General features: G+C 38.3%; 44 protein-coding genes (2 of these 44 running past the window's edge). 32 read left to right on the forward strand and 12 right to left on the reverse strand.

Features of this window, described 5'->3' with window-relative positions:
- The 5 genes from PDL71_RS01055 to PDL71_RS01075 form a co-directional block, all read left to right on the forward strand.
- Positions 1 to 72: the 3' end of a YitT family protein gene (locus PDL71_RS01055; RefSeq protein ID WP_407524265.1), read on the forward strand. 828 nt of this gene lie to the left of the window's left edge; the window shows 72 of its 900 coding nt (coding positions 829-900); its start codon lies beyond the left edge, outside the window; the stop codon is at positions 70 to 72.
- Positions 62 to 640 carry an HD domain-containing protein gene (locus PDL71_RS01060; protein WP_407524267.1) on the forward strand — a complete coding sequence of 193 codons (579 nt, stop codon included), beginning with the start codon at positions 62 to 64 and terminating at the stop codon, positions 638 to 640. Before PDL71_RS01055 ends, PDL71_RS01060 begins: the two co-directional genes overlap by 11 nt.
- A gap of 106 nt (positions 641 to 746) precedes the next feature.
- Positions 747 to 5,036 carry a sensor histidine kinase gene (locus tag PDL71_RS01065; RefSeq protein WP_407524269.1) on the forward strand — a complete coding sequence of 1,430 codons (4,290 nt, stop codon included), beginning with the start codon at positions 747 to 749 and terminating at the stop codon, positions 5,034 to 5,036.
- Positions 5,037 to 5,043: 7 nt separating this feature from the next.
- Positions 5,044 to 7,080: an ATP-binding protein gene (locus tag PDL71_RS01070; protein ID WP_407524271.1), complete on the forward strand. Its 2,037-nt coding sequence runs from the start codon at positions 5,044 to 5,046 to the stop codon at positions 7,078 to 7,080.
- Positions 7,081 to 7,102: 22 nt separating this feature from the next.
- A complete protein-coding gene (locus tag PDL71_RS01075; RefSeq protein ID WP_407524273.1) occupies positions 7,103 to 10,948 on the forward strand; it encodes a caspase family protein in 3,846 nt (1,281 codons plus the stop codon).
- Positions 10,949 to 10,952: 4 nt separating this feature from the next.
- On the opposite strand, the gene PDL71_RS01080 is transcribed toward PDL71_RS01075, so the two are convergent.
- Both PDL71_RS01080 and PDL71_RS01085 read right to left on the reverse strand, forming a co-directional pair.
- Entirely contained in the window at positions 10,953 to 12,311 is a 1,359-nt protein-coding gene (locus PDL71_RS01080) for a caspase family protein (RefSeq protein ID WP_407524275.1), read from the reverse strand.
- Between the two features lie 13 nt (positions 12,312 to 12,324).
- Positions 12,325 to 12,558, reverse strand: a complete 234-nt coding sequence (locus PDL71_RS01085) for a hypothetical protein (protein WP_407524277.1) — start codon at positions 12,556 to 12,558, stop codon at positions 12,325 to 12,327.
- 172 nt (positions 12,559 to 12,730) lie between these two features.
- Here PDL71_RS01085 and PDL71_RS01090 point away from each other — a divergent pair, with 172 nt between their 5' ends.
- From PDL71_RS01090 to PDL71_RS01100, 3 genes are read left to right on the forward strand one after another with little or no spacing between them, the layout of a single operon-like run.
- A complete protein-coding gene (locus PDL71_RS01090) occupies positions 12,731 to 14,875 on the forward strand; it encodes a tetratricopeptide repeat protein (protein ID WP_407524279.1) in 2,145 nt (714 codons plus the stop codon).
- Positions 14,872 to 15,249 carry a response regulator gene (locus PDL71_RS01095; protein WP_407524281.1) on the forward strand — a complete coding sequence of 126 codons (378 nt, stop codon included), beginning with the start codon at positions 14,872 to 14,874 and terminating at the stop codon, positions 15,247 to 15,249. Before PDL71_RS01090 ends, PDL71_RS01095 begins: the two co-directional genes overlap by 4 nt.
- The gene (locus tag PDL71_RS01100; RefSeq protein ID WP_407524283.1) at positions 15,246 to 16,277 is read left to right on the forward strand and encodes an adenylate/guanylate cyclase domain-containing protein; all 1,032 of its coding nucleotides are present in this window, start codon (positions 15,246 to 15,248) and stop codon (positions 16,275 to 16,277) included. Before PDL71_RS01095 ends, PDL71_RS01100 begins: the two co-directional genes overlap by 4 nt.
- Before the next feature lie 57 nt (positions 16,278 to 16,334).
- On the opposite strand, the gene PDL71_RS01105 is transcribed toward PDL71_RS01100, so the two are convergent.
- The gene (locus tag PDL71_RS01105) at positions 16,335 to 17,693 is read right to left on the reverse strand and encodes a DUF418 domain-containing protein (RefSeq protein ID WP_407524285.1); all 1,359 of its coding nucleotides are present in this window, start codon (positions 17,691 to 17,693) and stop codon (positions 16,335 to 16,337) included.
- Positions 17,694 to 17,868: 175 nt separating this feature from the next.
- Here PDL71_RS01105 and PDL71_RS01110 point away from each other — a divergent pair, with 175 nt between their 5' ends.
- Positions 17,869 to 18,633 (forward strand): DUF2490 domain-containing protein, encoded by a 765-nt coding sequence (locus PDL71_RS01110; RefSeq protein WP_407524287.1) that lies wholly within the window; start codon positions 17,869 to 17,871, stop codon positions 18,631 to 18,633.
- A gap of 59 nt (positions 18,634 to 18,692) precedes the next feature.
- Positions 18,693 to 20,882 (forward strand): penicillin acylase family protein, encoded by a 2,190-nt coding sequence (locus PDL71_RS01115; RefSeq protein WP_407524289.1) that lies wholly within the window; start codon positions 18,693 to 18,695, stop codon positions 20,880 to 20,882.
- 48 nt (positions 20,883 to 20,930) lie between these two features.
- Here PDL71_RS01115 and PDL71_RS01120 read toward each other — a convergent pair whose 3' ends face one another.
- The 9 genes from PDL71_RS01120 to PDL71_RS01160 form a co-directional block, all read right to left on the reverse strand.
- A complete protein-coding gene (locus tag PDL71_RS01120; protein WP_407524291.1) occupies positions 20,931 to 22,355 on the reverse strand; it encodes a Gfo/Idh/MocA family protein in 1,425 nt (474 codons plus the stop codon).
- A 589-nt stretch (positions 22,356 to 22,944) separates the two neighbouring features.
- Positions 22,945 to 24,924: a prolyl oligopeptidase family serine peptidase gene (locus tag PDL71_RS01125; protein ID WP_407524293.1), complete on the reverse strand. Its 1,980-nt coding sequence runs from the start codon at positions 24,922 to 24,924 to the stop codon at positions 22,945 to 22,947.
- A gap of 92 nt (positions 24,925 to 25,016) precedes the next feature.
- Complete coding sequence (locus PDL71_RS01130) at positions 25,017 to 25,145, reverse strand: hypothetical protein (RefSeq protein ID WP_407528438.1); 129 nt, start codon at positions 25,143 to 25,145, stop codon at positions 25,017 to 25,019.
- A gap of 67 nt (positions 25,146 to 25,212) precedes the next feature.
- The gene (locus tag PDL71_RS01135; protein ID WP_407524295.1) at positions 25,213 to 26,808 is read right to left on the reverse strand and encodes a hypothetical protein; all 1,596 of its coding nucleotides are present in this window, start codon (positions 26,806 to 26,808) and stop codon (positions 25,213 to 25,215) included.
- A gap of 59 nt (positions 26,809 to 26,867) precedes the next feature.
- Entirely contained in the window at positions 26,868 to 28,874 is a 2,007-nt protein-coding gene (locus PDL71_RS01140) for a thiamine pyrophosphate-dependent enzyme (protein ID WP_407524297.1), read from the reverse strand.
- 3 nt (positions 28,875 to 28,877) lie between these two features.
- Positions 28,878 to 29,243, reverse strand: a complete 366-nt coding sequence (locus tag PDL71_RS01145) for a phage holin family protein (RefSeq protein WP_407524299.1) — start codon at positions 29,241 to 29,243, stop codon at positions 28,878 to 28,880.
- A 30-nt stretch (positions 29,244 to 29,273) separates the two neighbouring features.
- On the reverse strand, positions 29,274 to 30,572 hold the full coding sequence (locus PDL71_RS01150; protein ID WP_407524301.1) for a M16 family metallopeptidase: 1,299 nt from the start codon (positions 30,570 to 30,572) through the stop codon (positions 29,274 to 29,276).
- A gap of 2 nt (positions 30,573 to 30,574) precedes the next feature.
- Positions 30,575 to 31,813: a M16 family metallopeptidase gene (locus PDL71_RS01155; protein ID WP_407524303.1), complete on the reverse strand. Its 1,239-nt coding sequence runs from the start codon at positions 31,811 to 31,813 to the stop codon at positions 30,575 to 30,577.
- A gap of 86 nt (positions 31,814 to 31,899) precedes the next feature.
- The gene (locus PDL71_RS01160; protein ID WP_407524305.1) at positions 31,900 to 33,087 is read right to left on the reverse strand and encodes an aspartyl protease family protein; all 1,188 of its coding nucleotides are present in this window, start codon (positions 33,085 to 33,087) and stop codon (positions 31,900 to 31,902) included.
- Between the two features lie 140 nt (positions 33,088 to 33,227).
- Here PDL71_RS01160 and mqnC point away from each other — a divergent pair, with 140 nt between their 5' ends.
- From mqnC to PDL71_RS01270, 22 genes are all read left to right on the forward strand, one after another.
- Positions 33,228 to 34,352, forward strand: a complete 1,125-nt coding sequence (mqnC, locus tag PDL71_RS01165; protein ID WP_407524307.1) for a cyclic dehypoxanthinyl futalosine synthase — start codon at positions 33,228 to 33,230, stop codon at positions 34,350 to 34,352.
- Between the two features lie 71 nt (positions 34,353 to 34,423).
- The gene (locus tag PDL71_RS01170) at positions 34,424 to 35,542 is read left to right on the forward strand and encodes a tyrosine-type recombinase/integrase (RefSeq protein WP_407524309.1); all 1,119 of its coding nucleotides are present in this window, start codon (positions 34,424 to 34,426) and stop codon (positions 35,540 to 35,542) included.
- Between the two features lie 193 nt (positions 35,543 to 35,735).
- Complete coding sequence (locus tag PDL71_RS01175; RefSeq protein ID WP_407524311.1) at positions 35,736 to 36,224, forward strand: DUF805 domain-containing protein; 489 nt, start codon at positions 35,736 to 35,738, stop codon at positions 36,222 to 36,224.
- A 96-nt stretch (positions 36,225 to 36,320) separates the two neighbouring features.
- Positions 36,321 to 37,052 (forward strand): hypothetical protein, encoded by a 732-nt coding sequence (locus PDL71_RS01180; protein WP_407524313.1) that lies wholly within the window; start codon positions 36,321 to 36,323, stop codon positions 37,050 to 37,052.
- Positions 37,052 to 38,326, forward strand: coding sequence for a protein phosphatase 2C domain-containing protein (locus PDL71_RS01185; protein ID WP_407524315.1), 1,275 nt, complete (start codon positions 37,052 to 37,054; stop codon positions 38,324 to 38,326). Before PDL71_RS01180 ends, PDL71_RS01185 begins: the two co-directional genes overlap by 1 nt.
- Positions 38,326 to 40,266: a hypothetical protein gene (locus PDL71_RS01190; protein WP_407524317.1), complete on the forward strand. Its 1,941-nt coding sequence runs from the start codon at positions 38,326 to 38,328 to the stop codon at positions 40,264 to 40,266. Before PDL71_RS01185 ends, PDL71_RS01190 begins: the two co-directional genes overlap by 1 nt.
- Before the next feature lie 303 nt (positions 40,267 to 40,569).
- Positions 40,570 to 41,001: a hypothetical protein gene (locus PDL71_RS01195; RefSeq protein WP_407524319.1), complete on the forward strand. Its 432-nt coding sequence runs from the start codon at positions 40,570 to 40,572 to the stop codon at positions 40,999 to 41,001.
- Positions 41,002 to 41,610: 609 nt separating this feature from the next.
- A complete protein-coding gene (locus tag PDL71_RS01200) occupies positions 41,611 to 41,790 on the forward strand; it encodes a hypothetical protein (protein WP_407524321.1) in 180 nt (59 codons plus the stop codon).
- Between the two features lie 828 nt (positions 41,791 to 42,618).
- Positions 42,619 to 43,278 (forward strand): hypothetical protein, encoded by a 660-nt coding sequence (locus PDL71_RS01205; protein ID WP_407528441.1) that lies wholly within the window; start codon positions 42,619 to 42,621, stop codon positions 43,276 to 43,278.
- Positions 43,275 to 43,961 (forward strand): ATP-binding cassette domain-containing protein, encoded by a 687-nt coding sequence (locus PDL71_RS01210; RefSeq protein ID WP_407524323.1) that lies wholly within the window; start codon positions 43,275 to 43,277, stop codon positions 43,959 to 43,961. The genes PDL71_RS01205 and PDL71_RS01210 overlap by 4 nt, the downstream gene beginning before the upstream one ends.
- Positions 43,962 to 44,186: 225 nt before the next feature.
- Complete coding sequence (locus PDL71_RS01215) at positions 44,187 to 44,732, forward strand: hypothetical protein (protein WP_407524325.1); 546 nt, start codon at positions 44,187 to 44,189, stop codon at positions 44,730 to 44,732.
- An 11-nt stretch (positions 44,733 to 44,743) separates the two neighbouring features.
- Positions 44,744 to 45,259 (forward strand): peroxiredoxin family protein, encoded by a 516-nt coding sequence (locus PDL71_RS01220; RefSeq protein ID WP_407524327.1) that lies wholly within the window; start codon positions 44,744 to 44,746, stop codon positions 45,257 to 45,259.
- A gap of 16 nt (positions 45,260 to 45,275) precedes the next feature.
- Complete coding sequence (locus tag PDL71_RS01225; RefSeq protein WP_407524329.1) at positions 45,276 to 47,462, forward strand: peptidase domain-containing ABC transporter; 2,187 nt, start codon at positions 45,276 to 45,278, stop codon at positions 47,460 to 47,462.
- Between the two features lie 519 nt (positions 47,463 to 47,981).
- A complete protein-coding gene (locus tag PDL71_RS01230; protein WP_407524331.1) occupies positions 47,982 to 48,707 on the forward strand; it encodes an autotransporter outer membrane beta-barrel domain-containing protein in 726 nt (241 codons plus the stop codon).
- A gap of 254 nt (positions 48,708 to 48,961) precedes the next feature.
- A complete protein-coding gene (locus tag PDL71_RS01235) occupies positions 48,962 to 50,704 on the forward strand; it encodes a T9SS type A sorting domain-containing protein (RefSeq protein WP_407524333.1) in 1,743 nt (580 codons plus the stop codon).
- Between the two features lie 359 nt (positions 50,705 to 51,063).
- Positions 51,064 to 51,477, forward strand: a complete 414-nt coding sequence (locus tag PDL71_RS01240; RefSeq protein ID WP_407524335.1) for a hypothetical protein — start codon at positions 51,064 to 51,066, stop codon at positions 51,475 to 51,477.
- 17 nt (positions 51,478 to 51,494) lie between these two features.
- Positions 51,495 to 53,723, forward strand: a complete 2,229-nt coding sequence (locus PDL71_RS01245; RefSeq protein WP_407524337.1) for a trypsin-like peptidase domain-containing protein — start codon at positions 51,495 to 51,497, stop codon at positions 53,721 to 53,723.
- 292 nt (positions 53,724 to 54,015) lie between these two features.
- Positions 54,016 to 54,495 carry a nuclear transport factor 2 family protein gene (locus PDL71_RS01250; RefSeq protein ID WP_407524339.1) on the forward strand — a complete coding sequence of 160 codons (480 nt, stop codon included), beginning with the start codon at positions 54,016 to 54,018 and terminating at the stop codon, positions 54,493 to 54,495.
- A 286-nt stretch (positions 54,496 to 54,781) separates the two neighbouring features.
- A complete protein-coding gene (locus tag PDL71_RS01255; RefSeq protein ID WP_407524341.1) occupies positions 54,782 to 55,630 on the forward strand; it encodes a helix-turn-helix domain-containing protein in 849 nt (282 codons plus the stop codon).
- Positions 55,631 to 55,735: 105 nt separating this feature from the next.
- Positions 55,736 to 56,707, forward strand: coding sequence for an amidohydrolase family protein (locus PDL71_RS01260; RefSeq protein WP_407524343.1), 972 nt, complete (start codon positions 55,736 to 55,738; stop codon positions 56,705 to 56,707).
- A 274-nt stretch (positions 56,708 to 56,981) separates the two neighbouring features.
- A complete protein-coding gene (locus PDL71_RS01265; RefSeq protein WP_407524345.1) occupies positions 56,982 to 57,560 on the forward strand; it encodes a Crp/Fnr family transcriptional regulator in 579 nt (192 codons plus the stop codon).
- Positions 57,561 to 57,639: 79 nt separating this feature from the next.
- Positions 57,640 to 57,671: the beginning of a hypothetical protein gene (locus PDL71_RS01270; RefSeq protein WP_407524347.1), read on the forward strand. Its footprint extends 598 nt past the window's final position; only the first 32 of its 630 coding nucleotides appear in the window; the start codon lies at positions 57,640 to 57,642; its stop codon lies off the right edge, out of view.

Genomic DNA, 57,671 nt, shown 5'->3' on the forward strand with positions numbered 1-57,671 from the left:
GCTTTCATATACGTACAAAGTATTAAGGAAGCAGCCGGCGGCATCTTAAAACCCAAAGCACATGGACACTGAGCAACGCATGATGGACTTGGTACAAGAGCTCATCAACAATAGTGTTGCTGCAACTTATCCTTACCATAATTTCAATCATACACTTTATGTTTATAATAAAACACTGGAGATAGCAGCACATGAAAAATGCAGCGCTTCGGATATCCGTTTGCTCAAAGCGGCTGCGTTGTGGCATGATACAGGATACATCAACATTTACTACGGTCATGAAGAAGAAAGTTGTGTGCAGGCAAAAAAATATTTGCCGGAGTTTGGCTTTCATCCTGATGAAATTTATGTGATCTGCGGAATGATTATGGCCACTAAAATTCCGCAAACACCGCATAACCTGTTAGAGCAGATTATTGCTGATGCTGATCTGGAATACCTGGGTACAGATGAAGCGCCCGTGCAGGCACAGCAGTTGTTTGAAGAGTTGCGCATGCTCAATCCGTATTTGCATGAAGAACTATGGAACCGTACACAAATTTTCTTTTTAGAACATCATCAATTCTTCACAACCTTTTGCAAACAATACCGTGAGCCTTTAAAGCACGGCTATCTGAATGGACTAAAATTGAAATTATAAGCAGTCAGCTCCTGTTTTATTTAGTTCATTTTTATAAAAACCCGAAAAATTGGGTTATTTTCCTGAACCATTTTCCACGTGCATTACAAAATAAATTAAGGTTTGTATGAAAGGTGCAAAACAACCCGCTGTTGAACAACTCAAAAGCGAGAACCTTCAATTAAAAAAGAAAGTACAGCAATACAATATTGAGTTATTGCAGAAGCGCCGTGAACTGCAGATAGAAGCTGCACTTGAAAAAGTACGCATGGTGGCTATGAGCATGAAAAAGGCGGATGACATGCTCACTATCTGCAAAATCATTTCACAGCAATTAGAAACTTTAGGTGTACAGTATATACGTAATGTACAAACAGCTATCATACATAAAGAAAAAGGCACTTATACCAATTACGAGTTTTATACCAAACACAACAAACACCTCACTACAGAGGTAAACTATACCAACCACGCCATGTCAAAAGCATTTGTAAAGAAAATGCTTGAGGGTTCAAATAAATTTTTCAAACGCACATTGAAAGGCAAGAAGGTTCAGGACTGGTACACATTTCAAAAAAAATCCACCAATCAATTTGCAGATAAATATTTAGCGAAGGCTTCTTCACTCAACTATTATTGGTATTCATTAGGGCCGGTGGCATTGGGGGTATCAACATATGCAGCTTTGAATAAAGAAGAAGAGGAATTGGTCGTTCGATTTAAGAATGTATTTGAACTTTCTTACCGCCGCTACCTGGATATTGAAAAAGCAACAGCGCAGGCAAGAGAAGCACAAATAGAAGCAGCATTGGAAAGAGTTCGTGCAGCTGCAATGGCCATGCGAAATTCAAACGAGCTCAGCCATATCATTTATAAATTATATGCAGAGCTTACAAAGCTGGATGCAAAACTCAACCGGTGTTTTATCATGATTGTACATCCTGAAAACAAAGGCATCACCTGGTGGCTCGCAGGTAAAGAAGGGTTACTGGTAGAGAATGGGTTCTTTATTCAATCAAATCAACATCTAACACATTTATTGTACCTGGACAACTGGAAGAAACGAAAGAAAAAATGGCAATACAATTTCGAAGGAAAAGAAAAAAAAGATTGGGACAGATTTGGTTTCAGTAAAACAGAGTTGTCACGCTTGCCAGAGTTTATCAAAAAAGATATGGCTGCTGTTAAAAGGGTTCATCTCTCCGGTTCGTCTGATCAATTTGGTTCATTGGTTACCGGCAGCCTGGAACCTTTGCCCGAAGAAAAACAGGAAATCATCAGTCGGTTTACCGTTGCATTCAACCAGGCATATATTCGTTTTCTTGATTTGCAAAAAGCAGAAGCAAATGCAAGAGAAGCAGCTATTGAACTTGGGTTGGAAAGAGTTCGTGCAAGAGCCATGGCCATGCAACATTCTGATGAGCTGGGCGAACTGGTAGCAACTGTTTTTACAGAATTGAACAAACTGGATTTTTCATTGGCCAGTTGTATCATATGGATTCACGGCCCTGTTGATCAATCAAATGCATTGTGGATTGCAAGTGATGAAATGAACAAACCTGCACGGCCTTTGCAAATTGTTCCGTTTTATGAACCTTTCTTTACATCCATTATAGCTGCATGGAAAGCAAAAGACCCGAAATGGATTTTTGCATTAACAGGAACGGAGAAGAAAAAATTTCAGACTTTGTTTTTCAAACAATATCCGGAGTTGCCGGAAGCACTCCGGAAACCCGTTAGCCAAAACAAACAAATCACCTTCTCTGCGTCCTTCAACAATTTTGGTGCATTGGAAGTGGTAGGCACAGAACCATTAACCGATGAAAAGTTTAACATCCTTCACCGTTTCGGGAATGTTTTTAATTCCAGCTATACAAGATTTCATGATTTACAAAAAGCGGAGGCACAGACAAGAGAAAATCAAATACAATTAGCATTGGAAAGAGTACGGGCAAGAACGATGGCTATGCAGCGAAGTGATGAACTGCCCGAAGTAGCAGGTCTTCTTTTCCAACAAGTGAAAGCATTAGGCGTGCCTCAATTTCATTGCGGATTCAACATTTTTGAAATTGATGACAAGGAATGTACATGGTATCCCGGAAGTGCTGATGGCCATATTCTTCCACCTTGCAAAATTCCGTTAACGGAACATCCGGTTTTTATGAACTTCATCAAATCAAGAAAGAGAGGTGATGAACTTTGTGTATATGAAAAGGAAGGTGAATATCAAGCTGGCCATTACAGGTATATGTTATCACTTCCTGTTTTGGGAGAGATATTGCAAAATATGTTGGATGCCGGCATCCCATTCCCAACTTTTCAGATTGATCATCTTGCGAATTTTTCTCACGGCAACCTGCTTTTCATTACTTCTGAGCATTTCCCTGAAATGCATGATGTATTCAAACGCTTCGCCAAAATATTTGAACAAACGTATACCCGCTTCCTCGATTTGCAAAAAGCCGAAGCACAGGCAAGAGAAGCACAGATAGAAGCGGCATTGGAACGAGTACGCAGTAAAGCAATGGCTATGCATAACAGTAATGATTTGCCATCTACTGCTATCATTGCTTTTACTGAATTAAAAAAATTAGGCTTTACTCCTATTCGCACCGGCATCAGCATTCAAAACAAAGAGAACAGAAAAAACTTATTATACTCCGCTACTACTACCGGGGATAGTGAAAATCTTTCTTTAGTTGGATGGGCAGTGCTCGACAATCATCCTGTGCTTTCAGAAGTTTACAACCAATGGATGAAGGGTGAAGATTATTATCCTGAATTGCATGGTGAGCTGCTGAAATCTTATTATGAGCAAATAAGAAATAGTTTTAAGGTACCTGCAGAGCAAACAGAAATAGACCAGTACGGCTATTTTATGTACTTCACCCACGGTGTGTTTTATGGTTGGTGTAAACAACCCGTTACTACAGATGAAAAAAAACTACTCAGACGTTTTGCTTCAGTAGTTGACCTCACTTTTAAGCGATATTTTGATTTACAAAAGTCCGAAGAACAGGCAAGAGAAGCACAAATAGAAGCAGCACTGGAAAGAGTGAGGGGTAAAGCAATGGCAATGCATAATTCGCAAGACCTTGCTGATACAATTGGAGTTTTTTATAAAGAGCTGCATTCATTCAGTATTACACCCAGAAGATGTGGCGTAGGATTACTTAATAAAGAAAATAAAACAGGCGAACTATTTACATGGAATACCACTGAACAAGGCGAGAGCCTCGAACTGGTAGGAAAAATTAAAATGGAAGGGCACCCTGTTTTGGAAAATGTATATAACAACTGGTTGAGCCAAATCGATTATTTTCCTGTACTACGTGGTAATGAAATAAAAGAATACTATAAAATCATCCGGCCCATGATTGCCTTTCCGGATTATAACCATGATGAAGTGCAATACGGTTATTTCTTTTTCTTTAAAGAAGGCGGTGTGTATGCATGGACGCAAACCCAGATGCAGGAAGATGAACTGCAAATTTATCGCCGCTTTACTTCAGTGCTTAGTCTCACTTATAAAAGGTATAAAGATTTGCAGCAGGCGGAAGCATTGGCCGAACAGGCTCGTCTTGACCTGATTCAAATCCAAACCGAAAAGAAAAGAGCAGAAGAGGCTTTGACAGAATTACAGTCTACACAAAAGCAATTGATACAAAGTGAAAAGATGGCTTCATTGGGTGAACTCACGGCAGGTATTGCCCATGAAATACAAAACCCGTTGAACTTCGTCAACAACTTTAGTGAGGTAAGTAGTGAGTTGATTGAAGAATTAAAAAGTCAAAAGTCAAAACTTACAACTGAAGAGCAGGATGAATTGCTGAATGATATTTATTCCAATCTTGAAAAAATAAATCATCACGGCAAGCGTGCGGCAGATATTGTAAAAGGCATGTTACAGCACAGCAGAACATCATCAGGACAAAAAGAACTCACCGATATCAATGCCTTGTGTGATGAGTATTTGCGTTTGGCATATCATGGATTAAGAGCCAAAGACAAATCATTCAATGCAAAATTCGAATCATCGTTTGAAGAAAGTATTACACCCTTAAGTATCATTCCACAGGATTTTGGCAGGGTGATTTTGAATCTTATCAACAATGCATTTTATGCGGTAAATGAACAAAAGAAAAAAATAGATGGCACATACGAACCAGTCGTTTCAGTAACTACTAAAAAACACACCAACAGCATTGAAATACAGGTGCGTGATAATGGCCCGGGAATCCCTCAGAAAGTTCTCGATAAAATTTTTCAACCTTTCTTTACCACCAAACCCACAGGTCAAGGAACAGGCTTGGGATTGAGTTTAAGCTATGATATTGTAAAGGCACATGGTGGTGAGTTGAAAGTGGAAACAAAGGAAGGAGAAGGCAGTGTGTTTATCATTCAAGTACCTTACTAACAATACTATGAATAAGTTTTTAAAAATAGCATTACTGATTGTGCTTCCCTGTTTTTCATGGGCGCAAAATAATGATAGTTTGAAAACGGTGTTATCAACTTCTATCATTGATTCAGTACGTTATAACGCCTGCAAAGAACTGTATCTTTTTTATGAAGAAAGCAACAGAGATTCAGCTTTGCGTTATGCTGACCTGACGTTACAAATAGCGAAAAAGAATAACAGGAAATTGGAGCTGGTGGTAGCCCTTGCTACAAAAGCGTATCAAACACAGAGTAAGGGTGGCTATCCCGAAGCGCTGAAGATTTTATGGGAAGCCTTTGAAATTGCCAAAAATCCAAAAAACGACAACCCAAAAACATGGTCGTTATTTGCCAGTTCCCGTTTTGATGGAAACAACCGGTTACTGTCACTTGCTTATACGCATCACATATTTGCTATCCTTATGTGGCAAACCCAAAACACCGAACAGGAGCTGTTTCACTTCAAAGAAGCCCGGCGGATTTCAAAAGAAATTGGCCACGCCGGCCGGCAAATGATGGCAGCTATGAATTTGGGAAGAAGCTACGCCGCTTATTTGAATCAATTAGACTCCGCTTTATTTTTTGAACAGGAGGGTGAACAACTGGCGTTCCAATCAGGCAATAAAAAATATCTTGGACAGATCTACAGCATTATGGCGCTGATTTATTACAGAAAAGGCGACAAGGACAAAGCCATAGAATATTATTACAAAAGTATTGACTGGTGTATAGCTGAAAGAAACTACACCAACCTGAGTAATGGATCCTATTTCGGGCTTACGAAATTTTATTTAAGCGAAGGTCCAAAAGATTCTGCGTTGCATTATGCCATAAAAAACCTGGAAACTTATCGTATGCTTGGTTCGAGTGTGGGTATTGCAGTGAATTTGGGCACACTCTACCAGAATATTTATCTGGCCTATCAGATGAATGGTCAAACGGATAGTGCTTATAAGTACCAGGGGCTTGCTTTGCAGATGATTGATAGCCTTACGAAAATGCGAATCAAAAATTTAACCACTTTTCAGAATACTGGGTTTAATGAACAACTCCGGCTGCAGAATATTGAAAAGGAAAAAATAACTTATCAAAATAAAATTCGCACCTATTTCTTTATAGCTGGTATGGGTGTTCTGTTGCTGCTTGCTTTCATCTTTTATCGTAACAACCGGCAAAAGCAAAAAGCCAATAAAGTTTTACAGCAAGAGAAAGACAAAGTAGAGAGCACTCTTCATGAATTAAAGTCCACCCAAGCTCAACTTATTCAATCTGAAAAGATGGCCAGCCTCGGCGAACTCACCGCAGGTATTGCCCATGAAATACAAAACCCGTTGAATTTCGTCAACAACTTTAGTGAAGTGAGCAGCGAGTTGATTGAAGAATTAAAAAGTCAAAAGTCAAAACTTACAACTGACGAGCAGGATGAATTGCTGAATGATATTTATTCCAATCTTGAAAAAATAAATCATCACGGTAAGCGTGCAGCAGATATTGTAAAAGGTATGCTCCAGCACAGCCGCAGCAGCAGTGGTGTAAAAGAACTAACTGATATTAATTTGTTGTGTGATGAATATTTCCGACTGGCTTATCACGGTCTTCGTGCAAAAGACAAAAACTTCAACGCAAGGATGAAAACGGATTTTGATGAAAGCATTGGTAAGATCAACATCATTCCGCAGGATATGGGAAGAGTTATACTCAACTTAATTACAAACGCTTTCTATGTAGTGAATGAAAAATCAAAGCAGGGCATGGCTGGCTATGAACCTACTGTTGAAGTAAGTACAACCAAAGAAGGCAACAAAGTATTAGTTACAGTAAAGGATAATGGCAATGGTATTCCACAGAAGGTGTTGGATAAAATCTTTCAACCCTTCTTCACTACCAAACCAACAGGGCAGGGAACAGGATTGGGATTGAGCTTGAGTTATGATATTGTAAAAGCACATGGTGGGGAGTTGAAAGTAGAAACAAAAGAGGGAGAAGGAACTGATTTTATCATACTGTTGCCTACCGTTTGACGTAAACCACCTGTAGTACACAATGAAATTACGTACAGTTTTAATGTATGCATTACTGCTTTGTGCAGGTACAGTTGTTGGCCAAAACAAAACAACAAAAACCTATGCTGTGGTTATCGGTATTGCTTCCTATGAAAATAAAAACATCCGACAGCTTGTGTATTCTGATAAAGATGCCCAACTCTTTGCACAATGGTTGCAATCATCAAGTGGTGGCAATGTTCCTTTATCCAATATCCGCATACTGCTGAATGAGCAGGCTACCATTGCTGCCATCTACAATGCACTTGACTGGCTTAAGGAGCAATGCAATGAAGGTGATGAAGTGTATTTTTATTTTTCAGGACATGGCGATGTAGAAACAGTTGATCAAAAAAACAAAGGTTATTTACTGGCTTACAATACACCGCCGCACAACTATCCCAATAATGCGGTATCAGTAGAACAGTTAAATACAGATGCTAATTTTTTAACGCTTCAGAAAAAAGCTAAGATCATCATCATTACGGATGCCTGTCATTCAGGAAAACTGGCCGGCGATTTTTTTAAGGGCAGGCAATGGGTGGCGCAACAGTTGCAGCAGGTATTGAACAATGAAATCAGGATGGCTTCCTGTGCTGCCGATGAAGAAGCAGCAGAAGGTGAGTTTTGGGATGGCGGCCGTGGTGTGTTTTCATACTACCTGCTCAGAGGTTTGTATGGGTTGGCAGATAAAATGAAAGACGGTCAAATTACGTTTGCAGAAATACAAGAATACGTTGAAGCATCCATTAAGAGGGATGAGTTTTTACAACTGCTCAAACACAAACAGGCGCCTGTAACGGATGGTAATCCCTTGTTGGTACTTTCAAAGGTTGATACATCAACGATACCACAGTTTCAAAAAACAAAAACAACTGAAGAGATTATACGGGAGCCAATTGATAATTTCTTTAATCATGCAGCCACCTATCCTTTGGAAAATTTTATAGCTTTTGATTCGCTCCCGCCATTAACTGAAAATACATTTGCAAACTACATCATTGAGCAATGTATTATACAGGATACCATTGAACAAACCTATACGGAACAAACGGGTGAAAAAAAGATTTACCTCAATGCATACTCCGATACACTTCAAATGCTCAGGAAGCAATTACTTACCAACACATCCTTACAAAAACAATTTAATGAGCGGTTTGCTGAACTGGTACAGAACAATGCTCAGTCCATGATTAACGCATATCTAAACGGTGAAGAAGCAGAACTGGAGAAACGCCAGTATTATTACAGCGGTGCCAGAAACTACAAGGACTTTCTGCCGATGATTAAAGTTGCATTAACACTTATTCCTTCCAATCACCACTTGGCAGGGGTATTACAGATTAACATGCATTATCTCTCCGGTGTATTGGCAAGATTACAATTAGCAACCTCTAAAAAGAAAGACAGCCTGGTAAAAGCCGCTTTTCGCCATCAATATAAAACACTGGAGCTGGAGCCTTATGCTGCTTATGTACATAATGAACTGGCCAATTTGTATGTGCACCAAAAAAAGTTTGATTCAGCCCAATATCATTTTGATTTTGCTTCGGCTATGGCAAGTACCTGGGCCATACCCTGGAGCAACCAGATACGGATGAACCTGATGCTGAAAAATAACAAGAAAGCAACCATGGCGTTGCACAAAGCTGATTCTTTGCAGCCCAATCTTTCCTATGTTTATATGAATGCGGGCATTTTGATGGAGCGTGAACAAAAGCCCCTTGAAGCAATGAGTTATTATTTGCGTGCATCTAAGCTCAACAAAGTGCATTATCTGCCCTTTGAACGTTTGGGTTATTTGTATTTACAAGCGGGTGATTATCAAAACGCCAATCGCTATTTTTCATCGGCTGCATCTCTCAAAAATGATTTTGCTGTTAATGATGATTATTTTTCGTTTGGTGTTGAGTTGGGTGGTGTGCCTGATGCAGAGCTAAGTAAACTACTTGACTCATGCTTCTTTACCAGCACTGCAGCAGAAAATAGAAGTAAGCCGATATGGTTATTGCTCCGCACCATTGCAGCACAAAAAAAAATGCGTGCAGATTCTGTTATTGCAAACTTACATTTCATCATTCGGGAGCAGCCTTCACTTCCATTAGCACATCATTATTTGGGTAAACTATTACTGGAACAAAAACAATACGGGGAAGCCATTCCATTACTGAAAGAAGCGATTAACCGCTATACATCAGACAGTTTATTAATCAACTTCTTTACTTCAGTTTCAGGCAATCAGGAATCTGCAGGATGCATGATAAAAATTGTTCCCGTATTTAATTATAACAGGAGAGAAGATTTTTATTTGCTGGCGCATGCATATATTCAGCAAAAACAACTAACAGATGCTATTGCCATTTATGAGCAGGTGACAGTTATTGAAAACAAGCAACTGCAGGAGCAGGCTGTTTTTAAAGATTACTTAAAGAATTTTGAAGCCGAGCAACGTAAGATTATTGAACGGGAAGGTGCTGCTCCTCCACCTTATGAAGAAATGGTAGCGCTGTATGAAATGCCGGTGAAACCAAGTTCGGTAATACAGCAAATGAAACTGTATGAGCAATTGCAGCAATATGAAAAAGCAGAAGCTGTTTTATTGCAACAGGTAGCGTTAAGCCGTAAAGCAGGTGATTTGCGCAATCTTTCATTTGGGAAAGTTCCCGGTACAGATGGTTTAACCGGAATCACTATTAATTATTTTTGGATTAAGGCCAATCGTGATTTGGAAATAACCATCCATGATTTTTATACACGTATGATGAAACTGCAGCCGAGAAATTTTTACTGGAAACAACAGGCGGCTTTGTTTTTATATCATCGTTTACAAATGGCTTATGGTCAAATACCACAGGAACTATATACCTCTTTTACCAATGATTTTTCAAGATATGCCTATCCCTGGAATACATCTGATGATCCTTCGGAACCACAACAAGCCAAATGGCCTTTGCCCGGATTTAATGATACAATTGTAATTGAAACTCCCGTATTTCATCCTGTACAAACGGCATTAACATATATGCAGCAGGCGCAGCTACTATCACCTGATACATCAATCAAATTTCAAACAGCAATGATGTATGGGGATATGTACAATTGGTCGGGCAATGATACTGCCTCTAAAAAATGGTATGAATATGCAATCAGGCTTCAGCCAAAAGATTCCATAGCAAGAAACAGTTTAACGAAACTGTTATTGTATGCAGGTTATTATTCAGATGCACAAAAACATCTTGATACCTTATTACAGTTCCGTCAGATAGATTCTGCAGGTTTACAGGATTTGATTTTCTTTTATACAATTTCCGGTAATTATACAAGAGCTGCTGCCCTTATTCGTGAAGTATCTTCAGGTTCGGGTATAGATATTTGCAGATCCATTTTACAAAAAGCAAATCTCTTACTGCTTCAAAAACAATACAACAACGCCATTGGTTTGCTGCAAACTAAATTCCCATCTGTAAATCCAAATTCAGATGATTTGTATGACTCCACGGATATAAAACAAATGCTCAGTATACGGTATTACATGATAGCAAGGAGTTATGCGTTATTAAAGCAGGAAGCAGCAGCCGTAAACTATCTTAAAAAAGCAATTTCAGCAGGTTTTAATTATTCTCATGTTTTAAAGAATGATGCAGCATGGACAACCATTAAAAAAGGAGTACACAAAAAAGTATTTGAGCAATCATTAAACGAGGAAGCGGAATATACAGATGAGGAGCAAAACCCCTATATAAATATAAATCCCATTATATACCGTATTCCCGGGCAATCAAAAAACGCTTCGTATTTACAGGATATATACCGTGAATCCGGAATTAGATTTATACCGCAGCAATGATTGTTTATAGCGGGGGTAAAACCTTAACTTCTGCACGCTGCACACACCTGCCGTTTACATTAGGTGTAGCATTGCACAAAGCAGTGAGAGATTGCTTTCTTGTGTTTTCAGTAGCGCTTAAAGAAATACGAAGCCAACTGCTTTCACCGGTATTGCTATACAAACTTTTGATTAATTCTGCTTTAAAGAAATTGGTAAAGAAACCACCCATATTAGGATTACCCACTGCTAATTGATTGGGAGAAGCTGAACCAATTATGATAGAAGTAGTTTGTGCAGGCAAAAATAATTTTCTGAAATTATCATAGTTCAGTTTCAATCCTTCTGTACTCGTAGCTCTTGGTCGCAGCATATCCAGGCCAAAAGGTACTGAAGCTCCTAACTTTTCATTACAGCAATCACTGATTACGATGGTTACCTTTGCACGCTTGGCAATTAAAGTTTTATAAACATCCTCCACTGCCAGGTTATTATCTGCCCGTACCTGCATCGTATTTGTTCTGAAAGAAATCCGTGGATATTTACTCACATCATTGGCAAACCTGAAACCATGACCCGTGTAATAAAAGAAAACAATATCAAGAACTGATGGTTTGATGGTATCAATAGCCCTTTGTGTGTTAGCAATATTAAAGGCATCGCCGGAAACAACAACAGGAATAAAACCAATGCCTGCCTGTTTGGTAAGTGTGGCAAAAGTTTCATACACGCCTGTTAAGTCTTTTTGGGAAGATTTACCAATATAAGGGTCGTTTGTATTAGCAATGATGATGAGATAGAAATTACGCTTTTGTTCGTCTCTATTAAGATTCCTCGTAGTAAAACTGGATAGGAAAATATAAAAAGGTTCGTTCATTTTATAAAACTGCAGTACCAATGGTTTTTCCTTTACAAGCTCTTCATAGCTTTTTTGATTGGAACTTAATAATACCGCCGGTTGCTGTTCGCCTTTTTGTGTAAGAATAACAGTGGTTGGTTCGTAATAAATACCCGAACTGTCTGATCTGTTCTCAAATTGTATAAAGGGCAGCCATAAGCTATCATCTGTTCCTGACTGAATAAACCGGGGAGTGGTTTTAGGAATAAGAAACCGGGTTGCAGCTGAAGCCAGCGAATCCATCATCTGTACTTCAACTAAATAATCTTTCCCTTCTTTGATATAAGAAATGCGGAGTGTATTGCCGCCATCAGCTTCCATCCGCAAAAAATAGTTATAAGCAGGTGCAGTGGCGGTACTTTGTGTTTGTAAATGAAAATAGGATTGGGCAACGGAAGTATAGCTTGCTGTTATTAACAGGCATAAAAAAACAGAAGCTGTAAGTACACGCTTCTTTAAAACTGTACAACAGCTTCTGTTGATCATTGTTTCAATGTTTTTATTGTGAACCTGCAGGTTTGCCATCAGGGCGGGTGGTAGCGCCTGTATCAATCGGAGGCATACTGTCCTTTTTGGTTGTGTCTGTTACAGCAGGAGCAGTAACTGCCGGTGTATCAGCTGCAGGTTCTTCAGTCTTTTCACCTTCATTATTACAGGCAACAGCCATTGCTGAAGTGATAACAAGAGCTAAAATCCAGCTCCAAATACGGTTGAGATTTTTTACTTTTTGCATATGCAGATTTTATGGTTTAGCCTTAAAGATAGTTTTTATCTCTTAAAAGTCAAATGAATTTTCCGGGTTTAGTGTACCCGTAACTTCAATTCAACCTAAATAATTATTATATTTTACAATCGTTTCCCTTGAGCAATTCTTATCTTGTAAAAGAATGTTTAACCCATTACACATGAGCCTGAACACTGCAGCCCGCTTTACAGCGGTCTTGCTTTTTTGCAGTCTGTTAAATAAGGTTGTTGCTCAAAAAGGGAATATTAACAGCCTTAAACTGCGTATTGCACAACTGGAACAAAAAGCAGATTATAAAAAAGATACAGCCTGGCTCAATGCCATTAATATTTTAGCTTTTACTTATTCTGAAACTAATCCTGACAGCTCATTACTGCTGTTAAAAGATCACGGTTTTTATTGCAGGGACGCAGATTACATTTTGGGTGAAGCCGCAGCCTATAGCAATATGGGTGTAGCCTATTATAATAAGGGTGACTATACTGCCAGCATAGAAAAGCTCAATCAATCGTTGAAACTGTGCAAAGAAAAAAAGTTCGCCACTTTTTTACCTAAAGTATTAAACAATCTCGGTCTCACAGCCATGGCCCAGGGCAACTACAGCAAAGCGCTTCAATACTACTATGAATGCTTAACTGCTGCCGAAGCTGTAAACGACCAAAACACTGAAGCCACCGTTTATAATAATATTGCCATCGTTAACTACTATCAAAACAAACTAGACGACGCAGAAGTAAACTATAAAAAGTTTCTGGATGTATCAACGCAATTACACGACAGTGACGGCATTGTAATTGCCAACAATAATATTGGTGAGGTTTACCTTGACAAAAATGAATTTATAAAAGCTAAACAATATTTTACATCTGCACTTACAACTGCCCGGCTTTCAGGAAGCAAACGCTCCATGATTTCAGCTACCAAAAATCTGGGGCTTTTATATTTTAAGATTGACAGTTTAGATAGAGCAGCAAGCTATTTTAAACAGGCTGCAGACTTTGCTTTGGAAACCGGCTACAAGCCCTCTGCCTGTGTGGCGCTTACCGGGCTTGCAAAAACACTTCATAAGCAAGAGAAACTTAATGAAGCATTAGCATATGCACAACAGGCATTAAACATGGCGCAGGAAATGGGGCAGCCTCAACTGATGCGTGACGCCTATGAAGTATTGGCGGCTGTTTATGAAAGCAAAGGTGAAAGCATGCAGGCCCTGAAACATTTTCAATTGTTTAAACAGTATGCAGACAGCTTGCGTAACTCTGAAGCGGAACGTATAGGTGAGCGATTAAAAGCAGAGTTTGATTTTTCAAAAAAAGAGCTGGAGTTTGAACGCAAATCGTTACAGCAGCGATGGCTTACTTTTTCAGCTTTTGCAGCCTTGATTACAGCCTTATTGGTAATATTCCTGGTGTACAGAAGCCGCCAAAAAGAAAAGAAGGCAAATGTGGTGCTGCATCATCAAAATGAATTGATTGAACAACAAAAGAAAAATGCCGAAGCAACACTGGAACAGTTGAAAGCAACGCAAAAACAATTGATACAAGCAGAAAAAATGGCGAGTCTTGGTGAAATGACAGCCGGCATTGCGCATGAAATACAGAATCCGCTAAACTTCGTGAACAATTTTAGTGAAGTGAGCAGTGAGTTGATAAAGGAGTTGGTTGAAGAAGTTGACAAAGGAAATACTGATGAAGTAAAAGCAATTGCCAATGACTTAATCGGTAACCTGGAAAAAATCAATCACCATGGTGAGCGTGCTTCTTCTATTGTAAAAGGTATGCTGCAGCACAGCAGATCCTCATCGGGGCAAAAAGAACTCACAGATATTAATGCTTTGTGTGATGAGTATTTAAGGTTAGCCTTTCATGGTCTTCGTGCAAAAGACAAAAGCTTCAATGCAAAATTCGAAACATCTTTTGATGAAACAATCGGAAAAGTAAAAGTACTGCCCCAGGATATTGGCAGGGTTATACTTAACCTCATCAACAATGCTTTTTATGCAGTAAGTGAAAAAAAGAAAACGGCAGGAGACAGCTATACACCCGAAGTAATCGTTTCAACCAAAAAGATAAATGATAATATTGAAATACAAGTGAGTGATAATGGCACCGGTATTCCTCAAAAAGCATTGGACAAAATTTTTCAACCGTTTTTTACTACCAAACCTACAGGCCAGGGAACCGGCCTGGGGTTGAGTTTGAGTTATGATATAATAACCAAGGCGCATAACGGGCAATTAAAGGTTGAAACAAAAGAAGGAGAAGGCACCACATTTATTATTAACTTCCCAAATTCACAGGTATGAAAATTTTAGTAGTAGATGATGAGCAGGATGTAAGGTCACTCTTTGAACAGCGTTTTCGAAAAGAAATGAAAAGCGGAGAGCTGGATTTTGCCTTTGCCCACTCAGGCGAAGATGCACTGAGTTTTATGCAAGTGCATCATCATGAAGCGGTGCTCATCCTCAGCGATATTAATATGCCCGGTATGAGCGGATTGGAATTGTTGAAACGCATTAAAAAAGAATATGAAAAGCCACCACCCGTAGTCATGATGATTACTGCTTATGGAGATGAAGAAAATTTTAATACCGCTAAGCAATATGGGGCAGATGATTTTTTAACCAAGCCCGTTGATTTTACTTCTTTAAAAGAAAAGCTCAAAACAAAAATGGTATGACCAAGATACTGGTAGCGGATGATGAAACAGATCTGGAAGTATTGATACGACAGAAGTTTCGTCAGAAAATACGGGAGCAGCAATATGAATTTGTATTTGCTGTAAATGGCAATGATGCGTTGGAAAAACTGCAACAGCATCCGGATATTTCGATTATCCTGAGCGATATTAATATGCCCGAAATGGATGGCTTAACGCTGCTTACCAAGTTGAACGATGCAGCGCCATTGAGTAAAGCAGTAATGGTATCAGCTTACGGTGATATGGAAAACATTCGTGTGGCTATGAACCGTGGTGCATTTGATTTTGTAACCAAGCCGGTGAACTTTGAAGACCTGGAAATAACGATGGAAAAAACCATCCGTTATGTAAACCAGATGAAAGAGACCTTACAAGCCATCAAGGAAAACAATATTTTAAAAATGTATGTGGATGCCAATGTACTGAGTTTTATGGGCACCCGTGCCTACGAAGAATCATTAACAGATAATGAAACCGTAGAAGCAAGTGTAGCGTTTATTGACATTTGCGGCTTTACGGCCATCAGTGAAAAAGAAAATGCAGATACGGTGGTGCAAATGCTGAATCACTATTTTGATGTGATGGTTAAAGAAATTATTTCTCAAAACGGTATTGTAGATAAGTTTATGGGCGATTGTGTGATGGCTGTGTTCAAAGGTGAGTTTCACCTGGACAGAGCCATTGATGCCTGTCTTGCCATCCGCAATAAAATTGATGCACTCCCGAGCGACCATAGTTTTTTGCCTAAAGTATCCATCGGCATACACAGCGGTGAAATGATTTCGGGTAATATCGGTTCGGCTGCATTACGCAGGCTGGATTATACAGTTGTAGGCGATACAGTGAATACAGCCCAACGCCTGCAAAGCAAAGCAGGACCCAATCAAATACTAATAAGCGAACAGAGTTTTGAGAAAGTAAAACAGAGTTTTGAATGTAAAAAAATCGGAAGCGCTGTTTTAAAAAATAAGGAAGCGGAAGTGGTGTTGTATGAGGTGGTGAATTAGCAGTTGAATCTATTGATAAAAAGGCCATCTCTTATGGGATGGCCTTTTTTATTTATTTTACTCTTTAGGCACTTCATCTTCCATCAATAAATTTTCTTTTGCCTGTTTTTTAATGGGTTGAAGTTTCCAGTAGGTTAAACTGCGCCAGCACCATTCTAACGGACCAAAGCGATAGAAACGTAACCAGGCATGACTCCAGATAATTTCAATCAACCAAATACCGAAGACTACATAGTAAATTTCATGACGTTCTAATTTACCCATCATTCCAAAACCAATGCCCAGGAAAAATAAATTACTCATAAAGGATTGCATCAGGTAATTAGTAAAGGCCATTTGCCCCACAGGTTGCATCAATTTAAACAACCAGTTAAACCATCCTGATTTATACAAGAGCATAATCAAACCAAACAAACCCAATGAACGAAGTGTACGGCTGAGTTCATACATCTGGAAATGCACTTTCTTCAAATACTCAAAGAAATTAAAATTGGAATCAATTAAAGGTTGCAATCGTAAATAGGTAAGAGTTATTCCAAGGCTCAAGCCCACAATAGTCATGATTAAATAGGTACTCATTTTGGCGTCCCCCGTTAAAATTCCACTCTTAAAAAATGCTAATCCTAAAAACATAAACAGTAAAATATCCCATAACCCATAATAGGTGTACCCGAACTCCACTTTTGCACTTGTATTGCTGATATATTCATACACCTTACTGTAACTACCCAGGCTCTTAGCAAGGTTTTTCTTCATTTCTTTTTTTAAAGAGGCTGTGTCTGATTTTTCTTTGATACCGGTCATTTCTCCCAGTATATCTTTTTGTTCCTCGCTCAGCTTTGTCTTAGTAGTATCAATCTTTGCAATTACTTCGCCTTTTTTAATTTTTTCTTGTGTACGGTGCATATCAATATTCTCTCTTGCGGTCATCAGTAGCAGGCAAACTGCTGCAGCTATAAGCAATCCTTTTACCGGCATCCGTCTGAAAACAAAAGCGATGATACCGAGTATTCCGTATTGAAACAAAATATCACCGGGCCATAATAAAATGAATGCATTCACCAAACCAAACACAATCAACCATAGTTGCCTGCGAATAAAATATTCGGCTGCCATCATTCCTTCCACTCTTTTTTCAAGCCGGCTAACAAACAGAAGAATGCCTGCGCCAAAGAGTATTGAAAAAACAGCACGCATCGTTCCCTCCGGTACCATATTAATAAAATACCACACCTGCATATTGATGGTTCCCTTTTCATTCATCAGTAAGGGATTATCAAAAGCCGGCTCCGGCAATCCGAAATAAGGAATGTTCATTAATAAAATTCCTAATAAGGCAATACCTCTTAAACTATCAAGTAATACAATGCGCTCATTTTGAGCTGTAGGCGAAGTACCCGTTTGCATGGTGGTCATGATGGTTTGTTTTGGGGGTTAATTAAATTACAGAGAGGGACTAAAAACAAAGAATGTAGAAATGTAAACACAAAAACCGGTTTATGCAAGCCTTTTTAAGATCAGCCACCTGCGTGATATAACTCACAAACCGGCTTACTTCAATTACTAATTTTGCTGCTTATTCTTTTCAGATTTGAAACAAATTCTCCTTCTGCTTTTTGTCCCCGCATTTGTATTTGCACAACGTTCCCGTGAAGTGCAGACACAAAATCATGTATGGACGAGCCTTAACTCCCAAATTCGGTTCAGTGAACGCTGGGGTATTGCAGCAGATGTGCACATACGCCGAACTGATTTTTTGCAGAGTAACAGTTTCTTTTTCTTGCGTGCCGGCGGTTTGTATTATGCAAACAAACAGCTCACATTAGGTGCCGGTTATGCACATATGTGGCTGGCCAATCAAAAAGATGCAACGGAGTTGTTCAGCAATGAGAATAGATTGCACCAGCAAGCAGTACTTAACCAGCAACTTGGTACTGTTCAACTTAATCAACGTTTGCGTATTGAAGAGCGGTGGATCCAGAAAGTGGTCAACTTTATTCCAACGAATGAACAGCGGTACACCACCCGGTTTCGCTACCAGCTTTCCATGAACATCCCGGTAAGTTCCAACAAAAAAATTCCGATGCTGAGTATTGCAGATGAGCTGATGCTGCAAACAGGGAAAGATATCATTTATAACCATTTTGATCAGAACCGCTTCTTTGCAGGCATCCGTCAACGGGTTTCCGGGTCACTCAGTTTTGACTTTGGCTATATGCATGTGTGGCAGCAGTTACTGAGTGGTAATAAATACAACCGTAACCGCACCATCCGCCTGTTCTTTTACTGGCAACCTGATCTTCGCAAAACAAAAAAAATACAGACACCCCTGCCGGAATTGCACCGGGACACATAAACAGTTTTTTCAATAACGTTTGAATACTTAGCTTTAAGCCATTACTCAAAATATTGTATATGCGTTTATTGCTTGCTTTATTATTTCCCCTCCAGCTATTTTCCCAATCCTTTACTACCGATGAAATCAACAGGTGGCAAAAAAGGGCGAATAATGTAACCATCATCCGTGACAACTGGGGTATTCCGCATGTGTATGGAAAAACAGATGCTGATGCTGTGTTTGGGTTACTGTACGCACAATGTGAAGATGATTTTAAGCGGGTGGAAGCAAATTATATTGAAAAGCTGGGCCGTATGGCCGAAGTTTCAGGCGAGAGTGAATTGTACAATGATCTGTACCTGCGTTTAATCATTGACAGTACTGAAGCAATAGCGGATTATAACAAAGCTCCGCAGTGGTTGAAACTATTGTTACAGGCTCATGCCGATGGTATCAATTATTATCTCTACACACATCCTAATGTAAAACCAGCGCTGCTTACTCGTTTCAAACCCTGGTATCAATTATTGTGGACTGATGGAAGTATTGGCGCCATCAGTACAGGTGATATTACGGCTGTAGATGTAAAGAATTTATATGGCAATGCAAATGCAACAATTGCTTATCATCCAAAAGAATTTACAGATAACAGCACCGGATCAAATGGTTTTGCAATTGCACCATCTAAAACAGAAAGTGGGAAAGCTATTTTGTATATCAACCCACATGTAACATTTTATTTCCGTCCTGAAGTGCATATGGTAAGCGAACAGGGGCTCAATGCATATGGTGCCGTAACCTGGGGGCAATTTTTCATTTACCAGGGCTTTAATGAATATTGTGGATGGATGCATACCAGTGCAAATGTGGATGTAGCTGATATGTATGCCGAAAAGATTAGCGGCAGTGGTAAGAACATGATCTATGAATACAATAATGAAAAGCGTCCTGTAAAACAAAAACAGATTACAATTAAAGTGAAGCAGGGAAATGAACTCATCACAAAAACATTTACAACTTACGCTACACATCATGGTCCGGTAATGGCAAAGCGTAACGGCAAATACATCAGCGTACGTTCCAGCAACCGCATGATCAATGGATTGATTCAAAGCTGGCAACGCACCAAAGCAAAAGGATTGGATGACTATAAAAAAGTAATGGCACTCCGGGGCAACACGAGTAACAGCACCGTATTTGCCGATACTAAAGGCAACATCGCTTACTGGCATGGAAACTATGTACCAAAGCGTGATACAAAATTCAACTGGGGAAAAGTGGTGGACGGTACAACAACAGCAACTGAATGGCAGGGTTTACATGACGCAACAGAAACGGTGCAGATAATCAATCCATCAACAGGTTGGATACAAAACTGCAACTCCACTCCTTTCACTGTTAGTGGCGAAGCAAGTCCAAAGAAAAAAGATTACCCGGTGTATATGGCACCTGATGGAGAAAACTTCCGTGGTATCAATGCCGCAAGAGTATTGAGCAAAGAAAATAAATTCACCATTGATAAAACGATTGCTGCGGGTTATGATACTTATTTGTCTGCGTTTGAAGTGCTGATTCCTGCGCTGGTAAAAGCCTATGAAACAGGTTTACAACCGGGCGACAGTCTGCATCGTTCATTAGCAGCACCCATTGCTATATTAAAAAACTGGAACTATTATTCATCCAATCATTCCATTGCTACAACATTGGCGGTAGAATGGGCACAACGTTTAAATGCCGCCATCTCTATCCGCAGAATTTATATTGAAGATGGAGATGACGACCAGGTAACCGCCACCAAACGTTTTGCTGCAGCAGCTACTCCGTTGCAATTATTGGCACCTTTGAATGAAACAGTAAAACAATTGAAGCAGCAATTTGGCACATGGGAAATTCCATGGGGCGATATTAACCGCTATCAACGCATCAGCAATGATCTCAATCAAAAATTTGATGATAATAAAATCAGTTATCCTGTTCCATTTGCTTCAGCCATTTGGGGTATGTTGCCCTCGTATACCAGCCGCACATTTCCCGGAACAAAAAAACGCTACGGTTTTCATGGCAATAGTTTTATATGTGCTGTTGAGTTTGGAGATAAGATAAAAGCAAAATCTTTATTGGCAGGTGGTAACAGTGGCGACCCTAACAGTAAACACTTCACTGATCAATTAGAAATGTACACAAAAGGACAGTTTAAAGATGTATTGTTTTACAAAGAAGATGTAGAAAAGAAAATAGAACGGAAATACAAACCCGGACAGGAATAAAGCAAGGCGGTTCAGTGAACCGCCTTGCCTTTTTTTGTATAAGCACATTTATTTAAGCACCTTCCTTACTTTCGTAGTGCCGCCACCATCTAATGTAAGATTTACAGGTTTATTTGTTTTCCAGGCACCACGTGTAAAATCAGGAATATCCACTGTTTTGGATTTTGATTTCACTGATTGTTCACTCAACGCAATAATGGAACTCCAGGAAGCAGCATCATACACATCCATATCCAGCGGCAAACCATTGCGCAAACAATCAATCAAACGCCAGTCCATAATAAAATCCATACCACCATGACCGCCCACTTCTTTTGCAATTTCACCAATATGCTTTACAATGGGTAATGTGTACTTTTCTTTCAGTTGTTTCATTTCTTCTTCTTTGATCCAGCTATGACTGAAAGAAATACGTTCAGGGCCCGGCCATTTTTGTGCAATGCCCTTGGTACCGCTCACTAAATGAATTCTTGAATACGGACGAGGTGTTGATACATCATGCTGCAGCAACATGGTTTTTCCTTTGCTGGTTCGAATGATGGTATTGTTCATATTGCCCCTGTAATTCTTACCAACATACGGTTGAAAGAAATCATCTTTGGCAGCCATTTCTTTGGCAAGACTGCCCAATGAAAAATCACCGGTACTCATACTCACCAAATGATCCATCTTATCACCACGGTTAATGTTCATGCATTGAGCAATAGGACCCAGACCATGCGTAGGATATAAATTGCCATTACGTTTTGCATTCTCTTTCAACCGCCACATATCAGCATAGGCATTTTTGTTGAAGAGGTAGGAAGTGCTGAGGTCATGAATATAAGCACCTTCCGCATGCACTATTTCACCCAGCAAACCATTGCGTGCCATATTGAGCGTGAGCAGTTCAAAAAAATCGTAACAACAATTCTCCAGCATAATGCAATGCTTCTTCGTTTGCTCTGATGTTTCCACCAGTTGCCAGCATTCATCAATGGTCATGCCTGCGTTTACTTCGGTAGCTGCATGTTTGCCGTTCTTCATCGCCATCAACGAAACAGGTGTATGCAAATGCCAGGGAGTGCAGTTGTACACTAAGTCCACATCCTTACTTTGACACAATGCTTTATACCCTTCTTCGCCGGAGAATTCTATTGCTTTAGGCCTACCCATTTTCTCCAGCGTTTTTTGAGATGCAGCAACACGGTCGGCATACTTATCACAAAGAGCTGTTATTTCAACACCTTCAATATAACTAAGTCGTTCTACTGCATCACCACCACGCATGCCCAATCCTACAACGCCGATCCGCACCACATCTAATTTGGGAGCTGCATAGCCGCACATATTAAATGTTTGCGGTAGTTGTTCCTGTATTTCAATGAATGATTCGTTTGCGTTTTTTACTTTGGCAAAAGATGGCAGGGAAAAACCAAGTGCTCCTGCACTGATGGAAAGATTGCGTAAAAATTTTCTGCGGTTGGATGGCATGTGACAGTTAATTAAGCGTTTAAAATCTGAGATGGGAAGGTAAAGAGGAATTTTTTTAAGGGATAGAAATTATTTGAATTTAGTTTGAAAGGATAATTTATTTCTTCATAAAAATTTATAGTCGCTGCTGTTTTCTTTGTCACTTTTTTGCTTGCCCAATCCTTCGGCTTCGCTCAGGAGAAACAATAAGGAGCCCGATTTAGATGACGGCCCGAACCTGCCTGACGGTAGGCAGGATCGGAGGTTTCCCTGAGTTAGCTATGTGCTACTCCCGCCTGAGGCGGGACAAGTTGTGGTGAATTGCAGTTTAATTCTATTGTGCATCCTCTGTGTTACAGTGTGATTAGTCGCAAACTTTGGTTGAAAAAATGATAAAGAAAAAAGCACGCCGAGGTCTGGTCTCCTGACCAACCGCATGAAGAGAAGCAGATAAGGGCGGCCTTCGGCCGCCCTTATCTGCTTTAATAATTTTGAAGATTATATTTTATTTTTCTCTTACACTTTATTGATGCCATAGCAAACAGAACGTACAAGAGTGCGACGCAATACCGCTGCCATGAAATACTTCAGCCCGTTACATAAAATTCTTCTACGGCTTTATATAATTTCCGAACCATTCTAAATTGGCCTGCATTACTTTCATAGTAATTCTTGGTTCTACAGGGCCGTGTGCCTGGCGAGGCAATACTAAAAAGCGAACCGGCACATTGCGGCGACGCAGTGCGTTGTAAAACATAATACCGTTGCTGATGGGCACACGCAAATCACCTTCGCAGTGCTGCAACATAACAGGCGTGCTTACATTCTGCACAAAACGCAAGGGTGAATGTGCATCCAGCAAACTCCAGTTTTCCCATGGTTGTATTTTGAAATAAGATGGAAGGAAACCTTCAATATCATCCGTTAAATTCTGATGCGCTAAATCAACAACGGGTGCGCCAATACTTGCTGCTTTAAAACGATTGGTGTGACCCACTACCCAACTGCTCATAAAACCACCATAACTCCAACCCATGATGCCTGTTTTATTTTCATCTGCGACGCCCATCTTAATTACAAAGTCAACACCATTCATTAAATCAATATAATCTTTGCCGCCCCAGTCAGCACGATTGGCCATGCGGAATGCAGCACCATAACCTGTACTGCCACGTGGATTGGGACGCAACACAGCAATACCCATTTCAGCAAAAGCAGCAATGGGATAAGTGCCTGCATTAGCCGCAACACAATTTTGTGTAAACACACCTGCAGGGCCACCGTGTACATTTAATATCAACGGAACTTTTGTGCCTGCTTTGTAATTGAGCGGATAGGTGAGTAATCCTTCTATCTCTCTTCCATCAGCACCTTTCCATTTGATGAGTTCTGTTTTGGGCAAAGGTTTGTTAAGTGCTTCTGCATTTACCGTGGTAAGTTTTACCGGAGCATAATTGCTGATACTGCTTACATAAGCCTGCGGAAATTGTGATGATGATTGTAATTGAAATGATAGATGTGTGTTGCTGCTGTTAATGGTGGCTGATGTAAGAAATGAAGTTTCATTTTTATTCCATTCGTTGATGCTGTTACCATCTGCACTTAATACATACACCGTGCTGAGTGTTTTATTGCCATCCTGTACAATTACATGTTTACTATCAGCTGTCCAGCCTACAATGCCTGCACTTTCGTTGGAAGTTGATTTTAATTGTTTGGTTTTACCATCGCTCATGGTATAAACAACAACAGAAGTGGGGCCCGGCCAATCAACAGGAGCAGGAGAAAATTGAAAAACAAAACTGCTGCCATCGGGACTAAAGATGGGATTGGATTCATTACCTGCTGTGTTGAGGATTGTTTTTACTGTTGCATTATTTACATCAGCGATAGAAATATCCTGGTAGTTGCCATCATTTGCTTCAGGTGATTTGCCATGACTGAAAACAATTTGTGCATCGTCTTTACTCCAGCTGAAACTGTTTACATTATAGTTTTCTTTTGTGAGTTGTTTCTGGATGCGTTTGCCGCTGGTATCTTTTTGATGCAGCCATAGTACATACAATCGGTTTTGCTTAATTTCTTCATCCATATAATACCAGTCGTTCTTTGATTTTTTGTTTTTCTCTTCTTTATCACTGGCAGCATCACTCATGGTAAAGGCAATCATGTGCCCGTTATTACTCCACCTGTACGTTCCTACGCCTGTTTTTACATCGGTCACTCTTTCAGCTTCACCGCCGTTGAGTGATAAGAGATACAAATTTGTTTTGCCATCACGGTTGGAAGTAAAGCTTATCCACTTACCATCGGGGCTCCATGCAGGGTTGCTGCTGTTCTTATCGCCCTTTGTGAGTTGGATATGATTGCTGCCATCTGCATTACAAATCCATACATTGTTGATGTATTCACTGCGGTCGTCCGTCATGATCGCTTCACGTACGGTGTACAATACTTTACTTCCATCAGGCGACACAATGGTGGAAGAAATGTTTTTGAGTTTCATGCATTGCTCGGGGCTCCAGTTGGTTTGAGCATTTGTGTGAGCAGTAATGAAAAAAATAACTGCAAGCAAGAGTTTTGATTTCATGTTCATTCAGTTTTAAAATTCAAAAATGGTTGAAGGAATTTTTCTCAGGAGGAAGTAAAAGATACAAAGGATTTGAGAAAAACAATAGTTTCTCAGAACTTGAGTTGACTTTTACATTTTACACAGAGGTATCGCTCTTTATCCAGTTTCATTTGACCATCAGCATCTACCATAAAACAAGCTTCATCGGGGCAATGCGGCAATCCAAAGTTGTGCCCCATTTCATGCAACACCAATTTGAGCAATCGCTGTTGTAAAGAAAGATTACCAAAGCTCAATTCAAGCTAGCTATTCATTAGTAGCTGTTTCAGACAATTCCAAGAGTTTGTTATTTTTTAAATACCCGTGCTGTTTATCTGTAAGGAAAATCACCCGCAATCCATCTAAGGGATAAACGTAGTAAAACCTGCCATCAACTTTAAATTCAGCGATAGCCTTTTCAATCAACTCAAAAAACCTGGTATCCAGCCAATCATCTTTCTGAAATAATCTAACTTGGTATTTCGTTTGGTTCAATGAAAACCCGAAGTCAAACTCTTTTCGCCTTTTATAATTATAAGTATCAATAATATCAACCGGCTTAAAAACATCTTTTGAATATTTCGATAATTCTGAAGTAAGCAACTTATACATCCCCTCATTAACACCATATTCCAAGTCAATCTCAAATACAAGATTTTTGAAACAAGATAAAATATCAGAGTAATAGTTAATCTCAGATTCGTATACAAGTGCTTTTGCCGAGTCAATTTCAGTTTTCGTTAAATGAGAAAAAAGGCCGATTGAATCGTATTGCTCTAAAACATTCATTATTTTCCTTTGTGTGAGTCCATTAGAGAATGTTTCGTAACTAACCTGAATATAACCGTTGTTCATTCCGCTGTAACTCCATTGTAATCCATCAAACTGCTCTTTCGTTAAAGGAAGGATGCCAAACACATTTTTATCAAGCATTACCTGATGAAGTCTGTAAGGAGAATTTTGATCAGCAAGCATTTTATTAAATACCTGGTAGTATTGTTCAGGCACAACAGAAATATCATCAGGACTTTTGTTAACATACTCTGCATCATAAAAACTTTTGTACGTGTACACGCTACCACCCTTAAAAATGGAAACTTTTGCATCAATAACTAAAAAATCCTTTTCACTGCTTTCTTCATTTTTTATAAAAGTAAAGGCAATGCTGTCAAACGAAAGCGCTGAAAAACAGGTTGCGGTCTTTCTATAAATGTTTTCAAAAACTTCATTTTGATTTGATTCTCTATACTCATTTAAATCAATTACAACCATCTTATCAATTGATTCGATAACTTCTCTATACGAAGAAAGCTTCCCTTGCTTCGATTCGTTTACAAGTTCATCGTACTTTTCATCGTTAATTAGTTTCCGTTTCAACAAGTCTTTAAGAAACTTATCCAGTTTATTTATAGTAAGAAAATATTCGATTTCTGTTAGACTACAAGCTCTTGCCACCAATTCGTAGTTTGACCTGATCGTTAAAGTTTCAATATCCTTTCGTGTTTTTTCAGCCGTTTCTTTGCTGACAAGATTGATGGATTCGATTTTTTTAAGGAATGTATATAGCCCTTCCCGGACTACCTGCCTTTGTGATTCTTTAATCTCTGTGAAAGCCGGTCTAAAGATTAGAACAGATCTTGTTCCAGGTGTAGAATACATCTTTAGTTGCTGTAATATCTGAAGAGGGTAATGTGGTTGATCCTCAATTTCAGATTCATAATACATTTGTTCTTTGTGTTTTTGCGCCCAATCTTCCTTGCGTTTTAATTCAGCCAAAAATTGACTCTTCTCTGACTTTAATATTAACCCTGCTGAATCAAGCAAATGAAGTATTTCGTATTGCTTTTTAAACTGGGCTTGCATTTGAATGCTGTTACACCAAAGAATAAGGAATATAAGATGCTTAGGTGTCATTAAAATATTTAATAAACTATCAACTTCTCCACCATCTCACCCAATCTCGCCTTCGCTAAAAAGTTTTGCTCTAACTCAATATTAAACGGAATAGGTGTGTCCAGGCTTGCGCAACGCATCACCGGTGCATCCAGCAATGCAAAACAATGCTCGGCAATCCACGCAGCTATTTCACCTCCAATGCCGCCAATCAATGTGTCTTCGTGCAGGATCAAAACCCTGCCTGACCGTAGCACAGCGGTACGAATAGCTGCATAATCCAGCGGAGCTAAGGATCGCAGATCCAGGATATCAATGGAAATCTCCGGATGCTCGGCTGCATAATCTTCAGCCCAGTGCACACCCGCACCATAGGTGATGATGGAAATTTCATCACCGCTTCTTACATGTCTTGCTTTGCCGATTTCAATTTCATAATATTCCTCGGGCACATTACCGGTTACAGAACGATACAATGCTTTATGTTCAAAGTACATCACCGGGTTGGGATCATTGATAGCAGCAATCAACAAACCTTTTGCATCCATAGGAGTACTTGGATAAACAATTTTCAATCCCGGTACTTTGGTGAACCACGCTTCATTGCTTTGTGAATGAAACGGTCCTGCACCTACACCTGCACCCGTGGGCATACGTACCACCACATCCGCATGTTGCCCCCAACGGTAATGCATCTTGGCAAGATTATTTACGATTTGATTAAATCCTACGGTTACAAAATCAGCAAACTGCATTTCCATTACTGCTTTATATCCTTCCAGGCTTAATCCTAATGCAGCACCTACTATCGCACTTTCGCAAATAGGTGTGTTGCGGATGCGTTCTTTGCCAAACTCCTGCACAAAACCTTCAGTGATTTTAAACGCACCACCGTATTCTGCAATATCCTGTCCCATAATGATGAGACCGGGATGCTGTTGCATACTTTGTTTCAATCCTTCACTGATGCCATCAATAAACCGTTTTTCATTCACCGCAATTGGTGAATAGTGAGCAGAAGAATTATTAATCACTAATGACTTACTGCTGGCGGCTATTGGTTTATATACATCCTCCACTTCTTCCTCCGTATCCACTACCATCGGTTTTGCATTAAATCCAAGTTGCAATTCATCTTCTATGGTTTGTTTGAATTCATTGCGGATGGATTCAACTATTGATGCCGATAAAACATTTTCAGCCAACAGAAAATCTTCAAAGTTTTTGATGGGATCTTTTTCTTTCCAGATGTCGAACAAATAGGAAGGAACATATTTGGTACCGCTTGCTTCCTCATGACCACGCATGCGAAAGGTCATGCACTCAATTAAATAAGGCTTTTGGTTTTCGATACAATAATCACGCACCCCTTTGATGGTATCATACACGGTTAAAATATTATTACCATCAATTTTTACGCCGTCCATTCCATACCCTCTGGCACGTTCCACCAAACTTTCACAACGGTATTGTTCATTAGTAGGTGTGCTTAAGCCATACCCATTATTTTCAATAATAAAGATCACCGGCAGATCCCACACAGCAGCAACATTCAATGCTTCATGAAAATCACCTTCGCTGGTGCCACCTTCCCCGGTAAAAGCAACTGCAATTTTATTTTCTTTTCTGAGTTTGTGGGCCAGCGCTACTCCATCTGCTAATGCCAACTGCGGACCAAGATGTGAAATCATTCCGCAGATATGATGTTCTTTACTTCCGAAATGAAAACTGCGTTCCCGTCCTTTGCTGTATCCTTCCTTATTACCCTGCCATTGCATGAATAGTTTATGCAGGGGCATGTTACGGGTGGTGAATACACCTAAGTTCCTGTGTAAGGGAAAGACCCATTCATCTTGCTGCAAAGCCATAGTGGCTCCAACGGCAATCGCTTCCTGTCCAATACCACTGAACCATTTGGAAATTTTTCCCTGCCGCAACAGCACCAGCATTTTTTCTTCAATCATGCGGGGCCACAACAGGCGGCGGTACATATGTACAACCTCTTCGTTCGTTAAATTCTTTCTGTCAAACTGCATACATCAATTTGATTTTTGCTTTTCGTCTTTCAGTGCAATGCGGTGCACAATGGAATTGGCAATGGACAAACAAATACTGAATAATAAAGCATACCAGAATTTAGGTACTGCAATTTCAAAGCCACCTACAAAATAGGCATCAATTAATATAATACAGGCATTGATTACAAACAGAAACAGACCCAACGTAAAAATCGTAGCGGGCAAAGTAAATAAGATGAGCAATGGTTTCACTACTGCATCCAATACAGCCAACACTAATGCTACAATAACAGCTGTTAAAAAATCTTTGATTTCAATACCCGGCAATAAATAGGCCAGCACAAATGCGTTAACTGCTGTGATGAATACTTTGGTGAGAAATTTCATTTTGTTTGTTTTAGGGCTTGACGAAACTCATTATACAACCACGAGCTCATAAAACTTTTCCGGCTGTAAATACTTATTGGCCAACTGTTTCAACTCTTCAGCTGATATGCTTTTAATGGTTTGTACCGATGAATAAAAATAATGTTCATCCAGCCCGTTTAAAATTAAATTCTTCCAACGGCCGATGATATGAAACGGCCCATCCAGATCTCCCAGGATGGTGCCGATGAGATAGTTTTTCACCAACTGCAATTCTTCAGCCTCCACTGTTTCATTACGAAGCTCTTCCATTTCATGATACACTTCGTTGATGGTTGCTTCACACACATCTCTTCCTGCTTCGGTGCTGATCATCCAGGCCGTAGTAGCAATGTGATTGAGAATATAAGAATGAATGCCATATGTATATCCTTTGTCTTCACGGATATTACTCATAAGCCTCGATCCAAAGAAGCCGCCAAACAGAGTGTTCAACACCTGCACTTTCTGAAAATCAGGATGATGACGGTTGGGGAATGGTTGTGCCAAACGAATAGCGCCCTGCACTCCTTTCTCATCATTCATGATCCTGTATTTCTTTTCAACCGCAGGCGTAAGCGGATGAAAGATTTCTTTGCTGTGATTTTTATTAAGCGGCAACTGACCGATGGTTTGATTCAACTGCTTTTCAAAATCAGCAGGCAATAATCCGCCGGCAAAAACCACACAACGTCCATGGGTATAATACTCTTTGTAATAAGCAAGCAGTTGTTCTGTGTTCAAGGCATCATAATCTGCCGAATTACTGTACACACCGTAGGGATGATTGCGGCCAAACACATATTCATCAATTAATCTGCCTGCTACAAAATCACATTTCTTGAGATTTACACTCAAACGCTGTTTGGCATTTTGGCGGTAGATGTCCAGCTCCTGTTGCGGATACACAGCTTCTGTGATGAGTTCTGCAATTACGGGCAGGTGTGTACCTAAATGACGATTAATACAGTGTAATACAATGTTGGCTGTTTCGTTATAACAACCTCTGCTTAAATGGGAGCCGTAATAATCAAAATGTTCATTGATCTGGAAAGCACTTTTAGTACGGGTGCCGTTCTTTAATAAGAAGTTGGTAGCAGCGGCCACATTGTTCTGCTGCTCGTACCAGTTGCCTGCAAAAAATACCAGCTCCACACTCATCACTTCCTGGGTACCGGCGTTTACGGCATACACTTCCACACCATTATCCAAAACAATTTTTTGATACGGCTTGAGATGTAAATCAAATTCGGTGGCATCTTTTATGAGAGGCGCTTTCTTTCTGTTAAGTTGTTGTGCTGCTACGCTCATGATCAGTTCTTTGCTAAGTAATATAATGTGTTACTGTTGCGTTCATCAAAAATCCGTTCACACTCAGCACGCAACTCTTCTGCTGTAATGCTTTGATATTTTTCCAGTTCATCATTCATCAGTTGTGCATCGCCCAGCAGTTCATAAAAAGCAAGACTGTTGGCACGGCTCATCACACTCATGTCTTCAAACAAAATGGTGCTCTCTGTTTTATTTTTTACTTTCTGCAGTTCTTTTTCATCCACTACTGTTTCTTTGAGTTGCTGTAACTCTGCTTCTACAGCAGCTTCGGCCTTTTCAATAGAAACCCCTTTTACCAGTTTGCCTTCAATGGTTAACAAACCTGTATCTATGCTGCCGAAATGATAACAATCCAGGTTGCTGAACAACTGCTGCTCTTTCACCAGTTTCTGAAACAAGCGGCTGCTGGCACCGCCGCCCAGTATATCTGTAATTAAATCGGCTACATAATAACCCCGTTCTAACCTGCTGCCCATATGCCATGTTTTGATGAACGCATCAATGGGCACATCCGCTTTTACTTCCAGGCGGCGGGCGGCTGTTTGCTGTGGTTCCTTTGGTAAAGAGCGGATATATTTTTCACCGGAAGGAATAGTACCAAACCATTTTTCCGCCAGTTGCAACACCTGTTCTGTTTCTACATTACCAGCAACAACGAGTATGGCATTGGCCGGGTTATAATGTTTGGTAAAGAAGTTTTTTACATCCTGCAGTTGAGCTTCTTCAATATGTTTGAGTTCTTTCCCAATCGTCATCCATTTATAGGGATGTACTTTGTAAGCCATCTCCCGCATTTTGTGCCACACATCACCGTAAGGTTTATTGAGATAATGCTCTTTAAACTCTTCGCTCACCACTTTGCGTTGCACATCCAGGCTCTTTTCACTAAAGGCAAGGCTTAACATGCGATCACTCTCCAACCAGAAAGCGGTTTCCAGGTTTTCTGCCGGCAGCTGACAGTAATAGTTGGTTAAATCATTCGTAGTGTAAGCATTGTTTTCACCACCGGCCAGCTGCAGCGGCTCATCATAATCCGGAATATGAATGCTGCCGCCAAACATGAGGTGTTCAAACAAATGAGCAAAGCCGGTTTGTGATTCTTTTTCATCACGTGCCCCCACATCGTACAACACATTTACTACAGCCATTGGAGTGCTTACATCTTTATGAATGAGGAGTTTTAATCCGTTGCTCAGTGTAAAACGTTCAAATTGTATCATGGAAAAAATCCTTTCTTGAGAGGAACAGCAAATTTCGGTAAAACTTTGCCACGGTGTACAGGAATTAACAGCACCGCAACGGTGGTTTATTTTAAGATGCTGCCCACTTTAAGTTCCAGCAGGAGCGGCTTGTTATTACGGAACACGATAATGTTGAGTTTTTGTCCGTGGTTTTGCAGGAGGGCTTTGTACTGCTGTATGTTATTGCTGAAGTTATTTTCAATACCAAAAATAATATCGCCGGGTTGGAAGCCTGCTTTTTCAGCCGGGGAGTCCTGTTGTATTTCAGTAATCACCACTTTGCCATCAATAAAATAATAGTTCATGCCGGTGTAAGAGTAATCAAAAGCATCCCGGTAATGACTGTTGGGGCTGAGGTGGATGGTTCGGTCCGGGTAATTGAGTACAATATTAAAACGACGCAGCAGATCACTGCCCAGCAATCCCACCAGCGTGGGGTAGCTGAACACGTTTACAGAATCTTTATAGATGTGCACGGGAACTCTTTTAAAGCGGTAAGGACCAATCTGCACTGTTTTAAGAGTAGAAAGTTTCATGGTGATCTTCCCTACCAGTCCTTCCACCTGTGTGGCTACAATTTTCCGTTTACTGCTGAGCAGTACACTATCGTTTACAAACTGCTCACTCAGCATAATGCACATACCGGCGCCGGTATCAAAGTAAAAATTACTGAAGTAGTTTTTAAGATCGCCTATTTCATGACGGGTCACCGGTATATTGGTAAAAGCGGGTTTTAAATAAGTACCGTTTTTAGGATAGTTGTATTTACCGGGTGTGTAAATGCTGAGTAAACCCGTGTTATAATCCAGCCCTACAATATAACGACGGAAAAAACTGTAACCAATAATACCATCCACCCGAAAGCCATATACTTCCGTAAGAATTTCATAATCGTTGATATGAAAATCAAGATTGGATACATCCAGTCCGGGAAAGTGAAGCGTACCGTTTTTGTAAAATGAAAGACCCTTGACGCCGCCGATGCCTTTAATGGTTTTATCACTTGCCTCCAGCGGCAGTTTGTAATAAGCAGCCGTAAGTGTATCCAAAGAAATACCGCCGCTGCCTGTATCCAGAATAAAATTGAGTGTATCACCAAAATTATCCAGCGTGGCATGTACGATGACGATACCGCCAGTGAGCTGTTCAAATTTAAAACTGGTGAGAAGGCGTGCCTGCGGATAATCAACCTGTTGACTTTTTGCAGTAAACAGGCATAACAGGGCATAAACAAGCAGGCAAAATCGCATCATTCAGGAAAAATAGTTGAATTTCTTATTGATAGACAATGATTTTTACAAAAACGCTTCGTGGTTGGATGCACGGTTGCCTGTAATTTTGCTGATGGAATACAATGCCTGTATTTCAACCCGTATTTCTTAATCTCATCTTTATGCACTTACAGGATCTTTACCAGAAAGCCCTTGCCTTTGAATTTTTAACCGTAGAAGAAGGAATGTTTCTTTATGAGCAGGCTCCTTTAACAGAGCTGATGTATGTGGCCAATGAAATGCGCAAGGTGCAGGTGCCGCATGGTAAGGTTACCTGGCAGATAGACCGTAATATAAATACCACCAATGTGTGTATTGCCAACTGTAAGTTCTGCAATTTCTTTCGTGTGCCCGGCCATGCGGAAGCCTACATCACCGATATTGAAACGTATAAGAAAAAGATTGATGAAACCATCCGCTGGGGTGGTGATCAATTGTTGCTGCAGGGCGGTCATCATCCTGAGTTAGGATTGGAATTTTATACCACGCTCTTCAAACAACTCAAACAATTATATCCCAACATCAAACTGCACACTTTAGGCCCGCCCGAAGTAGCACATATTACCAAGTTAGAAAAGAGTACGCACCGTGAAGTACTCACTGCATTGAAAGAAGCGGGTATGGATTCCTTACCCGGTGCCGGTGCTGAAATACTGATTGACCGTGTGCGCCGCCTCATCAGCAAAGGCAAGTGTGGTGCGCAGGAGTGGCTGGATATTATGCATGAAGCACATAAGCTCAATATTACCACCAGCGGTACTATGATGTTTGGTCATGTGGAAACATTGAGAGAGCGTTTTGAACATTTAGAAAAGATAAGAGAAGTACAAAGCCGCAAACCGGCTGAAGCCAAAGGTTTCCTTGCCTTCATCCCCTGGACCTTCCAGGATGTTGATACCTTGTTGGCCAAAATACGTGGTGTACACAATCTTACCACGGCTGATGAGTATGTACGTATGATTGCCCTGAGCCGTATGATGCTGCCGAATGTTAAGAACATACAGGCGAGCTGGCTTACGGTGGGCAAGCAAACAGCACAGATCTGTTTACATGCCGGCGCCAATGATTTTGGTAGTATTATGCTGGAAGAAAATGTAGTGAGCGCTGCCGGCGCCCCTCACCGGTTTACGTATAAGAGCATACAGGATGCCATCCGTGAAGCAGGTTTTGAACCGCAACTCCGCAACCAGCAATATGAGTGGCGGGAGTTACCTGCCGTAATTGAAGAGCAGGTGGTGGATTATTAAGGAGATGGTTGACGCATTTACTACGGTGGTAAAATACCGTGGATTTCTTAAATTGGCAGGATCGAAAAACAATGAACACCCCTGCCATTACTTACTCCTTAACACAACACCGTGGCCGCAGCCGCATACTGGTACAATTTGCCCATCATAAAACATGGAATGAACGGATACGAAAAGTACCGGGTGCTCAATGGAGCAGTACATTAAAAGGATGGCATATTCCTGATACACCGGAGAACCGTAAGAAATGCGGACTTGCACCGCAAACCGACCTGGCTGTAATACAAGAAAAAGTAAATGCCTCTTCGTCCAAACTATCAGCAAACAATAAAGAACAACTGCTGCTTTTTCTTGAAAAGCTGGCCTTAAAGAAATACAGCCGCAGTACCCTGCAAACTTACCGTAATGAATTTTGCCAGTTGTTGCAGAAGTTAGGTGATGTACCTGTACAGGATCTTACACCCGAGCATCTGAAACGGTATATGCTTTATTGTGTAACACAACTGAAGCTTTCTGAAAATACCTTGCACAGCAGGTTGAACGCACTTAAGTTTTATTATGAGCAGGTACTGCGCCGGGAGAAGTTTTTCTGGGAGATACCAAGACCGAAAAGAGCGCTGCAACTTCCCAAACTATTGAACGAAGATGAAATCAGAAAACTGTTTAATGCACTTACTAATAAGAAGCATAAAGCAATGTTATTTACAGTATATAGTGCCGGGTTAAGGGTTAGTGAGGTTGCCCACCTGAAAATAAAAGATGTTGACAGCAAACGAATGCAGCTGTTTATTGAACGTGCCAAAGGCAAGAAGGACCGGTATGTGAATCTGAGCCCGTTGCTGCTGGATATTCTGCGAAACTATATTGCGGAATACAAACCCAAACCAACGGTTTATTTATTTGAATCAGAACAAACATTTACTGCCTATCCTACCCGAACCATACAGCAGATTTTTGCCAAAGCGAGGCAAAAGGCAGGTATTCATAAAGATGTAGGTGTACATAGTTTACGGCATAGTTTTGCCACGCATTTATTGGATAAGGGAACGGATATTAAATATATTAAAGATTTATTAGGGCATTTTGATATCAGAACAACAGAACGCTATCTACATGTAAGCAAGCAAAAACTTGTAAACATCGTTAGCCCTTTTGATGATTTAATGAAGGAGGGAGGGGTAGAATGGTAAAACGTATTGTACTAACAACAATACAAAATGTTGAACAGTAAAGCATTGATTTTCAAAAACGTTTTTTAAATTAGCACTACGTGTAATAACATAAATACACGTGTTGTGCGGCATGCGGGGCGACACTACTAAATTTCGACAGATAAAACTATACAAATCCCTAATTATATTTAACCACCAAAATTGACAATTTATGTTTAAAGCTCCATTCTCTTTTGACGGACGTATCAGAAGGACTGAATACGGCTTAAGTATGCTCTTTCTTGTAATTGCACAAATGATAATTGGTGCAATGGTAGGACTTGGTAGTCGTTCTTCCGACCCTGGCGGAACACTCGTACTTTTCTACCTTTTGATGTTGCCAGCATTAATATTTATTTGGGCACAAGGTGCAAAGCGTTGCCATGATTTAGGAAATAGCGGCTGGTGGCAACTAATTCCATTCTATGGATTTTGGCTTTTGTTTGCTGATGGACAACCCGGAACAAATCAGTATGGTGACAACCCCAAAGGAATTCAAGGCAATAATCAAGCTCACTTTAATCAAACTTCACCAACTAACACAGGAACAGGCTATCAAGGTGGCTATAGTGGTGGACATAACAACCCAAATTCTGGAAATTCATATAACCAAAATCAATCAAATAGCGGCGAATATCAAAGCGGCGACTTATATCGTTAATACACAATCCACCAATTTATGTTTGACATAAGAAATCTCACAATCAGCAGTACAAACCCCTGCCTGATAATCTATTTACTTGACCAAAGCGGCTCGATGGCTGACAAATTTGGAAATGCGTCTCATAGCAAATCTGTTGAACTTGCAAATGCTATCAATGATGTAATTTATGAAGTAGGGCTTCGTTGCATCGGGAATGGCGGCGAGTTAAAAAATCGGTTTGAATTAGCCATTATTGGCTATGGAAAAAATGACGACAAAGTACAATCTGGATGGGAAGGGCAATTAACAAATAAATGGGTTGTATCAATCAAAAATATTTTTGATTATCCATTAGGGCAGGACAATGACAAACCTATTTGGATCCAACCATATGCAACAGGCTCAACTCCTATGACAAAAGCATTTGAGAATGCAAAAAGATTATGTAATGATTGGATAAATTGGGGCAATCATAAGGAATGCCATCCACCAATTATTATCAATATTACAGATGGCGAAGCAACAGATTCAGGTAGTAATTTTCATTATTTGAAAAATGAAGCAGAGCAAATAAAAAGAATAGGAACTAATTATGGAGCTGTCAATATTCTTAACATTCATATATCATCAAGAAGTGGAGATAGAGTGCTTTTCCCAAATGATATTTCCAATATAAACGACAAATTTGCAAAGCTACTTTTTGATATATCAACACCACTGAATGAAAATATGATTCGCCTTGCACAACAAAAGGGATATAATATCCAAAACAACGCAAAAGGCTATGTATTTAACGGCAATGCTACCGACCTTATCAACTTTTTAAATATTGGAACTCCGCAGTAATGAGTGTAACTATTTTACAAATACATAAACGAGCATCCTACGAATTTAAATACATACAGGACAAGTATGCAATAAGTTCGGATAGTAAAATATTGGCGTTGGCAGACGGCACAACTCAAAGCTTCAATTCTGAAATTTGGGCAGAGATAATCACAAATGAATTTGAGAATGCACCAACTTTTGTACCCAGCGAAGCAATACAACTTTTTAAAGGATGTGTTGAAAAGTATAAAAATTCAAAATTTAAGTTTAGCGTTAATCCAGCAAAAGCATCATTAGAAAAATCTAAGCAAAGTAAAGGTGGCACAGCCACCTTTATTGCGTTACGTTTTTTAAATGACAACAAGATTCAGTTAATATCTTGCGGTGATAGTAACTTTTTCTTATTAGCATCCAATAGCGATATTACTGCTTACCCTTTTACTGATTTAGATTCTTTAGATGCTAACAATAATTTCATAAACACAGAGGCTCTTATTCAAGAAAAGATTGACGATACACATTTTACTGTCAAATCATTTGAGTATCAACATGGAGACAGACTAATCTTAGCAACCGATGCACTAAGCCGTTTGCTCATTAAGAAGCCAAGTGTTTTTAATGAACTGCTGCAAATTGAAGATTTTGAACAGCTAAATGTTTTCTGTTCGAAGTATTGGGATAGTAAAGAGTTGCAAGAGGATGATATTTCAGCAATCATTCTAAACATAGACAATAAATACACAAAAAAAATCATCATTCCACCGATTGATTTTTCTTTTCCAAAAGAAAAGGAAGAAGAATTCATACCTACTTCTTTAATTCAAAACGACTACGAAATAAATTTTACTGATATGCAAATGAATGAAATCAGAAATCAATTCAATGGAGTTGCCAATGACTTTCGCCAAGTAAAAAAGAAACAAAAGTTTCACGAAATGTTGATAATGGTAGCAATCAGTTTGGTATTTATTAACCTATTATATTTTGTCATTTTTCAAAAGAATTCAGCACCAGAAAAAACTAACAGCGAAATTCAGTTACAACAACAACTTAATGACAAAGATGAAATTATAGAAGCCAAGCAGAAAGAAATCGATAAATTAAATAAGCAGTTGCAAGCAAAAGAAAAAGATACAGCAACTGTAAAAAAAGAAATAAAACTAATTAACAAAAGCGATACACCTACCGTAGCTAATAAATCCAAGTCTGCACAAAATCAAAAAAAAGAAAAAAAGGATACTATTAAGCCAGTAGAAAAGAAGAAAGATTCAACCACAAACAAAGGCCAATAATGTTTCCGACAATTGCAGAATATAATCAAACTATTCAAGCCAAAGGAGGCAATGCATTCAAAACATTGTCAAATTTAACTTTTATTCCATCAAGGACTGTTCCTGTAAGAATTTATAGTTATGGCTCTGGTTCGTATGCAGTAGTATTTAAAGCGAAAGAACAGTATAAAGAATTTGCTATAAGATGTTTCATCAGTGCTGAAAAAGAAAATATTGACAGATATAGAAGCATTGACAGTTATTTAAAAAATATATCTGCTTCGTGGATTACAAAAACTCAACTTCTAGAAGACGAAATAAATATTGGATATCAACATTACCCTGTCATAAAGATGGATTGGGTTGAAGGGCAGCTTTTAAACAATTTTATTACACAGGTTATTGATAATAATTTTGCACTCACAGAACTTCAAAACGAAGTGGTAAGTGTAAGTAAAAGTTTAGAATTTTTAAAGGTAGGACACGGAGATATTCAATGCGGAAATATAATTGTTGCCAAAAATGTAGATGGTAGAAATATAATTAAGCTTATTGACTATGATGGAATGTATATCCCCTCTTTTTCGAACAAAGTGAATCTTGAAAGAGGAAGAACTGAATTTCAACATCCGAATCGTTCTCAAATTCAATACAATGAAAAAATTGACAGATTTTCTTTTTGGGTTATCCTCTGTGCTATTGAGGCTCTAAAGTTCGATAAAACTCTTTGGTTTGAAGTCATGAAAGGAGGATTTAATACCTTAGATAATCTATTATTTATCGGCGATGATTTTAAATACTTCAATAATTCAAAACTGGTTAATAGATTATATGCTCTAAACCAACCGTCACTAACTTTTTATTTAAACAAACTAAATAAATTTTGCAATTCATTACCAGATAGTGTAGAGCCGCCAACCATCTTTGATTCCAGTGGACAAATAATTGAAAATATCATTCCTCAACCTGTTCCTACTGAAATTTTTGGCAGTACAATTGAAATAATTACAAGCCCGATTGGAGCAGCGGTTTTGACTCCAACGTTCCAACGAATAGGAATTACGCCTCTAAAAATTGACAAGGAAAAATATATTGGTAAGACCCTTGTAATTTCATACGGAACTCAATTTAAGCAAGTGCCAATTGAACAAAGTACTACAATTATTGATTTACATTTTAATGAAAAAGTAAACTCATTTCAGAACCTAAATCAATCACATCAAGTAAATTCTTTAGAACAAAGTTATGAAAGCGTACCACCTTTACAAACAGTTCAAACTCCTGTTAAGTCTGAAACAGACAATTCTGGGTGGATTATTTTTGGGATAATAGCCGTTATTTTTTTTGCTGTTATTGTTGTTGCAAGTGTCAACAAACAAAATGCATCTTCTTACACTTCATCAGTTGACAATTCAGGTAGTTACAACACTACTCCATCAACATCATATATTGACACTACCGCAGCAGTTGTTGATACTTTTGCATACCCAGCAGCTGATACAACTGCCGCTATTATAGCAGTAGATACCACCGCCGCAGCAATTTTAACAACTACTGAGGATAATAGTACATCGTTTAGTTACAAAGACGATTATGATATGACTTCAGAACAAGCAGTTAAGGTTTTCTTAGGTGCATTAGCTAATAAAGATTGTGAAGCAGCATGGAATATTACTTACAATCCTACATGGGAAATTAAAGGAAAAGTCTGGTTTTGTTCATATGAAGCTTTTGGTGGAGTAACAAAAGTTCTATTAGGCGATATTCATACTATTTCCCAAGGTTACACAGAAGCTGAAATTTATGTCAATTATTACACCGAGGACATTTATAATGGCAATAAGTGTTACAAACAAAAAATTGTTGTCAAAAAAACAACATTTGACAATAACAAAAGCCGATGGATGATAGCAAGAATGGTAAACATAGAGACTCCTTACGATTGTCAGGTAAACGAATAAGCGGACAAGAAGCACGACCGCACAACATGGGGTTTGCTGCTATGCTGGCTGACGAATATATCCTCATCTTTTTGTTCGCTATCAGCAGCGGTTCGGTCAGACGTAATTCTATTCGGCTTAAGTTCTTATCTTCATCATCAGTAATTCTATTGGGCTTCAGTTCCGGGCTGGACATTATAAAATCCCAGCACAGCAGCAAGCCCTGAACGTTGGCTGCTATGTTAGATGAAAACTCTAAATAAGATAGTTTTCATATTTGATTTGACACATATTATAGTTTGTTTTTGACAGATTATACATTAAATGACGAAACAAGATTTAAATAAAGAACGACTAATTGAACTAAAAATTGAGAAAGCAATTTCAAAGTATTCTCAACGACATTTATCAAATTCTAAATGGTTAAAACTTATTAACCTTTTTGTCTGTAACATTGACATTGTGAAGAAAGTTCAAGTTAAGAAAGTTCATTGTGACGAAATTGGTGAATTGTATATTGACGAAAATACAAGGCTTAATTTTGATTATTATGACATTGGATTTGAAGGAAAAAATTCATTTGGTGGCTGGTTGACATTTAAAGAAATTGAATATTTAGTTTTCCCGAGAGAAATTGAATCAATAAAAAATAAGACACAAGATTTAGAACAAATTAGAAATTTAATAAACAGTATTGGACAATTCAGTTTGGAATTAGACTTTGATGAATTGAAACTCAAATGTTATGAAAAATAGAAACACAGCAGCCAACAAGAGGTTTTGTGCAAGTTGGGCAGACGGAACGCAATTCAACTTTTGTATTTCAATTTGGCTTTAGTCCCAGCTCGACAGAACGCTTTTCGTCAAAACAACAAACCATCAACTTAAACCTATAAATTTGGCTGACGTTATCAAGCAGACGGAACTCGAAATCCCCAACCTGCACAAAGCCTTGAACGTTGTAAGCAACCCTACCGACATTTTACAATATTTATTTTGGAATTATGAATTTTTCAACTTTATTTTAATCTACGCTTCGTTGCAGCACATACCGCAGCAGCACAAAGCCAGACACAAAACAAAGCTGCGTTAAGAGCTGCAAGGCCATCGCACAACTGAGCTAACAATTATCTATCAACAGCTGTGCAAAACATGAACAAAAGAACTTTTTAAAAAAAATTCAGTAGCTATGAATTGCGGGACATTATGTCTTTGTTGACCCAAAGAAAAACAACGAAGTACTGCATTGCAGCTGCATAGTATACTGCAAGGATTAGCATAAGCTATGAGGGAATAATTACTGTAAGCCCTGTTCAGGATAAAGCTGAACTCAAGACGAGAAAAAATTAAACAAAAAACAAAACTATGAGACAACTTCAAATGGCTGAGCTTGAAAATCTTACTGCTGGCGGTGACGCAGATTGCGGATGGGCTGCTGCAGAATATGCCGCATCTCTCGCAGTTGGTATAATTACAGGAGGATGGGGCTTGGTTTTATTGCCTTTTACTCTTAGAAATGCCTTGAAAGCATGTGATTTAATCTAAGTAAACTTATAGAGGCTATCTTTCTAAATTTAGATAGCCTCTATTATTCATTTTAAGTAAATATTTAGCAGTTCAATGACAAAAACCGATTTGATTAGTTTATACTTAAAAAAAGAAATACGGTCAGTAACAAAAAATAAATACGTTAAGTTAATTTTATTCACTTTTAGTAGTCTTGTCTGCTATTTTTCAATATATACTGCAAGTTTTGTTATAAACAAAAACAACTTTACTGAATTAGTATCCAACGGTTCATTTTTGTGTTACAGTTTTATTGGTATTCTATTATTACGGATATTTTTTCAGAATCCACCAAACTTTGATTTGTTCACCTTAAAAAAACTTGGTATCAGTGAAAACCATATTAATAGTGTTTTCCCAATCGTGTCACAAATTAATCTTTATAATGTTTTTTTTGCAGTAATAGGTTCGGCGATTTTAATCGAGTGGAAGGAATATCAATTAACAGTTGATATTCTTATGCTTCTCTTAACAGTCTTAAGTACCAATTTGATTAACATCATTATAAAATATTTAATCCCGAAATATTTTATAATTTTCCTGATATTTATTTCTATACCCATCCTTGCTATAACTTACTTAGGTCATATAAGTTTTTATTATGAAAAGTATTTAAAGTTCTATGTACTACTGTTTTCTTCAGGCTTCATTGCACTTAATATACTTGTTTTAAAATGTCACAGATACACGCTTTCTTATGATTATTATAGCACTTATGATCCACAACGTAAACTCTTTCAAATGCCAAAGAGCCTTACTTGGTCTTGGACTATTAAGGACTTTCTGCTTATTCTCAGGGTTAACAGAATGAAAAGTCTATGGATTGGTTTCAGCCTTATCATTTTTATTTATACGTCATACACAAATCGATCCTATAACGAGAATTCTACTTATCCTTTTTTTTATACTCTTTTTAGTCTTATTTTTTTGACATCTTACTACGGTCAAAACTATATTTCATGGGATAGCTCAAGTTTGTCAATTGTTCTTTTTACAAATGACAAAATCAAAATAAATAAATATATCAATGGGAAATATCTAACAATGGCACTTCTGACTTCAATAAGCTTTATTGTTTTGCTAATTATCAACATAATTAGGCTATCATTAAATATCGAACTTATAAAACTTACAATCTTGTATATTTATTCTACCATTTGTCTACCACCTTTATACTTATACTTCGGCCTGTCTAATAATTTTAAAATTAACCTTAGAGAAAAATCTATACTCTCACACTGGGATGACAAATCTTCCATACCGCAACTTTCATTTTTAATATTTATTGCTTTTACGTGCTTGACTTATTTTATTTTTGATTTGACAAACACAGCCGATTATGCATATGTATTTTTCTTAATATTATCACTTGTTACACTTTCTATTAAACACTCTTTAGTAAAATTTCTTGTTCTTAAAATATTAAAAAAGAAACAAATATTATTTGAAAAACTAATTTCAATATGATTGAAATACACAACTTAAAAAAACTCTTCAAAGATAAAATAGCAGTAAATATCCCTTCTGCACATTTTATGACTAATGCGAATGTATGCATTATGGGCAATAATGGTGCAGGGAAAACAACTCTGCTTAGATTAATTTGTAATTTGCTTTCACCAACCGAGGGCTATGTAAATTATACTGATTTTGCAAACAAAATTTTTGATTCTAGAAAAGTTGCAGCATTTCTAGACGAATCATTTTTATTTGAATATTTGACTGTATCTGAATATTTTGAATTAATCATTTCTATTAATGATTTAGACAAAATAAAATTCAAAAATTCTTTGAAAATTTGGGAGGCTTTTTTCGATTATCAAAAAAATAAAAATGTTCTTATATCAAATTTATCTGTTGGGAACAGAAATAAAGTTGGAATCTTATCGGCTATTCTTCAAAACAAACCACTTCTTATTTTAGATGAACCTTTTGCAAACATTGACCCTTCTTCACAAAATATATTATTATCTTTTTTTAAGGAAAATAAAAAATCTCAAAGCGTTACAATTCTTTTATCTAGTCATAATATCGATCATTCGTTTGAAATTGCAGATCAAGTAATATTACTAGAGAACGGTGCAATTATTCAAAATTCTACTGATATTTTAAATTCTAAACAGACAATATTAAACTATTTCAATAAATAGTTTTTATCCATCCTAGAATAGAAATGATATGTTTTTTAAAAGTTTAACAAATGAATATCATTTTCCACTCATTACTAAATTGATAAAAACCAAATTTGATTTTTAGTTTATTTTCTTGCTTAAACCTATAGAAATAAAATTTATATGCGTAATTCAACCTTTATATTATTTCTGTGCCTATTTTTTGTACAACTGATAATTACCTTTTACAGCCAAACATACTTTTTGACCGATGATTTATACCGTTTACTTGTTGGCGTAGAAATGACAGATCAGCAATTTGAAGATTATTTGAATTTTGTACGCAAGTGGCAATGGGTAAGTTATTTATTAATTCCACTAACTCTAATACTTCGCATTAGTTTTACATGGTTATGTTTAAAGGCTGGTAGCTTTGTTGCAGATCGTTTTATAGATATCCCTTTCTGGAAAATAAGTATTCAGGCAGAAATTATTTTTACTGTTAGTGCAGTGGCTGGACTTCTTTATAACGAATTTTTTGTTGATATACATTCATTAGAGCAATTATCTTTGAATCCGTTTTCATTGCAAGTATTTTCATCAAATAATATGCCCAAGTGGAGCAGTTACTTTTTTAATACACTCAATGTATTTGAATTAAGCTACGTTTTCTTTCTATCATGGATGATTGCCGGAGAATCAAAAAAAGAGTTTTTCCCTTCTTTAAAATTTGTGGCATCTTCTTATCTGCCGGGGCTTGCACTTTGGATTTTGCTGGTTAGCTATTTGTCAGTAGTATTTCAACCATAATATATAATTAAATGAATCGTCGTAAAGTAGTTGTAATTTTCATGCAGATCATATTTCTTTTGGCGTCTGTTTATCTCGTCTATAAAATATTAAGGGCAGCACAGTCTAAGGAAAAGCTTAATACATCTAAGCAATACTTGCCCTCGATTGAACTCCGTAAAATTGATGGTAGCATTTTTCAAACTGATAGTTTTAAAAAAACTAAAAAACTTTTAGTGATCAACTATTTTAATCCAGATTGCGATCATTGCCAAAATATGGTGCATGATATGTTCCGTGAGCGGGCTATTTTAAAAGATGTAAACTGGCTTATGATTACCTCAAATACAAGGGAGAAAACAAAGCGTTTTGCCGACAGTATGAATCTTTCGAAGTTACCTGGGGTAACAGTATTGAACGATACTGCTTTACAATTCATTAAGGCATTTGGAACGGTTTCCGTTCCTTCTTTTTATGTGTATAATAATGGAACTTTACTACGCAAACACAGCGGTGAGTGTAGCATTGCTTACCTTCTACAACCTTAGCTAATACATATTTTCTATGCTTTTGTCTTTAAAAAAAACAGCAAATCTTACGCCCTCTGTTATACAGCAGCAAGACCAAAAAGACTGCGGCGTTGCCTGCCTGCTTTCACTTATTCGCTACTACGGCGGCTATAATGATTTTGAAAACTTGCACCGCCTTAGTGGTGCTACCATAACTGGCACCACAATGTTAGGTTTATATCAGGCAGCAAGGGCGACAGGTTTTGATGCAGAAGGTTGTGAGGCAGATATGGATGCTTTACTGGCTCACCCTTCGCCCTGCATTTTACATGTGCTTTTAGCAAACAATTTACAACACTATGTGGTATATTTTGGTAAGAAAGAAGACAATGGTAACCTTCTTTTGATTATTGGTGACCCAGCAAAGGGAATTGTTTATATGACACCTGCTGAACTGGAAAACATCTGGCAGTCAAAAGCCTGCCTGATACTTACTCCCAATGAAACATTTCAAAAAAAGAAAGACATCAATCATTTAAAAAAACAATGGTTCGGAGAACTTGTAAAACCAGATGTGCCGCTTCTGCTTATTGCAGCAGCGATGGGTATTGCTATTGCAGCGCTTGGTCTAACCATGGCCGTCTTTTCCCAACGGTTGATTGATGAATTTTTACCCAATAAACTGTACAACAAACTTTATACTGGTATTGGATTTGTTTTTCTGCTCTTACTGGCAAAGGAAGCCATTAGCCTTGTACGCACACAACTATTGCTTCGCCAATCCAAAGAATTTAACCTCCGTATTGTAAAAGAGTTCTTTTCCAAACTGCTTTATTTACCCAAACCTTTTTTTGACACCCGTAAAATTGGTGAACTTACCGCCCGTCTCCACGATACTAACCGCATTCAACGGGTAGTGAGCCAGATTGCAGGTAACACATTATTGGATAGCATTGTAGTATTGGTTACGCTGGTATTTGTTTTTTCGTATTCTTTAAGCAGCGGCCTAATTACTTTAGCCGCTTTGCCTGTTTTCTTCTTACTCATTTACAGAAGCAATAAAAAAATCATTGAAGCACAGCGTAACACAATGGCTGGTTATGCTATGGCTGAGAGCAACTATATTTCTACGCTGCAGGGCATTGAGCCTGTAAAAAATCATAATAAGGAAAATCTGTTTTCAGAAACAAACAATGCTATTTACAATCAATACCAATCGGCTATATTCCGTTTAGGACAAATACAAATGCGACTATCCTTTGTTGCCAATGTATTTGCAGCGTTTTTGTTATGTGGTTTGTTGCTCTTTTTAAGTTATAAGGTCTTGCACAACCAATTAAAGGCGGGTGAACTAATGGCTGTAATGGGTATGGTAGGTTCGCTGTTGCCTTCGGTAGCGAATCTTGCCTTGTTAAGCATACCCATCAACGAAGCCCGTATAGCCTTTAACCGTATGTATGAGTTTGCAGGAATAAATCCACAAGAAAACGGGCAGTTGGAACTATCGGATTTCAAACAACTTGAGGTAAAGAATATTTCCTTTCGCTATCCCGGCAGAAGTCCTGTGCTGCAAAATGTATCTTTTGAAGTTAAAAAAGGTGAAATCATCGCCCTAATGGGTGAAAACGGATGTGGCAAAAGCACATTGGTTCAATTACTAATGCAGCATTACACTCCTGAAAACGGAGACGTTCTGATTAATGATAGAATAAGTTTATCTAACATTCAAATTTCTAACTGGAAAAAAGTTGCCGCCGTAGTGCCGCAGCAGGTGCATATTTTTAACGGAACTGTTTTGGAAAACATTGCTTTTGAGGATGCTGCTAAAAATCCACAAACAGTTGTTGAGTTTTTACATGGTTATGGTTTTGCCTCTTTTATGGACACATTACCTCAATCTGTAATGACACTGGTAGGTGAAGAAGGTATTAACCTTTCCGGCGGACAAAAACAAATGATTGCGCTGGCAAGGGCATTATACCACCGACCGCAACTGTTACTCTTAGACGAAGCGACAGCGGCTATGGACAGGGAAAGTGAACTCTTTGTATTACAATTGCTGCAACGACTGAAATCACAAATGGCAATCATCCTCATCACCCACAGGCTGCATGTTCTTAAATCCTTTTGCGACCGTATCTACTTGCTGGACAGGGGTTCTATTGCCTCAACGGGTAATCATGACACTCTCCTGCAATCTGACAATTTATACAGCCGCTACTGGGCCGACATGGTAGGGTAAGTTCGTAACCGGCCAAGCTGCAAAGACAGGCACATACCGCAGCCGCTCAAAGCCCACACACAAAGGCAAAGCTGCGGTAAGAGCCTGTCTTTCTCCCAAGCAGGGCAGGCAGCTTTATGGCGACAGAGAACATTACGTAACAGTTAACGTTCTGACAGACGACAGGGCTGCTTACAACAAATGTATTGCCAAAATGCAGGCTGACGGAAGCCGTGTTTCAACTTTTGTATTTCAATTTAGCTTCATATCCAGCCTGACCTTATCTATTTAGCTATGTGCATATCATCATCTTTTTTATCTTTACTCAGCAGCGGTCAGCCGGGGCGGACGGAATTCTATTCCCTGCACTTCGGCAATACCTGCTCGTTGTAAGCAACCCTGTCGGACACACCCTAAATATTTGTAACTAATATTTAAGGGCTGACAAATAAAAACTAACTTTCTACTATGGTATGAGTAACATAGGTCTATCACCACCACAAATAATAAAAGTATTATTACATCATCAAAACATAAAGTATGAAAAAACAATTATTGCTCCTATTATTGCTATGCAATGGAATCACATCGCTTTCGCAAGAGAAAAAGAATTATAGTAAACTGGGTCTTTCTATACCAATTATTTTGAATACTTCTGAAGGAGTTTACTACACTTTAGGTAACAGAAGAGAACCAAAAGGTAGTGCTATCAGCTATGGGGCAAATATCAATTATTCTCATTTTTTCTATAAAAACTTATTTATTATTGGAGGAGTTGGGTACTATAAACAAAGATTTAATATACAAAGACCGTTTCAATACAGAACTCCGAACGGGTCAGAACCACTAGTTAGTACAAATAAGTACTCTTATCAAAACATTCAAATTTTAGTAGGTTTAGGTTACCAAAAAATGGTCAACGAGAAATGGTCATTGACAGGGCAAGTAAATTACAATATGTACAGATCTTATAGACAAAAATATCAGCAAGAATATTCTCCGGGTACAAACGAAGTTTATAAAAAGAACTTTGCAATTGGAAGAATGATAAACATGGATTTTCGATGTGAACGATACTTAAAAGATAGAATTTCTATCGCAGCAGCAATTACTTTCCCTTTTTATACACGTTGGAACGATGATGAAATATTTAACAAATATGATTATTCAGATGACACCCAAATCATAGCTTATCCAAAATTTTCATATGGCACTACTCTTTCTCTATTTTATCAATTAAAAAATAACCATTTATGTAAAAAATAACTACGACAATCGTTTTACTTTTTTTATTTTTTACATTCTTTACAGCAAATGCGCAAGTAAGAACCAATCTCAATAACTCCGATAAAATAACCAGTAAAGGCAAGTTTAACAAAGCATACAAAACTGAAATTGATTTCGAAGTCAAGAAAAAAAATATCAAAGATTTACTGGAAAAGGAAAAAGCAAACTCCTCTTCATCAAATGATGAAAAGCCATTTCAACTTGCGAGTGCAGTTAATGTAAACATTGATATTGTGAAACAGGCCAACTGGTCATTTGAAAATAGTTTTGCTTATTGTAAATTCTTAATACGTGTAAATGGGGCATTATCAGCTAGCATAAATTTTGACGAATTCAGTTTGCCTTCAGGCACAGAAATGTACGTTTACAATGAAAACGGAAATATGATTACTGGGCCAATTACAGAAAAAGAAAACAATGCAAGTAAAGTTTGGGGGAGTTGGGTTTATCAAGGCGAATATTTGAATATTGAAATAAAAACGCCAACTTCAACCTTTAAAGAACTAGTACTGCATTCAAATAATATTGCTTATGGGTACAAGCATATCTATAAAACAGAGACTGCTGGCTTTGGCACTTCTGAATCTTGCAATATAAATGTAATTTGCCCATTAGGGACTGGTTGGGAAGCTGAAAGAAACAGTGTAGCTTTAATTCTTAATGATAACGGTGAAGTTTGGTGTAGTGGTGCTATGGTAATGAATACATGTAATACAAGTAGACCCTTTTTTCTCACAGCAAATCATTGTTTTAAGCCGAAAGGTCAGCCACAACAAAATGTTTCTGCTTGGCGATTTACGTTTCAGGCATGGAGTACCACATGCCCACATCCTGGCACTAATAGTGACGGGGTTACTTATAACGGTTCTACACTTAGAGCTAATTGGGCAGGTACAGATTTTTGTTTAGTAGAGTTAAATAATACACCTCCTTCAAACTCTAATATAAATTATGCTGGTTGGAGTAGAAGCACCAATGGCATTACTCAATCAACAATCATTCATCATCCACAAGGAGATGTTATGAAAATTTCTAGAGATATTGAAGCCCCTGTTTTTGATAATTTCGATGGTGCACAATGTTGGAGATTAGGTTTAGACCAAGGTGCGACACAGGGTGGTTCTTCTGGGTCACCTTATTTTGACCAAAACCATAGAATTATAGGGCAGCATTTTGGAATTGATGATGGTAATCTTCCTGTTTGCAATCGAAGTAGAAAGTTTGGGGGACGTTTTGACCTTTCATGGACAGGAGGAGGGACAAATGCAACAAGATTAAGCAATTGGCTTGACCCAACAGCCACAAATGCTCTGACGACAAATACAACTAACGTATCTGCATTACCAAACACAATTACTCCTTCTGGAAATGTAATTGGCCATTATACAGTGAATGGCGGTTCAACACAATATTCTATAACTAATGACACTTATCAAAATTTATATCTGCCTCGCAATTCATGGGTTTCAATAGTATTTAATATTACCACTCAAACATTTCCTAATAATACATGGACTTTTGAGAACACCACAGCAAATGGTTTATATTTCACTGCCAGTTTTATGACATCTCCTTACGGGTATGGCACCGTAATAAAAAATATTTATTTAGATGCTGGCACCAATTGTGGTACAATACGAAGAACTTATACATTTAATGTTACTTCAATCGGTGGTTTTGGAAGGGTTGCAGTTTCACCTAACCCTGCAAATGACAATTTAAATGTCACAATTATCAAAGAAGCTATTAGTTCAAATGATATAGATAAAGAAAATCAAAATAAACTAACAGTAACTGGTAAAACAAACTTTAGTATTTCTGACATTAATACTAATCAGGTGCTTAAAAGATGGACATTTAATGAATCAAAACTCATGAATTACAATTTGGACATTAGAGGTTTAAAAGCAGGTGTTTATGTATTGACAACCGAAAGAAATGGTGAAACGACAACGACTAAAGTCATTGTTCAATAAAGTAAAAGATAAGGCAAGAAAAAAACCTTGCCTTTCTTTTTTAATAGACGTAAGGGCAGCTTACAACAAATGTATTGCCAAAATGCAGGCTGACGGAAGCCGTGTTTCAACTTTTGTTTTTCAATTTAGCTTCATATCCAGCTTGACGTTAGTAATTTAGCTATGTGCATATCATCAACATTTTTAACTTTACTCAACAGCGGTTAGCCAAGGCTGACGTAATTCTATTCCCTGCACTTCGGCAATACCTGTTCGTTGGCTGCAAGGCAAACAGACCCCCCTCGCTAATTTCGACAATGCACATAACCGACATACCACCACCAATGACACATAAATTTTTTATCTTTAAATAAAAATCTATGAGACATCAAATTATTCTACTTCTTATTGCAATTTCAGTAGTTGGCACACTTTCAAGCAGTTCATGTAACAAGCCGCCATACAAGCCAGATTATAAAAACATACAAGGTTTTGTAATTGGCAAAGAAACATGTAACACAGATGAAAGCAAAGACTTTTGGCTAATTGATTTTACGTACGGTTCAGACAATCCAAAAGTTGGAGACACACTACTAGTTAATGGTTCTAAATACACTAATGTATTAAAAACAAATGGGCTTAACCAGCAACTAAAAGTAATAGGCATGAAAGTATCAATAGATTACAGAATAATTTCAGCAGATAAGATAATAACCACAGGCTGTACTGTATCATCACCGATAACATACAATCTAAAAGAACTAACCGTTTTAAATCAAGGTGAAATTCGCTAAAAAACAAAACCTTTAATATGAAAAAATTACTCTTACTAATTTGCTTATATATTATGGCTTCACAAGCAAATTCTCAAATACTACGTGTAGCTACTTCATCATCTGCAATTTCTAATCAAATACCAGGCTATACACAAATTGTGTCAATTAATACAAAAACATATAGCTATACGCCTTCTGTTCCACAAAACCCTCCAACGCCAATAGATGAAGATTCAACAACAGAAGATGATAAACTATATAACTATGGGGATAATATCAATGTAAATATCAATACAGCAGATGGCAACATCACTACCACATCTGCGGGTAAAGTTTGGACACTAAGGATAAGTATTCCTAATGCATTAAATATCGGTTTTGCCTTCAATTCGTTTAATCTATCATCAAACGCTGAGATGTACATTTTTAATGAGTCTCGAACCGTTTTGGATAGTGCAATAAAAAAGTCGCATTTTACAAATTCAAATACAGTTGGCATTGCATCTTTAAAAGGAAATAGCGTTATTATTTATATTGTTGAGATTGGCAATACAGGAGCACTTCAAAGTACAATTTCAATACAAAATATCATCGCTGGATTTCAGGAACTAACTGATGTAGGAGATATTAATTCTGGTGGCCAAGCCGCAAGAGCATCAGTCAATTGTAATCCTCACATACAATGCCAACAAACAAAGATACCTTTTGCAAGAGCTGTAGCAAGATTCAATAGTAATGGATTTCAGGGAACAGGTACATTAATAAATAATGAAGGAAATAATGGTAGAGCTTACTTTTTAACGGCATTCCATGTACTTGACGTAAACAGAAATATTTTTGGCAGACCGGTTGGGAACGGGGTATTAGATGCTGATGAAATAGCTGCCCTTAACCGTGCTACCTTTCAATTCCAGTTTTGGCGTACTCAGTGTAATGGTACAGTAAATAATGCCTTTATTCAATTTACTGGAGCTGTTGTGAGAGCGGCATGGCCTAATAGTGATGTTGTTTTACTCGAACTTACAAACCCTCCCGGTATTGGCGACTTAGTAAACTATGCAGGCTGGAACAGACAAACCGGTTCACCATCGGATAATGCTTCCTTCATTATTCATCATCCACAGGGTGAGGATATGAGAATTACAAGTACACGTAATGTAAAAACGTGGTTATGGAACAGTAATTACTGGACTGCACATTACTCTTCTGGTACAGTGGCCCCAGGTTCGTCGGGATCTGCTTTAATGAATGAGTTTGGGCAAATTGTAGGGCAGTTAAGAAGTGGTTGGAGTAGTTGTAATTATACTGATTTTGGTGACCGCTATGGTAAGTTTGAAAGGTCATGGAACGGAGCTGGATTTCAACCTTGGTTATCTCCTAATCAAGGGTTACAAGCAACAGGACTGTTAAACCTTACTGATATTCCTATTAATGGCCCGAATACAATTGCATGCACTACTCCTGCACAGTTTAGTACTTTACCGAATCTTTTGGATGTTACATACGAATGGACAGTCACTACTGGTTTACAAATTCTTAGTGGACAAGGAACACCCACTGTATCAATCTCGGGTTTTGCTAACAACAATGTTGGTTCTGGCAACCTAACATTAACTTTAAGGTCGCCGACAAAAGGCAGAACCAGAATATATACAGTAACTAAACAAGTATTTATAAGCAATGGCGGAGTATCTGGCACATATAATTCACCTACAAACAGTAATGAACCGCTCCTTCCATTTAAAAGGTTTGAAACAACTACTAATAATACCTGCCTTAGTGTTGCAACGAATATGAACATCCCTGCCGGTTCAACAGTTACATGGAGCGGCCCAGCTAATACAAGCGAAATAATTTGGGGACAATCTGGGAACAACGTGAACATTTATTTTAGTGGTTTGAATCAAACTATTGTTTTAAATATATCAGTTACTAATTCTTGCGGAACAACTAGTCTTAATTACAGATTCACATGTACAAGTACAAGTTCATGTGGTATTGCACCTTTACGAGTAGCGTTATCACCTAACCCCACAAGTAACATCATGCAAGTTTCACTAACTGACAATATAAATACAAATATTAAAATGGATATTTCTGAAATAAGAATTCTTGACAAATCAGGAAATTTAAAACAAAGAAATCAATACGGGACAGGGCAAAAAAGTATCAATCTTAATGTAGCTACATTAACTCCTGACGTATATACAATTCTTGTTTTTGACGGACGAACTTGGACGTCTGAAAAATTTATAAAGAACTAGCACATTAATGAAAAGGGGAGACTTAACTCCCCTTTTCATTAAATCAAACTCCAAGAATGCCCATGCTGCCAACAAATGTATTGCCAAAATGCAGGCTGACGGAAGCCGTGTTTCAACTGTTGTAACTCTGTTCAGCCACATATCCAGCTTGACCTTATCTATTTAGCTATGTGCATATCATCATCTTTTTTATCTTTACTCAGCAACAGTTAGCCGGGCGGACCGTATTCTATTCCCTGCATTTCGGCAATACCTGCTCGTTGGCCTCTATACATTCTGATACTTCACGATTTTGACAAAATCAGGAAATAAATCAAATACATTGATAAAAATAATTCTTCTGATCACAGCAACCTCTCTTTCAACATTATTGAAGGCACAACAGCCAGTGACAAAAAAACAGCAGGAAGTTCAGCAAGCTGTTGTACAAATGTTTGAAGCTTTATCAAAACGAGATTCGGTAAGCCTTAAAGCTCATTGCACCGCCGACATTTCTTTATACGAATACGGCCAGGTTTGGAATATTGATACCTTGATAAATAAAGCAATTATTATGAATACGGCTGCTGATTTTAAACGTAGCAATACTTTTGATTTTATCAGCACTGAAACAGATAAAAATACAGCATGGGTAAGCTATCGGCTGAGTTCAGTTATTATAAAGGAAAGCAAAGAAACAGTTATACAATGGCTGGAAACAGTAGTTTTATCAAGGCACAATAAAATGTGGAAAGTAAAACACCTCCATTCAACACTACTCAAAAGAAGTTAGACAAAGGAATTTTATAATTGAAACGTTTATTTTTACAGCAGCCAATAGGGGGGCTTATGCAAGTTGGGCATGACCGGCAAACATCAAACAATTGCAAAGCCGGGCTGTGATTATGGCGGGACAAGCAACTTTATATTTTTAATCAGCAACAGTTGTCGGCAGTCGGAATGCTAATTCCCAAACTGTTGCAATTCATCCTCGTTAACAATCCTGAATTCCCCCTTTAAAACAAAAATATAAACAGGGAAAATTGTAAATTAGTAACCAATGCTTATGCAGGTAAACGATGAACAACGGAACGCCCGATATTCGTACAATACAATGCAGGATCCATCCTGCATTACACACACTCATACGGCATATCGTTATTATTAAAGCTGATTTTGGCAATACTCCTGTAAGGCTTGAAGGAAATTTTATGCCCTCGCCTGAGCAGGCAATGTTCATCAATCTTTATACCCGGCTTAAATCTAAAAAATCAGGCGAAAACAATTTCAATACCGTAACATCCTGTACATTGATGGGGGCACAAATTACTCCCTTTAAACTATTGGTAGAAGAAAGCCATACTACCGTATCCATTATTTTTCAGCCCGGTGGGCTTAACCGGTTTTTGAATATCCCGATGACGGAACTGTTTGACAATGGTTACAGTGCCCGGGATGTTGTGGGACGGGAGATTGAAGAACTTTTAGACAAATCGCACGACACCATTTCTTTGAACGAATTAAATACTATTGTGCAGACCTATTTCCTTGGAAAATTATCCCGCATAAAAGAACCCTTACCTATTGATTTTGCCCTGCAACACCTCCTCACAAATTACAATACTGGTATGGATAAGATTGCAGCTATGGCCTGTATGAGTATCCGAAGTTTTGAGCGGAAATGCAAAGAACGATTAGGTATGCCTGCCAAGATGTATGCACGGATAGCACGGTTTCATAAAGCTTATAAAATGCTTGAAAGCAAACCAAGAATTTCATGGGCCGACCTGACATATGAAACAGGTTATTACGACCAAACACATTTTATCAAGGATTTTAAGGAGTTTGCCAGGCTCACCCCTACACTCTTACACAAAGAATTATCTGAAGAGCATATACAGTTTCAATTGGATTGGGACAGTGTTTGATTTTGTCGTTTTTTTACTATCACCGCTCTTTTCTCATAAATAGCTTTGAAAATCTGATTACGATTCTGCTAAACCAAAAAAGACCGGCAGAAAAAATATAAGATTATGAAAAAACTAAACGTTATTTTACTGGCAGCAGCATTATTTGCTTCAGTATCCACCACTCAAAAGAGCGCAACAGGTTCAGGTACTGAACCCCTTTCCCAACGTTACAACGGACCGATAATTGATATGCACATCCATGCATTGGGCGAAGGAGAACCACTGTTTGGAATGACGCATCCACCCACACTTCGGGGAAAGACTTATAAAGGAGCTGCTTCAGCAGTTGAGCTGAAAGAAAAAACGTTAGAAAAGTTCAGGAAACATCATATAGTAAAAGCAGTGGTGACCAATGGCCAATTATGGAGTAAGGGTAATGAAGAACTGGTGATTATTGGCGATGCTGATAAATCAATAAGCGCATTAAAAAAGCAATTTGAAGAAAATAAACTCAAAGTCATTGCTGAAATGAGTCCGTTCTATGCCGGAATGTTGGCGAACGACGCATCCGTTATGCCCTATTTTGAATTAGCACAAACATTGAACATTCCGGTGGGTGTTCATATATTACCCGGAGGGCCTAACTACGGAATTCATCATTTTCCTGAAATGCTTGGTAACATGCGGGTTAAAAATGCAAATCCTTTACAGTTAGAAGATGCATTGGTAAAATACCCAAAACTGAAATTATACATCATGCATGGTGGTTGGCCCTATGTTGAAGATTTGAAAGCCCTGATGTATGCGCATCCGAATGTGTATGTAGACATCGCAGTACTGAACTGGATTTTACCCCTGGCAGAATTCCATAATTATATCAGGTCATTAGTAGATGCCGGTTATGGCGACCGCATATTATTCGGTACGGATCAAATAGTTTGGCCTGATACAATTGATGATGCCGTTGAGTCTGTAAATTCAGCCGATTTTCTAACGATCAAACAAAAGGAAGATATTTTTTATAACAATGCTGCCAGGTTTCTTGGATTGAGTACAGAAGAAATTGCAAAGCATAAAGCTGTGCATAATAAATAACATACATCTTTTGCCTGACCCGGCAACCTGCTTAAAAACACTATACATAAGGAAAATACTACGGCAAATATTCGTATTGGTGGCAAGTGTGGCTTGTGGTTAACAGCATCTGTTGCTGTTCTACAGGAAGAATACCCGTTAAGCATTTGCAGGTAACCGTCCACAGCAGTATCTTTAGCCGGGAATTTCTTCAGGCAGAATGTTCCCTGAATACCACACGTGCACCAATATCTTTAACGTTCACTGCATGTGTTCCTGACAACATATAACAACAATGCAAAACAAACTTTTCAGCTTTATATCAAAATACATTTCGCTTACAGAAGATGAAAAGAATGCATTGCTGTCGTTAAACCTGTTTCACTCCTTAAAGAAAGGCACTGTTCTGCTCAAAGAAGGACAATACGCTAAAGAAAGCTACTTTGTATTAAGTGGCTGCATCCGCACCTATTACATTATAGAGGGAGAAGAAAAAACAACCGCTTTCTACACAGAAACGGACGTTTTAACACCTCATTGTGTGATCCATCAAACACCGTCTGATTACTACGTTAGTTGTGTAGAAGACTGCATTCTCACGATATCCAATGCTGATATGGAAGCGGAAGTAAACAGTAAATTTCCAAAGTTTGAAATCATGTGCAGAAAGCTGTCAGAAGAATTATTAGCCAAACAACGAATCGATTTTGACGAGTTTAAAACCTCTTCACCTGAACAGCGCTACCTGAACTTACTCCAAAAAAGACCGGACCTGATTCAACGTGTGCCGCAACACCAGTTAGCCAGCTATTTAGGTATCAAACCTCAATCATTAAGCAGGCTGAGAGCCAGGATTCTTGAAAAAAAGAGCTGAAGCGCATTTCTTAACTTAAGTGAACGGCTTATAGCAACCTGCCCCTCCACTTTTGCAGTATCGTTTAAAAAAAGAAGATATGCAAAAGAAGATTTTATGGATGGCAGTTGC

The sequence above is a fragment of the Lacibacter sp. MH-610 genome, assembly GCF_045780045.1.
Taxonomy (GTDB): Bacteria; Bacteroidota; Bacteroidia; order Chitinophagales; family Chitinophagaceae; genus Lacibacter.

Bases quoted from the DNA above. Each gene is read 5' to 3' on its own strand.
- PDL71_RS01060 (WP_407524267.1), top strand. From the start codon at position 62: ATGGACACTGAGCAACGCATGATGGACTTGGTACAAGAGCTCATCAAC.
- PDL71_RS01065 (WP_407524269.1), top strand. From the start codon at position 747: ATGAAAGGTGCAAAACAACCCGCTGTTGAACAACTCAAAAGCGAGAAC.
- PDL71_RS01070 (WP_407524271.1), top strand. From the start codon at position 5,044: ATGAATAAGTTTTTAAAAATAGCATTACTGATTGTGCTTCCCTGTTTT.
- PDL71_RS01075 (WP_407524273.1), top strand. From the start codon at position 7,103: ATGAAATTACGTACAGTTTTAATGTATGCATTACTGCTTTGTGCAGGT.
- PDL71_RS01080 (WP_407524275.1), bottom strand. From the start codon at position 12,311: ATGATCAACAGAAGCTGTTGTACAGTTTTAAAGAAGCGTGTACTTACA.
- PDL71_RS01085 (WP_407524277.1), bottom strand. From the start codon at position 12,558: ATGCAAAAAGTAAAAAATCTCAACCGTATTTGGAGCTGGATTTTAGCT.
- PDL71_RS01090 (WP_407524279.1), top strand. From the start codon at position 12,731: ATGAGCCTGAACACTGCAGCCCGCTTTACAGCGGTCTTGCTTTTTTGC.
- PDL71_RS01095 (WP_407524281.1), top strand. From the start codon at position 14,872: ATGAAAATTTTAGTAGTAGATGATGAGCAGGATGTAAGGTCACTCTTT.
- PDL71_RS01100 (WP_407524283.1), top strand. From the start codon at position 15,246: ATGACCAAGATACTGGTAGCGGATGATGAAACAGATCTGGAAGTATTG.
- PDL71_RS01105 (WP_407524285.1), bottom strand. From the start codon at position 17,693: ATGACCACCATGCAAACGGGTACTTCGCCTACAGCTCAAAATGAGCGC.
- PDL71_RS01115 (WP_407524289.1), top strand. From the start codon at position 18,693: ATGCGTTTATTGCTTGCTTTATTATTTCCCCTCCAGCTATTTTCCCAA.
- PDL71_RS01120 (WP_407524291.1), bottom strand. From the start codon at position 22,355: ATGCCATCCAACCGCAGAAAATTTTTACGCAATCTTTCCATCAGTGCA.
- PDL71_RS01125 (WP_407524293.1), bottom strand. From the start codon at position 24,924: ATGAAATCAAAACTCTTGCTTGCAGTTATTTTTTTCATTACTGCTCAC.
- PDL71_RS01130 (WP_407528438.1), bottom strand. From the start codon at position 25,145: ATGGGGCACAACTTTGGATTGCCGCATTGCCCCGATGAAGCTTGTTTT.
- PDL71_RS01135 (WP_407524295.1), bottom strand. From the start codon at position 26,808: ATGCAAGCCCAGTTTAAAAAGCAATACGAAATACTTCATTTGCTTGAT.
- PDL71_RS01140 (WP_407524297.1), bottom strand. From the start codon at position 28,874: ATGCAGTTTGACAGAAAGAATTTAACGAACGAAGAGGTTGTACATATG.
- PDL71_RS01145 (WP_407524299.1), bottom strand. From the start codon at position 29,243: ATGAAATTTCTCACCAAAGTATTCATCACAGCAGTTAACGCATTTGTG.
- PDL71_RS01150 (WP_407524301.1), bottom strand. From the start codon at position 30,572: ATGAGCGTAGCAGCACAACAACTTAACAGAAAGAAAGCGCCTCTCATA.
- PDL71_RS01155 (WP_407524303.1), bottom strand. From the start codon at position 31,813: ATGATACAATTTGAACGTTTTACACTGAGCAACGGATTAAAACTCCTC.
- PDL71_RS01160 (WP_407524305.1), bottom strand. From the start codon at position 33,087: ATGATGCGATTTTGCCTGCTTGTTTATGCCCTGTTATGCCTGTTTACT.
- mqnC (WP_407524307.1), top strand. From the start codon at position 33,228: ATGCACTTACAGGATCTTTACCAGAAAGCCCTTGCCTTTGAATTTTTA.
- PDL71_RS01170 (WP_407524309.1), top strand. From the start codon at position 34,424: ATGAACACCCCTGCCATTACTTACTCCTTAACACAACACCGTGGCCGC.
- PDL71_RS01175 (WP_407524311.1), top strand. From the start codon at position 35,736: ATGTTTAAAGCTCCATTCTCTTTTGACGGACGTATCAGAAGGACTGAA.
- PDL71_RS01180 (WP_407524313.1), top strand. From the start codon at position 36,321: ATGGCTGACAAATTTGGAAATGCGTCTCATAGCAAATCTGTTGAACTT.
- PDL71_RS01185 (WP_407524315.1), top strand. From the start codon at position 37,052: ATGAGTGTAACTATTTTACAAATACATAAACGAGCATCCTACGAATTT.
- PDL71_RS01190 (WP_407524317.1), top strand. From the start codon at position 38,326: ATGTTTCCGACAATTGCAGAATATAATCAAACTATTCAAGCCAAAGGA.
- PDL71_RS01195 (WP_407524319.1), top strand. From the start codon at position 40,570: ATGACGAAACAAGATTTAAATAAAGAACGACTAATTGAACTAAAAATT.
- PDL71_RS01200 (WP_407524321.1), top strand. From the start codon at position 41,611: ATGAGACAACTTCAAATGGCTGAGCTTGAAAATCTTACTGCTGGCGGT.
- PDL71_RS01205 (WP_407528441.1), top strand. From the start codon at position 42,619: ATGAAAAGTCTATGGATTGGTTTCAGCCTTATCATTTTTATTTATACG.
- PDL71_RS01210 (WP_407524323.1), top strand. From the start codon at position 43,275: ATGATTGAAATACACAACTTAAAAAAACTCTTCAAAGATAAAATAGCA.
- PDL71_RS01220 (WP_407524327.1), top strand. From the start codon at position 44,744: ATGAATCGTCGTAAAGTAGTTGTAATTTTCATGCAGATCATATTTCTT.
- PDL71_RS01225 (WP_407524329.1), top strand. From the start codon at position 45,276: ATGCTTTTGTCTTTAAAAAAAACAGCAAATCTTACGCCCTCTGTTATA.
- PDL71_RS01230 (WP_407524331.1), top strand. From the start codon at position 47,982: ATGAAAAAACAATTATTGCTCCTATTATTGCTATGCAATGGAATCACA.
- PDL71_RS01240 (WP_407524335.1), top strand. From the start codon at position 51,064: ATGAGACATCAAATTATTCTACTTCTTATTGCAATTTCAGTAGTTGGC.
- PDL71_RS01245 (WP_407524337.1), top strand. From the start codon at position 51,495: ATGAAAAAATTACTCTTACTAATTTGCTTATATATTATGGCTTCACAA.
- PDL71_RS01255 (WP_407524341.1), top strand. From the start codon at position 54,782: ATGAACAACGGAACGCCCGATATTCGTACAATACAATGCAGGATCCAT.
- PDL71_RS01260 (WP_407524343.1), top strand. From the start codon at position 55,736: ATGAAAAAACTAAACGTTATTTTACTGGCAGCAGCATTATTTGCTTCA.
- PDL71_RS01265 (WP_407524345.1), top strand. From the start codon at position 56,982: ATGCAAAACAAACTTTTCAGCTTTATATCAAAATACATTTCGCTTACA.